Source organism: Vibrio sp. OPT24 (genome assembly GCF_015163545.1).
GTDB lineage: Bacteria > Pseudomonadota > Gammaproteobacteria > Enterobacterales > Vibrionaceae > Vibrio > Vibrio cyclitrophicus.
In genome coordinates, this window is record NZ_JADDYI010000081.1 from 1 (window position 1) to 57,671 (window position 57,671).

General features: G+C 44.6%; 54 protein-coding genes (1 of these 54 running past the window's edge). 49 read left to right on the forward strand and 5 right to left on the reverse strand.

Annotated elements, in window-relative coordinates; genetic code table 11:
- The 46 genes from IQO02_RS20310 to IQO02_RS20535 all read left to right on the forward strand — a co-directional run.
- A partial coding sequence (locus IQO02_RS20310; RefSeq protein WP_265575857.1) for a flagellin occupies positions 1-432 on the forward strand: 432 nt, incomplete at its 5' end.
- Between the two features lie 751 nt (positions 433-1,183).
- Positions 1,184-2,314, forward strand: coding sequence for a flagellin (locus IQO02_RS20315; RefSeq protein ID WP_010439310.1), 1,131 nt, complete (start codon positions 1,184-1,186; stop codon positions 2,312-2,314).
- Between the two features lie 80 nt (positions 2,315-2,394).
- On the forward strand, positions 2,395-2,820 hold the full coding sequence (gene flaG, locus IQO02_RS20320; RefSeq protein ID WP_010439312.1) for a flagellar protein FlaG: 426 nt from the start codon (positions 2,395-2,397) through the stop codon (positions 2,818-2,820).
- Positions 2,821-2,842: 22 nt separating this feature from the next.
- Positions 2,843-4,870, forward strand: a complete 2,028-nt coding sequence (gene fliD / locus IQO02_RS20325) for a flagellar filament capping protein FliD (protein ID WP_102282539.1) — start codon at positions 2,843-2,845, stop codon at positions 4,868-4,870.
- 3 nt (positions 4,871-4,873) lie between these two features.
- Positions 4,874-5,179, forward strand: coding sequence for a flagellar protein FliT (locus IQO02_RS20330; RefSeq protein WP_010439316.1), 306 nt, complete (start codon positions 4,874-4,876; stop codon positions 5,177-5,179).
- Positions 5,180-5,191: 12 nt separating this feature from the next.
- Positions 5,192-5,602 (forward strand): flagellar export chaperone FliS, encoded by a 411-nt coding sequence (gene fliS / locus IQO02_RS20335; protein WP_004736194.1) that lies wholly within the window; start codon positions 5,192-5,194, stop codon positions 5,600-5,602.
- A 227-nt stretch (positions 5,603-5,829) separates the two neighbouring features.
- Complete coding sequence (locus IQO02_RS20340; RefSeq protein ID WP_010439319.1) at positions 5,830-7,296, forward strand: sigma-54 dependent transcriptional regulator; 1,467 nt, start codon at positions 5,830-5,832, stop codon at positions 7,294-7,296.
- Positions 7,297-7,480: 184 nt separating this feature from the next.
- Positions 7,481-8,521, forward strand: coding sequence for a sensor histidine kinase (locus IQO02_RS20345; protein ID WP_010439321.1), 1,041 nt, complete (start codon positions 7,481-7,483; stop codon positions 8,519-8,521).
- A 33-nt stretch (positions 8,522-8,554) separates the two neighbouring features.
- A complete protein-coding gene (locus tag IQO02_RS20350; RefSeq protein ID WP_010439324.1) occupies positions 8,555-9,964 on the forward strand; it encodes a sigma-54-dependent transcriptional regulator in 1,410 nt (469 codons plus the stop codon).
- A 132-nt stretch (positions 9,965-10,096) separates the two neighbouring features.
- Complete coding sequence (gene fliE / locus IQO02_RS20355) at positions 10,097-10,408, forward strand: flagellar hook-basal body complex protein FliE (RefSeq protein WP_010439327.1); 312 nt, start codon at positions 10,097-10,099, stop codon at positions 10,406-10,408.
- A gap of 16 nt (positions 10,409-10,424) precedes the next feature.
- On the forward strand, positions 10,425-12,167 hold the full coding sequence (gene fliF, locus IQO02_RS20360) for a flagellar basal-body MS-ring/collar protein FliF (RefSeq protein ID WP_016784728.1): 1,743 nt from the start codon (positions 10,425-10,427) through the stop codon (positions 12,165-12,167).
- Positions 12,160-13,221, forward strand: coding sequence for a flagellar motor switch protein FliG (gene fliG, locus IQO02_RS20365; RefSeq protein ID WP_016767055.1), 1,062 nt, complete (start codon positions 12,160-12,162; stop codon positions 13,219-13,221). The genes fliF and fliG overlap by 8 nt, the downstream gene beginning before the upstream one ends.
- Positions 13,222-13,345: 124 nt before the next feature.
- Entirely contained in the window at positions 13,346-14,146 is an 801-nt protein-coding gene (fliH, locus tag IQO02_RS20370) for a flagellar assembly protein FliH (RefSeq protein ID WP_016767056.1), read from the forward strand.
- Positions 14,146-15,465 carry a flagellar protein export ATPase FliI gene (fliI, locus tag IQO02_RS20375; protein WP_010439337.1) on the forward strand — a complete coding sequence of 440 codons (1,320 nt, stop codon included), beginning with the start codon at positions 14,146-14,148 and terminating at the stop codon, positions 15,463-15,465. The genes fliH and fliI overlap by 1 nt, the downstream gene beginning before the upstream one ends.
- A 19-nt stretch (positions 15,466-15,484) precedes the next feature.
- Entirely contained in the window at positions 15,485-15,922 is a 438-nt protein-coding gene (gene fliJ / locus IQO02_RS20380; protein ID WP_010439339.1) for a flagellar export protein FliJ, read from the forward strand.
- 182 nt (positions 15,923-16,104) lie between these two features.
- Positions 16,105-18,309 (forward strand): flagellar hook-length control protein FliK, encoded by a 2,205-nt coding sequence (locus IQO02_RS20385; protein ID WP_016788648.1) that lies wholly within the window; start codon positions 16,105-16,107, stop codon positions 18,307-18,309.
- A 70-nt stretch (positions 18,310-18,379) separates the two neighbouring features.
- Positions 18,380-18,868, forward strand: a complete 489-nt coding sequence (fliL, locus tag IQO02_RS20390) for a flagellar basal body-associated protein FliL (protein WP_010439358.1) — start codon at positions 18,380-18,382, stop codon at positions 18,866-18,868.
- A gap of 7 nt (positions 18,869-18,875) precedes the next feature.
- Entirely contained in the window at positions 18,876-19,919 is a 1,044-nt protein-coding gene (gene fliM / locus IQO02_RS20395) for a flagellar motor switch protein FliM (RefSeq protein ID WP_010439360.1), read from the forward strand.
- A gap of 29 nt (positions 19,920-19,948) precedes the next feature.
- Positions 19,949-20,359: a flagellar motor switch protein FliN gene (gene fliN, locus IQO02_RS20400; RefSeq protein WP_004739851.1), complete on the forward strand. Its 411-nt coding sequence runs from the start codon at positions 19,949-19,951 to the stop codon at positions 20,357-20,359.
- Positions 20,359-20,817 (forward strand): flagellar biosynthetic protein FliO, encoded by a 459-nt coding sequence (gene fliO, locus IQO02_RS20405; RefSeq protein WP_016767058.1) that lies wholly within the window; start codon positions 20,359-20,361, stop codon positions 20,815-20,817. Before fliN ends, fliO begins: the two co-directional genes overlap by 1 nt.
- A complete protein-coding gene (gene fliP, locus IQO02_RS20410) occupies positions 20,804-21,733 on the forward strand; it encodes a flagellar type III secretion system pore protein FliP (protein WP_016800960.1) in 930 nt (309 codons plus the stop codon). The genes fliO and fliP overlap by 14 nt, the downstream gene beginning before the upstream one ends.
- Before the next feature lie 11 nt (positions 21,734-21,744).
- Positions 21,745-22,014 (forward strand): flagellar biosynthesis protein FliQ, encoded by a 270-nt coding sequence (fliQ, locus tag IQO02_RS20415; RefSeq protein ID WP_004736211.1) that lies wholly within the window; start codon positions 21,745-21,747, stop codon positions 22,012-22,014.
- 6 nt (positions 22,015-22,020) lie between these two features.
- On the forward strand, positions 22,021-22,803 hold the full coding sequence (gene fliR, locus IQO02_RS20420; protein ID WP_010439369.1) for a flagellar biosynthetic protein FliR: 783 nt from the start codon (positions 22,021-22,023) through the stop codon (positions 22,801-22,803).
- 9 nt (positions 22,804-22,812) lie between these two features.
- Positions 22,813-23,943, forward strand: a complete 1,131-nt coding sequence (gene flhB, locus IQO02_RS20425) for a flagellar biosynthesis protein FlhB (protein ID WP_010439371.1) — start codon at positions 22,813-22,815, stop codon at positions 23,941-23,943.
- Positions 23,944-24,184: 241 nt separating this feature from the next.
- On the forward strand, positions 24,185-26,284 hold the full coding sequence (flhA, locus tag IQO02_RS20430) for a flagellar biosynthesis protein FlhA (protein ID WP_016767060.1): 2,100 nt from the start codon (positions 24,185-24,187) through the stop codon (positions 26,282-26,284).
- Between the two features lie 27 nt (positions 26,285-26,311).
- On the forward strand, positions 26,312-27,832 hold the full coding sequence (flhF, locus tag IQO02_RS20435; RefSeq protein WP_010439374.1) for a flagellar biosynthesis protein FlhF: 1,521 nt from the start codon (positions 26,312-26,314) through the stop codon (positions 27,830-27,832).
- A gap of 13 nt (positions 27,833-27,845) precedes the next feature.
- Positions 27,846-28,733, forward strand: coding sequence for a MinD/ParA family protein (locus IQO02_RS20440; protein WP_016767061.1), 888 nt, complete (start codon positions 27,846-27,848; stop codon positions 28,731-28,733).
- Positions 28,726-29,460, forward strand: a complete 735-nt coding sequence (locus IQO02_RS20445; RefSeq protein WP_010439379.1) for an RNA polymerase sigma factor FliA — start codon at positions 28,726-28,728, stop codon at positions 29,458-29,460. The genes IQO02_RS20440 and IQO02_RS20445 overlap by 8 nt, the downstream gene beginning before the upstream one ends.
- Before the next feature lie 42 nt (positions 29,461-29,502).
- Positions 29,503-29,871 carry a chemotaxis response regulator CheY gene (gene cheY, locus IQO02_RS20450; RefSeq protein ID WP_016767062.1) on the forward strand — a complete coding sequence of 123 codons (369 nt, stop codon included), beginning with the start codon at positions 29,503-29,505 and terminating at the stop codon, positions 29,869-29,871.
- Positions 29,872-29,977: 106 nt separating this feature from the next.
- On the forward strand, positions 29,978-30,709 hold the full coding sequence (locus tag IQO02_RS20455) for a protein phosphatase CheZ (protein WP_010439383.1): 732 nt from the start codon (positions 29,978-29,980) through the stop codon (positions 30,707-30,709).
- 9 nt (positions 30,710-30,718) lie between these two features.
- Positions 30,719-32,896 (forward strand): chemotaxis protein CheA, encoded by a 2,178-nt coding sequence (locus IQO02_RS20460; RefSeq protein ID WP_193838636.1) that lies wholly within the window; start codon positions 30,719-30,721, stop codon positions 32,894-32,896.
- Positions 32,897-32,909: 13 nt separating this feature from the next.
- Entirely contained in the window at positions 32,910-34,031 is a 1,122-nt protein-coding gene (locus IQO02_RS20465) for a protein-glutamate methylesterase/protein-glutamine glutaminase (RefSeq protein ID WP_010439388.1), read from the forward strand.
- Between the two features lie 10 nt (positions 34,032-34,041).
- Positions 34,042-34,824 (forward strand): ParA family protein, encoded by a 783-nt coding sequence (locus tag IQO02_RS20470; protein ID WP_010439391.1) that lies wholly within the window; start codon positions 34,042-34,044, stop codon positions 34,822-34,824.
- On the forward strand, positions 34,811-35,935 hold the full coding sequence (locus tag IQO02_RS20475) for a chemotaxis protein CheW (protein ID WP_065099476.1): 1,125 nt from the start codon (positions 34,811-34,813) through the stop codon (positions 35,933-35,935). Before IQO02_RS20470 ends, IQO02_RS20475 begins: the two co-directional genes overlap by 14 nt.
- A gap of 54 nt (positions 35,936-35,989) precedes the next feature.
- Positions 35,990-36,484 carry a chemotaxis protein CheW gene (locus tag IQO02_RS20480; RefSeq protein ID WP_009848530.1) on the forward strand — a complete coding sequence of 165 codons (495 nt, stop codon included), beginning with the start codon at positions 35,990-35,992 and terminating at the stop codon, positions 36,482-36,484.
- Positions 36,484-36,996 carry a DUF2802 domain-containing protein gene (locus tag IQO02_RS20485; RefSeq protein WP_010439397.1) on the forward strand — a complete coding sequence of 171 codons (513 nt, stop codon included), beginning with the start codon at positions 36,484-36,486 and terminating at the stop codon, positions 36,994-36,996. Before IQO02_RS20480 ends, IQO02_RS20485 begins: the two co-directional genes overlap by 1 nt.
- A 278-nt stretch (positions 36,997-37,274) precedes the next feature.
- Positions 37,275-37,892 carry a cytochrome c biogenesis heme-transporting ATPase CcmA gene (gene ccmA / locus IQO02_RS20490; protein ID WP_010439401.1) on the forward strand — a complete coding sequence of 206 codons (618 nt, stop codon included), beginning with the start codon at positions 37,275-37,277 and terminating at the stop codon, positions 37,890-37,892.
- A 1-nt stretch (position 37,893) separates the two neighbouring features.
- Complete coding sequence (gene ccmB, locus IQO02_RS20495; RefSeq protein WP_004736228.1) at positions 37,894-38,562, forward strand: heme exporter protein CcmB; 669 nt, start codon at positions 37,894-37,896, stop codon at positions 38,560-38,562.
- A gap of 146 nt (positions 38,563-38,708) precedes the next feature.
- Positions 38,709-39,449, forward strand: a complete 741-nt coding sequence (locus IQO02_RS20500; RefSeq protein WP_010439410.1) for a heme ABC transporter permease — start codon at positions 38,709-38,711, stop codon at positions 39,447-39,449.
- Between the two features lie 14 nt (positions 39,450-39,463).
- Positions 39,464-39,670 carry a heme exporter protein CcmD gene (gene ccmD, locus IQO02_RS20505; RefSeq protein WP_010439411.1) on the forward strand — a complete coding sequence of 69 codons (207 nt, stop codon included), beginning with the start codon at positions 39,464-39,466 and terminating at the stop codon, positions 39,668-39,670.
- The gene (gene ccmE / locus IQO02_RS20510) at positions 39,667-40,149 is read left to right on the forward strand and encodes a cytochrome c maturation protein CcmE (RefSeq protein WP_009848524.1); all 483 of its coding nucleotides are present in this window, start codon (positions 39,667-39,669) and stop codon (positions 40,147-40,149) included. The genes ccmD and ccmE overlap by 4 nt, the downstream gene beginning before the upstream one ends.
- On the forward strand, positions 40,146-42,116 hold the full coding sequence (locus tag IQO02_RS20515) for a heme lyase CcmF/NrfE family subunit (protein WP_016767066.1): 1,971 nt from the start codon (positions 40,146-40,148) through the stop codon (positions 42,114-42,116). Before ccmE ends, IQO02_RS20515 begins: the two co-directional genes overlap by 4 nt.
- A 5-nt stretch (positions 42,117-42,121) precedes the next feature.
- Positions 42,122-42,673 (forward strand): DsbE family thiol:disulfide interchange protein, encoded by a 552-nt coding sequence (locus tag IQO02_RS20520; protein ID WP_010439416.1) that lies wholly within the window; start codon positions 42,122-42,124, stop codon positions 42,671-42,673.
- Positions 42,670-43,158 carry a cytochrome c-type biogenesis protein gene (locus IQO02_RS20525; protein ID WP_010439418.1) on the forward strand — a complete coding sequence of 163 codons (489 nt, stop codon included), beginning with the start codon at positions 42,670-42,672 and terminating at the stop codon, positions 43,156-43,158. Before IQO02_RS20520 ends, IQO02_RS20525 begins: the two co-directional genes overlap by 4 nt.
- Positions 43,158-44,378 carry a c-type cytochrome biogenesis protein CcmI gene (gene ccmI / locus IQO02_RS20530; protein ID WP_010439419.1) on the forward strand — a complete coding sequence of 407 codons (1,221 nt, stop codon included), beginning with the start codon at positions 43,158-43,160 and terminating at the stop codon, positions 44,376-44,378. The genes IQO02_RS20525 and ccmI overlap by 1 nt, the downstream gene beginning before the upstream one ends.
- Before the next feature lie 118 nt (positions 44,379-44,496).
- Positions 44,497-45,282 carry a VacJ family lipoprotein gene (locus tag IQO02_RS20535; protein ID WP_010439421.1) on the forward strand — a complete coding sequence of 262 codons (786 nt, stop codon included), beginning with the start codon at positions 44,497-44,499 and terminating at the stop codon, positions 45,280-45,282.
- Between the two features lie 94 nt (positions 45,283-45,376).
- Here the strand turns inward: IQO02_RS20535 and IQO02_RS20540 are convergent, their stop codons facing one another.
- The 4 genes from IQO02_RS20540 to IQO02_RS20555 form a co-directional block, all read right to left on the reverse strand.
- Entirely contained in the window at positions 45,377-46,699 is a 1,323-nt protein-coding gene (locus IQO02_RS20540; protein WP_016796968.1) for an outer membrane protein transport protein, read from the reverse strand.
- A gap of 296 nt (positions 46,700-46,995) precedes the next feature.
- Positions 46,996-48,219: an outer membrane protein transport protein gene (locus IQO02_RS20545; protein WP_016796969.1), complete on the reverse strand. Its 1,224-nt coding sequence runs from the start codon at positions 48,217-48,219 to the stop codon at positions 46,996-46,998.
- A 298-nt stretch (positions 48,220-48,517) separates the two neighbouring features.
- Complete coding sequence (locus IQO02_RS20550) at positions 48,518-49,246, reverse strand: DUF3379 domain-containing protein (RefSeq protein WP_010439428.1); 729 nt, start codon at positions 49,244-49,246, stop codon at positions 48,518-48,520.
- The gene (locus IQO02_RS20555; RefSeq protein ID WP_010439430.1) at positions 49,239-49,787 is read right to left on the reverse strand and encodes a sigma-70 family RNA polymerase sigma factor; all 549 of its coding nucleotides are present in this window, start codon (positions 49,785-49,787) and stop codon (positions 49,239-49,241) included. Before IQO02_RS20555 ends, IQO02_RS20550 begins: the two co-directional genes overlap by 8 nt.
- Positions 49,788-50,352: 565 nt before the next feature.
- Between IQO02_RS20555 and fadI the strand changes: the two genes are divergently transcribed.
- The gene (gene fadI, locus IQO02_RS20560; RefSeq protein ID WP_010439432.1) at positions 50,353-51,660 is read left to right on the forward strand and encodes an acetyl-CoA C-acyltransferase FadI; all 1,308 of its coding nucleotides are present in this window, start codon (positions 50,353-50,355) and stop codon (positions 51,658-51,660) included.
- Positions 51,660-53,888, forward strand: a complete 2,229-nt coding sequence (gene fadJ, locus IQO02_RS20565) for a fatty acid oxidation complex subunit alpha FadJ (protein WP_016792935.1) — start codon at positions 51,660-51,662, stop codon at positions 53,886-53,888. The genes fadI and fadJ overlap by 1 nt, the downstream gene beginning before the upstream one ends.
- 295 nt (positions 53,889-54,183) lie before the next feature.
- On the opposite strand, the gene IQO02_RS20570 is transcribed toward fadJ, so the two are convergent.
- Positions 54,184-56,961, reverse strand: a complete 2,778-nt coding sequence (locus tag IQO02_RS20570; protein ID WP_029189366.1) for an insulinase family protein — start codon at positions 56,959-56,961, stop codon at positions 54,184-54,186.
- A 304-nt stretch (positions 56,962-57,265) separates the two neighbouring features.
- Here IQO02_RS20570 and sixA point away from each other — a divergent pair, with 304 nt between their 5' ends.
- On the forward strand, positions 57,266-57,671 hold the 5' portion of the coding sequence (sixA, locus tag IQO02_RS20575) for a phosphohistidine phosphatase SixA (RefSeq protein ID WP_010439440.1). 59 nt of this gene lie beyond the right edge of the window; the window shows 406 of its 465 coding nt (coding positions 1-406); it begins with the start codon at positions 57,266-57,268; its stop codon lies off the right edge, out of view.

The following is a 57,671-nucleotide window of genomic DNA, read 5'->3' on the forward strand; positions in this document are numbered from 1 at the left end:
GCGTCTGTAACTGAAGACGGTAAGCTACAAATGTTTACTGGTAACAACAAAGTTGAAGGCGAAGTGGCGTTCTCAGGTAGCCTAGCGGGTGAGCTTGGCATGCAACCTGGCAAAGACGTAACGGTTGATACTATCGACGTAACGTCAGTGGGCGGCGCACAAGAGTCTGTAGCAGTAATTGATGCGGCACTTAAGTACGTAGATAGCCACCGTGCTGAACTGGGTGCTTTCCAAAACCGTTTCGACCACGCTATCAGCAACTTAGACAACATTAACGAGAACGTTAACGCATCTAAGAGCCGTATTAAAGATACCGATTTCGCGAAAGAAACGACTCAGATGACTAAGTCTCAGATCCTTTCTCAAGCTTCAAGCTCGATTCTTGCTCAAGCGAAGCAAGCGCCGAACTCGGCACTTAGCCTACTCGGTTAATCGATTGAAAGGCCACGTTGACCTATGACTCAATGCGTTAACGTTTGGTTTCCACAAATTAGCTCGTGGTGAGAGATGAGCGCTAAACAGACCCAGCTTCGGCTGGGTTTTTTATTGCCTGTTATTTGGGAAAAGTGCGCTGTCGGTGAACAGGAGTAAAAGCGAGATTCCCTATCACGTTCGTTCCTCACTGTAGGGAATGACGGGGATAGAGTGATGATGATTTCACAGCATTGCGAGATGAGCACTGTTGGCCGAGTGCATAATGTTTCAGTTTGAACAAAGGTATTTGTCGTCATTCCAGAACCGAGTAGAACGAGGTATCAGGAATCTGTTTTTTAATTGAAGCGTTGTTCAATATCTCACTTACCACAGTGACCAATGACGAGTGGTTCATAAATTAATGGGACATCTGCCGTCATCCCAGAATCGAGTAGAACGAGATATCAGGGATCTGCTTTGGTTTTTATGTGCAAATCGACACTTATAAATGAGCGAAGATACGAAACTTTAGCGGATAATGCACTATTCATTGAATCCCGATCACACTTTTCTTTGTTGTTGAAAATAATGCGAAAAAAAATGCATTTTTTATTAAAGCTTCTAATTAAGGGGCCGTTAAAGGGATTGAGAGAAATGATATGTACCAATGTAAGGTGAGAGAGACACTGGTATATAAACAAATTGATATGTATTTGTGTGAGGTGAGAGTCACATAGGTGCATTAAAAAATGCCTAAAGGAGATCAACTATGGCGATTAATGTAAGCACAAATGTGTCTGCAATGACGGCTCAGCGCTACCTAAATAGCGCGGCTGAAGGTACTCAAAAATCAATGGAGCGTTTGTCTTCTGGCTATAAAATCAATAGCGCAAAAGATGATGCTGCAGGCCTACAAATCTCTAACCGCTTAACGTCGCAAAGTCGTGGTCTAGATATGGCTGTGAAAAACGCGAATGACGGTATCTCAATTGCACAGACTGCTGAAGGTGCAATGAATGAGTCAACTAACATTCTGCAACGTATGCGTGACCTTTCTCTTCAATCTTCAAATGGTTCAAACAGCAAATCTGAACGTGTTGCGATCCAAGAAGAAGTCTCGGCTCTAAACACAGAACTTAACCGTATTGCTGAAACGACCTCTTTTGGTGGTAACAAGCTTCTTAACGGTACTTACGGCAGCCAATCTTTCCAAATCGGTGCAGATTCTGGTGAAGCAGTAATGCTAACGATGAACAACATGCGTACCGACACTCAAGACATGGGTGGTAAGAGCTACGGTGTTACAGAAGGTAAAGATGCTTCTTGGCGTGTAGGTGCTGGTGCTGACTTAACGATCAAATACAATGATAAGTTTGGCGAAGCACAAGAGTTGTCTATTTCTGCGAAAGAAGGCAACGATATCGAAGAGCTAGCAACTTACATCAACGGTCAAAGCCAAGATGTCAAAGCGTCTGTTGGTGAAGGCGGCAAACTGCAACTTTTCGCTTCAAGCCAAAAAGTTGAAGGCGATGTAGAGTTCGGTGGCAGCCTTGCTGGTGAGCTAGGTATCGGTGCTGGTAAAGACGTTACTGTTAACGACATCGATGTAACATCGGTTGCTGGTGCAAATGAAGCAGTATCGATCATTGATGGCGCTCTGAAATCAGTGGACAGTAACCGAGCTTCTCTTGGTGCTTTCCAAAACCGTTTTGATCACGCGATCAGCAACTTAGATAACATCAACGAAAATGTTAATGCATCGAAGAGCCGTATCAAAGATACCGATTACGCGAAAGAAACAACGGCTATGACGAAGTCTCAAATCCTACAACAGGCGAGTACTTCCATCCTAGCTCAAGCGAAGCAATCACCATCAGCAGCTCTAAGCTTATTGGGCTAAACTTACTTAGGTAAGTAGCGGTAAACTCTACCCAAGTAGAGTTTTACTGTTTGGCTCATAAAGGAGGGAGGGAGAGTGTTATGGAAATTCCATCCAACGCATCGAACATCCAGCCTTATGGCTCACCTAATGGCATTAAATTTGCAAGCGATGAAGGTAGTAGTGCGTCGAGCATTTCACGACTAAAAGAAGCAACATCTTATGGCAAGGTAGATAAATCGAAAGAGGAGGCTACCGAAGCTGCGATTCAATTAGCTCAACATCGACAAGAGTTAAATGATGAAGAGCGAGTCAAAATGGTGGAGAAGGTAAACGAGTTTATCTCCTCTCTCAATAAAGGTGTGGCTTTTAAGGTCGATGAAGAATCTGGGAGAGATGTGGTTACGATTTATGAGACCACAACCGGTGATATTATTCGCCAGATACCTGATGAAGAAATGCTTGAAATTCTAAGACGCCTAGCAGCCCAAAACTCGAATAGTAGAATATTTGAGGTGAAGGTTTAAGTCGTATTATTGAGGTGGTTTAATGAGTTTTGGCCCAATGGGGATTTCGTCTGGCATGGATATCAATTCCATGGTCAGCAAAATTGTTGATTCTGAGCGTGTACCTAAACAGCAAAGAATCGATAATGAACGAACGCGAATCGATACCAGCATTAGTGCCTATGGAAGACTTAGAGAATCCCTTGATTCGATGAAAAACCTGATGACAAATTTTCGTCAGGAAAAAGCTTTTGCTGTGCGAACAGTCGAAAGTACCGATGAAGCTCTTGTTTCTGCAACAGCGACTACTGAAGCGATCGCTGGCAAATACGCCATCGATGTGTTGCAGCTTGCCCAGAGCCATAAAGTAGCTTCTGATGTGTTATCAGAAGACATGAAATTTGGCCCAGGTAAGCTGCAGGTTTCGCTCGGTGATGATAGCTTTGATGTGCAAGTCGGCGACAGATCGAAACTTATCGATGTCGTTCGCAGCATAAATGGCGCAGATAGCAATCCAGGCGTTCGCGCATCTATTATCAATGATGTCGAAGGCCCACGACTTATTGTCGCCTCAAACCAGTCTGGTTCAGATCAGCAGATCAGCATTAATGTAGAGTCTGATGCTGCTAACCCTCTCAAAAAACTCGAATATAAAACTCTAGAAGAGCGCGTGAAAGCACTAGAGAAAGCGCGCCTTGCTGCACAAGATGTTCTTGCTCTAACCCCTGCAGGAAAAACGGTTGAAATCATCGATGAAGCGATCGCTAACGATGACCCAAATGCGAGTGAAAACCTCGATGAAGACGGAAACATAATTCCCGCAACTCAATCCGATTCTACCTCAGATGTTGACCGAGACTCTCAAAGTCTCAGTTACGGTGAGCAAGCCGCAGTTGACGGTCAGGCTGCTTTAGATGCAGCTCAAGCTGCTAAATCGGTGATGCCTGAAGACAATATTCCAGGCTGGACTGAAACCGCTTCTGGTACCCTTTTAGATTCTTATTACACACCAGAACTCGAGCTTGATGAAAAAGCGATTGAGAAAGCACCTGATGTGCCAGGGTGGTCAAATGCTGCCTCGGGTACTCTGACTGACTCATACGTGACACCAAAAGAAGCCCAGCAAAAGCTAGAAGCTGAGCAAGCGCGTATCGAAGAGAAAATTTCACAAGAAAAAGCCGATCTCGCTGAAAAAGTTCAAAAAGGCGAATTGACCGCTGAGCAAGCCAAAACAATTGAACGTGAGAAATTAGAACCTGAAGAGCGTGAGCTTTTAGAGCAAGTCGATAAAGTGCAAGCTGACCTTGCTCAAGCTCAAGAGTCTTTTGATACATACAGTGGCATGACTGAGGTCCAAGCGGGACAAGATTCAATGGTCGTCTTGGATGGCGTTGCTCAACTGTCTAGTAACAACAATGTGATTGAAGATGCCGTAGAAGGTATCGACATTACAGTGAAGGGAAAAACACCGAAAGATAAGCCACCGGCAGAAATTGGTGTTGAGTACGACCGTAATAGCGTTCGCCAAGACATAGAAGCTTTCGTAAATTCTTATAATCAGTTTTATCAAGTCTCTAAAAACTTGGCGGGTGTTGATCCAACAACCGGCCAAAAAGGGCCGCTTTCGGGCGACAGCACGGTACGTAACGCTGATTCGCGATTGAAAGGTGTGTTTTCGTCAAGTATTGAAGGCGCGCCTGATAACTTAAAATCTTTGACCGAATTTGGTATCACTACGACAAGACAAGGCTCGTTAGAGATAAACTACGACATGCTTGACCGTCAACTGAACAATAACTTTGACAAGCTAGGTGAGTTCTTTGGTGGTAACAACGGATTCGCCAAAAAAGTGGAAGATGCGATTCAAGGTATCACAGGTATCACCGGCTCTATCCGCACTCGTGAGAAGAGCCTAGTTGAGCAAAATTATCGCTTGGCTGATGATCAAGGTGCATTGGATCGCCGCATGGACAGCTTAGAGAGTCGCACGCACTCTAAGTTCACTGCAATGCAAGATGCAACCAGTAAGATGCAATCTCAGCTGGGTAGTATGATGAATGCATTAGGTTAGTAGATGAACAATCAGCTTCAAGAGCTTTGTGAACTGGATCAACTAATTATCTCTAAACTCGAGTTTAGCGAAATTAACGCTGAAGAAATAACGCAGCTTGTCGATAACAGAGAACAGTTATTGCAAAACGTGCTTCAATTCATCGACTCACACCCCGACGTTAAGCAAAGCTCTGAATGGTTTGAAGCCATTACCAGAACCAGAAAATTAGTCGAATTGATGCAGTCTGAGACGAGTAGAGTAGGCAAGACCCTGCACAAATATCGTCACGGTGCTAAATCAGTTCAGCAATACAAAAAGTTTTTATAGAAGAGGTTTACTATGCGCGGTTCTTTACAGGCATATAAAAAGGTATCAGTGGATAGTCAGCTAACGGCTGCTTCACCGCATAAAATTGTGCAAATGTTAATGGCGGGCGCTATCGAGCGCTTGATTCAAGGCAAAGCGGCAATGCAAGCGGGCAACATCCCGGTGAAAGGGGAGCGACTTGGTAAGGCTCTAGATATCATCATTAGCCTACGCAGTTGCCTATCTATGGACGACGGTGGCGACATTGCAAAAAATCTAGATCAACTTTATGAGTTCATGATCACGCAAATTTCTGCGGCAAATCACAAAAATGACCCACAGCCTATTGATGATGTTATCGATATTATCCGCGAAATTAAGAGCGCTTGGGACCAAATTCCGAACGAATATCACAACTTGACCTCTGCTGACGTAGGTATTTAAAGAAAAACTGCAGTTCTAACCAATTTCATATCCTTCAATTGGTTGGTTGCCTTATTTTTTTAATCAAATAAAATAGAAGCCATTAGATAGCCTAATGGCTTTTTTCGTTGCTGATTTCCTAAATTTGTCCACGTAAACATAATCATTGATGTGTTTCTCTGTTTTATTGATTACGTCGCTCACCGTTTTTCCGCATCGCACCAAAATAAAGGCAATAATTCCTACTTATGCAAGGTTTGGCAAAACTGCTTGTCGTCGACGATAACGCTCAAGATCGTCACAATTTAAGCACAATATTAGAGTTTGTAGGAGAGAGCTGCGAAGTTATCAGCTCTGAACAAGCACGCAAAGTAGACTGGTCACTTCAGTGGGCAGGCTGCATTATCGGCTCAATTAAAGGTAAAGGCTTCAACGCATTACTGAATGAAAAGCTTGTTCATGCGAATCACATCCCACTGCTTGTGATTGGCAAAAACAATCACCCAGTAGACGAGCTTACTAACTTTGTCGGTGAACTTGAACTTCCTCTTAATTATCCTCAATTGAGTGATGCATTAAGACACTGCAAAGACTTCTTAGGCCGTAAAGGCGTTCAAGTTGTGTCTTCTGCGCGGAAGAACACACTGTTTCGCAGCCTAGTTGGGCAAAGCGCTAGCATTCAAGAAGTTCGTCACTTAATTGAGCAAGTCTCTGCTACGGAAGCTAACGTGCTGATTCTTGGTGAATCGGGTACGGGTAAAGAAGTCGTAGCACGTAATATTCACTATCATTCTAAGCGTCGTACTGGGCCATTTGTGCCAGTGAATTGTGGCGCGATTCCAGCAGAGTTGCTCGAAAGTGAACTGTTTGGTCACGAGAAAGGGGCGTTTACTGGTGCAATTACCGCACGTAAAGGCCGTTTCGAACTGGCTGAAGGTGGCACACTATTTCTTGATGAAATTGGCGATATGCCAATGGCGATGCAAGTTAAGCTACTACGCGTGTTACAAGAGCGATGCTTTGAGCGTGTAGGCGGTAACAATACCATTCAAGCGGATGTTCGAGTGATTGCGGCAACGCACCGTAATCTTGAGGATATGATCGATGCCGACTCTTTCCGTGAAGATCTTTATTATCGTTTGAACGTATTCCCAATTGAAATGCCGGCTCTTCAAGATCGCAAAGAAGATATCCCTCTGTTACTTCAAGAGCTGATGACCAGAATGGAAGCAGAAGGTAGTATGCCTATCTGTTTTACGCCTCGCGCCATCAATTCTTTAATGGAACACTATTGGCCAGGTAACGTTCGTGAGCTAGCGAACTTAGTTGAACGAATGCTAATTCTTTATCCAAATAGCTTGGTTGATGTGAATCACCTGCCAACCAAATATCGATACAGCGATATTCCTGAATTCCAACCAGAGTTTAATAGCTTTGTGTCTGAAGAAGAGCAGGAGCGTGATGCATTAGCCGACTTGTTCTCAGAAGACTTCAGCTTTGATCAGCAAGATGAACTTGCCGACAATGCAAATGCACCTCAAGAGTTACCGCCAGAAGGGGTTAACTTGAAAGAGCTGCTCGCTGATATGGAAGTGAACATGATTAATCAAGCGTTGGAGGCGCAGGGCGGTATCGTTGCTCGTGCGGCTGATATGCTTGGAATGCGTAGAACGACTTTGGTTGAAAAAATGCGTAAGTATAATCTACAGCGCTAGAGCACAGATTAATGTTCAGCAACACAAAACTAAGACTCTTTTTACTAAAAGAACAGTTTTGATTGTGCGAATAGAAAGGGCATAGTCGAGTTGTTGCTTGCTTAACTATGTGATAAATATAGCAAATAGCCTGACTCGTGTTGTGCGTGTCAGGCTGTTTTAGTATTTGAGGCAAATTTTTGACATGCAACTATCTAACGAACCAGAAAATCAATCACACCTCGATTCTGTAGAGCAACAAGTAGAGCGCTATAAACAAGTGCTCGATGTGATGCCTGCTGGTGTTATCTTGTTAGATACGCATGGTGAAGTGAGAGAGGCCAACCCAGAAGCGCACCGTATCCTTGGTGTTGAACTGGTTGGTGAGAAGTGGTTTTCGGTGATTCAAAGTGCTTTCGAGCCAAAGGACGATGACGGTCACGAGATCTCATTGAAGAATGGTCGAAAAGTTCGACTGGCAATTTCGGCTTCTACGACAGGTCAACTGATATTGATTACCGACCTGACCGAGACTCGTCTATTACAATCTCGCGTTAGTGACCTTCAGCGCTTGTCATCATTAGGAAGAATGGTCGCTTCACTTGCTCATCAGGTTCGGACACCACTTTCGAGTGCAATGTTATACGCATCAAACCTTGCCGCACCAAACTTACCACCAGCAACAAAGACACGTTTTCAATCTAAGCTTATGGATAGATTGCACGACTTAGAAAAACAAGTGAATGACATGTTGTTGTTTGCTAAAGGCGGTGATAATAAAGTGGTTAAGCCATTTACTGTGGCTGAATTGATCACAGAGTTTCACCCGATGGTGGAGGCGGCACTCAAAACCAACCAGATTGATTACTGCCAAGAAGTAGAAGGCGAAGAGACTAAAATGTTTGGTAATGCCAACGCTATTGCTTCAGCGCTAAGTAACCTGGTTCTGAACGCGGTTCAAATTGCGGGTAAAGAATCGCAGATCGATGTTTTTTTTAGGCCCGTAAACGGTGAACTTAAGATATCAGTACAAGACAGTGGCCCCGGTGTACCGAAAGAGCTTCAAGGTAAAATTATGGAACCATTCTTTACCACTCGTTCACAAGGTACAGGTTTAGGCTTAGCGGTTGTACAAATGGTATGTCGTGCACATGAAGGCCGATTGGAATTGATATCAGAAGAAGGTGATGGCGCATGCTTTACTATGTGCTTACCGCTCGAAAGAAGCGCTTCAACCGAAGGCTAATACGTTTTAATTGAATTTACACTGGAGAATCCTATGGCTCAAAGCAAAGTGTTAATCGTCGAAGATGATGAAGGTCTACGTGAAGCCCTTGTTGATACACTCGCGCTTGCTGGCTATGAATGGCTGGAAGCGGATTGTGCGGAAGATGCTCTGGTCAAATTGAAATCTAACTCCGTTGATATTGTCGTGTCTGACGTTCAAATGGCAGGCATGGGTGGTTTGGCACTGCTAAGAAACATCAAGCAGCATTGGCCAAATTTACCCGTACTGTTAATGACAGCCTATGCCAACATCGAAGATGCTGTGGCGGCAATGAAAGAAGGTGCTATTGATTACATGGCAAAGCCCTTTGCCCCTGAAGTATTGTTGAACATGGTGAGCCGTTACGCGCCCGTTAAGTCGGATGATAATGGCGACGCTATTGTGGCCGATGAAAAAAGTATCAAATTAATGATGTTGGCTGATAAAGTCGCAAAAACCGATGCCAATGTCATGATCTTAGGGCCAAGCGGATCGGGTAAAGAAGTTATGTCTCGCTACATTCACAACGCTTCTAGTCGTAAAGATGGCCCATTTGTTGCGATTAACTGTGCCGCGATTCCAGATAACATGTTGGAAGCGACACTGTTCGGTTATGAAAAAGGTGCATTTACTGGCGCTATTCAGGCCTGTCCAGGTAAATTTGAGCAAGCACAAGGCGGGACGATTCTATTGGATGAGATCAGTGAAATGGATCTTAGCCTACAAGCCAAGCTTTTACGTGTATTGCAAGAGCGCGAAGTAGAACGTTTAGGCAGCCGTAAAAGCGTCAAGTTAGATGTGCGTGTTCTGGCTACCAGTAACCGAGATCTGAAACAGTATGTTTCTGAAGGGAATTTCCGTGAAGATTTATACTACCGACTGAACGTGTTCCCAATTTCTTGGCCGCCACTTTGTGAGCGTAAAGGTGATATTGAGCCATTAGCTAAGCACTTGGTTGAGCGTCATTGCACCAAACTTGGTATGCCTGTACCTGCGGTTTCGGATCTAGCCATCAACAAACTCGTCAATTATCCGTGGCCGGGTAATGTTCGTGAGCTAGATAATGTCATCCAGCGAGCCTTAATCTTGAGTGAGCAAGACAATATTTCTGGTGAGCATATCTTGCTTGAAGGTGTTGATTGGCAAGATGCAAGTGGACTGCAGCAAATTGTGGAAGGTAATGATGTTGCAGCGCCAGAAATTAAGCCGATAGCTGAAGCGAGTCCAATCAATAAACTGGCTGCCAGCAGCGAAGGGTTAGGTAATGAGCTTAGAGATCAAGAGTATGCGATTATTCTTGAAACATTGATTGCATGTAATGGCCGCCGTAAAGACATGGCTGAAAAGTTGGGCATTAGTCCACGCACATTGCGTTATAAGTTAGCAAAAATGCGCGATGCTGGAATAGATATCCCAAACTGAGCATAGATTAGTAGTGCCAGCTTTCTGACTGTTGTAGTACGATGTCTAGTCAAAATAATGTGTGGCACGCTAATTGCTCAGTCAATAATACAGCGAAATAGATAGTCATAATTTTGACTCCTGAGGTAGTAGATGAGAATAGATGGTTTACAAGGCGAAATGCAGGCAATGATGGTTGAAGCTGCTAGCGCGCGTCCTGCAGCAACAGGGCAAGCGGTTGGTGCAGATTTTGGCAACATGTTGACGCAAGCCATCAATAATGTGAACTCATTACAAAAGACCTCAGGTGATCTTCAAGCTCGTTTTGATAGTGGAGACCAAAGCGTGTCTCTATCTGACGTGATGATTGCTCGTAATAAATCTAGTGTGGCTTTTGAGGCGACGATCCAAATTAGAAATAAGTTGGTCGAATCGTACAAAGAGCTGATGAATATGCCGGTATAAGTTGGGTAGTTAAATAGTGGCAGATAATAGTCAAACAACAGATTTAACCGTAAGCGATAGCAACGACCACGCCCTCATGGCGAGTTCTGATCTTGATGGAGAAGGGCAGAATCCTGATCTAGGTGAACGCAGTTCATCAAAGTTCGATATGGCTGTGGGTGACCTCGATTTACTTCGTCAAGTGGTCTTGGTTCTTTCTATCTCGATTTGTGTAGCGCTCATTGTAATGCTGTTTTTCTGGGTAAAAGAGCCAGAAATGCGTCCTTTAGGCGCTTACGAAACTGAAGAATTGATCCCCGTTCTGGATTACTTAGATCTGCAAAAGATCGAGTATTCTCTTGAAGGTAATACTATCTCAGTACCAGCGAGTGAGTACAACTCACTGAAGCTTAATATGGTACGAGCTGGGTTGAACCAAGAGCGAAACGCAGGTGATGACATCCTCATGCAAGACATGGGTTTTGGTGTATCACAACGTTTAGAACAAGAACGCCTTAAGTTAAGCCGTGAGAGACAGCTAGCGAAAGCCATTGAACAGATGAAACAGGTGCGTAAAGCTCAGGTTTTATTAGCACTACCAAAGCAAAGTGTTTTTGTGCGTCACAATCAAGAAGCCTCTGCGTCAGTATTCCTTACACTTAAAACTGGAAATAACCTTAAGCAGCAAGAAGTGGATTCTGTTGTGGATATGGTGGCGAGTGCTGTTCCTGGAATGAAAACCTCACGTATCACGGTGACTGATCAGCACGGTCGATTGTTGAGCTCAGGTTCTCAAGACCCAATGTCTGCAGCACGTCGTAAGGAACATGAGTTAGAGCGTAACCAAGAGCAAGCGCTGCGCGAAAAAATTGACTCTATCCTGATACCTATTCTTGGGTTTGGTAACTATACCGCTCAGGTTGATATTCAGCTCGACTTTAGCGCTGTGGAACAAACCAGAAAACGTTTTGACCCGAATACACCAGCAACTCGAAGTGAATATACATTAGAAGACTACAACAACGGTAATACTGTCGCTGGTATTCCTGGTGCTTTGAGTAATCAGCCACCAGCAGATGCTTCTATCCCTCAAGATGTTGCCCAGATGAAAGACGGTTCAATGACGGGCCAAGGTTCAGTTCACAAAGAAGCGACCCGAAATTTTGAGTTAGATACAACCATCAGCCATGAACGTAAACAGAGTGGCACGGTTAATCGTCAGACAGTTTCGGTTGCGATTAAAGACCGTCAATCACTGAATCCAGATACAGGTGAAGTGGTTCACACACCCATCCCAGCAAGTGAAATCAATGCGATTCGTCAGGTGCTGATTGGTACTGTTGGTTTTGATGAAACCCGTGGCGATTTGTTAAACGTACTGAGCATGCAGTTTGCGCCTCAAGTCACTGATGTGGTGGCTGACGTACCTATTTGGGAGCATCCAAACTTTAATGATTGGGTCCGTTGGTTTGCGAGTGCGTTAGTTATTATTGTGGTTGTTCTAGTACTTGTTCGCCCTGCTATGAAGAAACTGCTTAACCCTGCGGCTGATAACGATGATCAAATGTACGGCCCTGACGGTATGCCAATTGGCGCCGATGGCGAAACCAGCTTAATTGGTGGTGATATCGAAGGTGGAGAGCTGTTTGAATTTGGTTCAAGCATTGACTTACCTAACCTTCACAAAGACGAGGACGTGCTGAAAGCAGTACGTGCACTTGTAGCGAATGAACCAGAGCTAGCAGCTCAAGTAGTTAAGAATTGGATGGCAGATGGCTAACGAAATTGTTCCACAACAAGCAGAAGGCGGTGAAGTGCTTGATGTCGCGAGTGTGGATATCGCCTCAATCTCGGGTGATGAACGCGCTGCGATCTTGTTGTTGAGTTTAAACGAAGAAGATGCAGCAGGCATTATTCGTCACTTAGAGCCGAAACAGGTTCAACGTGTGGGTAGTGCGATGGCTCGTGCTGCCGATTTGTCGCAAGAAAAAGTAGGTGCTGTGCACCGTGCTTTCTTGGATGATATTCAAAAGTACACCAATATTGGTATGGGTAGCGAAGACTTCATGCGTAATGCGTTGGTTGCCGCTCTGGGTGAAGATAAGGCAAATAACCTTGTTGACCAGATTCTTCTGGGTACTGGTTCTAAAGGCTTGGATTCTCTTAAGTGGATGGATCCTCGTCAGGTGGCAAGTATCATCATTAACGAGCACCCACAGATTCAAACGATCGTATTGTCCTACTTGGAAGCTGACCAGTCAGCCGAGATTTTGTCGCAGTTCCCTGAACGTGTGCGCTTGGATTTGATGATGCGTATTGCGAACCTTGAAGAAGTCCAACCTTCGGCACTTGCTGAACTGAACGAAATCATGGAGAAACAGTTTGCGGGTCAAGCAGGTGCTCAAGCAGCCAAAATTGGTGGCCTGAAAGCGGCGGCAGAGATCATGAACTACATGGACAACAACGTAGAAGGTGTCTTGATGGATCAAATCCGCGATCAAGACGAAGACATGGCAACACAGATTCAAGATCTTATGTTTGTCTTTGAAAACCTTATTGAAGTCGATGACCAAGGTGTTCAGCGATTGCTGCGTGATGTTCCACAAGACATTCTACAAAAAGCACTTAAAGGTGCCGATGATGGTCTGCGTGAGAAGATCTTCAAGAACATGTCGAAACGTGCTGCTGATATGATGAGAGACGATATTGAGGCGATGCCGCCGGTGAAAGTCTCTGAGGTGGAAGCGGCTCAGAAAGAGATATTGGGTATTGCGAGGAAAATGGCAGACAGTGGCGAAATTATGTTGTCTGGTGGCGCCGACGAGTTCCTTTAATACAGTAATCTCAAAGCCCCACACTGTTGGGGCTTTTCTTTATCCAATCTCACACTACAGATTAACTCAGTTTAACTGCTTGAATTTATGAAGTAGTTTGACTCACACATAGATAGGTACTGATATGTCAGGTGATAGAAAACGCGGCTTCCTTCGCCCCGAAGAAGATAATACGGTAGCCCAACCTCAAAAATGGGGATTGCCTGACTACACCTCTGATGTGAATAAACAAGCCAAAGAAACCGCCTTTAACTATGACCCTGGTTGGATGCCGACGGTCGAAGAAGCCATTGAAGATGAAGAACTGGTTCTGACTGAAGAGCAAATTGAATTGATCAAGCAAGGTGCTTATCAAGAAGGGCTTCATCAAGGACAAGAGGCTGGTTTTAAGCAAGGTTACGAAAAGGGTAAAGAAGAAGGATTTGCCGCAGGACACGAAGAAGGCAACGAAGCCGGTAAACTCGAAGGTGTCACTGCCGGTCAGGAATACATTCAGCAGCAAGTAGCCATCTTTATGGGACTCGCGAACCAATTTGCTCAACCATTAGAGTTAATGAACGCTCAAGTAGAGAAGCAACTGGTGGACATGGTGCTTATTATGGTTAAAGAAGTGGTTCATGTTGAAGTACAAACCAACCCACAAATCATATTAGATACCGTGAAAGAATCAGTAGAATCACTACCAATCTCGGGTCATGCGATCACCTTGAAGCTTAACCCTGAAGACGTCGCGATTATTCGCTCTGCTTATGGTGAGACAGAATTGGATTGCCGTAATTGGACGTTAGTAGCGGAGCCTGCACTTAACCGTGGTGATGTTCAAATCGAAGCAGGTGAGTCGAGTGTTAACTACCGCATGGAAGAACGTGTGAAGAACGTGATTCAAAGCTTCTGCGGTGTAAATCGTCATCAAGGGCATGAGTAATGCTAGAGTTAGCGAACCGTCTTAGCCAATACAAAGTTGAAGGCCTGAAGTCGCGACCGATTGCATCTGGAAAACTGGTACGTGTTGTGGGTCTAACGCTGGAAGCGACTGGCTGTAAAGCCCCAATCGGTAGTTTGTGCCTAGTCGAAACGATGTCTGGTCAGATGGAAGCTGAAGTGGTTGGCTTTTCTGGAGATAACTTATTTTTGATGCCGAGTGAACAAATCACTGGGATATTACCTGGCGCTCGTGTGACCCCCGTAACCACTGAAAGTGGCATTCCTGTCGGAATGGAATTACTTGGCCGAGTGATCGACGGGGTGGGTAACCCACTTGATGGGTTAGGTCCAATTTATACCGAACAACGCGCTTCATTTAACGCTGAGCCAATCAACCCTTTAGCTCGAAAACCTATCTCTGAACCGCTCGATGTCGGCTTGAAGGCCATAAACGGTTTGCTTACGGTAGGAAAAGGTCAGCGTATTGGTCTGTTTGCTGGTTCCGGTGTCGGTAAGTCGGTCACGCTCGGGATGATGACTCGAGGCACAACCGCGCAAGTGGTGGTGGTAGGTCTAATCGGTGAGCGTGGACGAGAAGTTAAAGAATTTATTGAAGAGATTCTTGGCGAAGATGGACGCAAACGATCTGTGGTGGTCGCTGCTCCTGCGGATTCATCGCCACTGATGCGATTGAAAGGTTGCCAAACTGCACTGGCTGTAGCGGAATATTTCCGTGACCAAGGCTTAGATGTACTGTTACTTATGGACTCATTGACTCGTTTTGCTCAAGCACAACGTGAAATTGCTTTGTCTGTGGGTGAACCGCCAGCAACCAAAGGTTATCCGCCATCTGTATTTGCCAAGCTTCCTGCGCTGGTGGAAAGGGCGGGTAATGGTAATGATGAGCAAGGCTCTATCACTGCTTTCTTTACCGTGTTAACCGAAGGCGATGATTTGCAAGATCCGATTGCTGATGCATCGCGAGCGATTTTGGATGGTCACATTGTGTTGTCCCGAGAGATGGCCGATGCGGGCCATTATCCTGCGATTGATGTAGAGAAATCGGTCAGTCGTGTTATGCCTCAAATCACTACTGAAGAACATGTTTTGATGTCGAAAGCAGTCAGACAAGTGTTGTCTATTTGTCGTAAAAACCAAGATTTGGTATCGATTGGCGCCTACAAGCCGGGTACCGATCCAGCTATTGATAGTGCCTTTACCTTGAAGCCAAGGTTGGATGAATACTTGCAGCAGAAGATGAAAGAAACCGTACCATACGACATGTGTGTCAATATGTTGAAACATGTATTAGGTGGTTAGCGGGTGAAAAGGGTTATTCATGGATAACGCATTAGAATTTCTACTCGATCAAGCCAAAGATCAAGAGAACCAAGCCGTATTAGCGCTCAACAAAGCGAACTCGGAGCTTCAAGGTTACTACGATCAGGTTGCACAGATCGAAAAGTACAGGCTTGATTACTGTCAGCAACTTGTCGATCGTGGTAAAGCTGGTTTAACTGCGAGCCAGTATGGTCACTTGAATCGCTTCTTGACTCAGCTTGACGAAACGCTTTCCAAGCAAAGAGAAGCGGAGCACCATTTTAAAAACCAAGTCGACAACTGCCAAAACTACTGGTTGGAGCTACGTAAAAAGCGTAAATCCTACGAGTGGTTGATGGAGAAAAAACAGAAAGAGAAGGTAAAGCTGCAAGATCAAAGAGAACAAAAGCAAATGGATGAGTTCTCGACGCTGATGTATGGCCGAAAGAAGATGTGATCCTAAGCCCTGAATGACGCAGGTGTTACCGTTCAGATTGTAAGAACAGAACTAATAGGCATGTTTCTTGCTCGGTTTTATATAAAATTGCGCGTTATGCCCAGCAAAGGCATGAAAAGCACCCGACTTTCTTTTTGTTGTCTAATTTATGACAGCAAAGCTAGTAGATAGAGCTCGTATATATGAACGTTAGTCTTTCCTCAAATTCAGCTACCAACAAAACATCATCGTTGATGGACTCCGGCTCTGCCTCTTCAAAGGTAGATGAAACCGGCGACTCAAAAGGTTTTTTGGAGTCGTTTAAAGAAGCGCTTGGCTTTGAAGAAAGTGACAGTAAAGCGGCAGTGAAAGACGCGGAAAGCGCCTCAAAATCTACAGAAAAACAAACCTTTGCTGAAGGAGGGGTACCTGAGGACAAGGCTAACAGTGACTCGGTGGGGGAAGCTCAAGGTGATTCAGCTGAACCTAAGAGCGCAGATGCTTCTAGCGAAGCCCAAGCAAAACAAGCTTCAGTAACAACTGGCTCTGATAAGTCGTCAGTTGAAGAAATGGCGACAAAGAAAGTAGGCGCTGAACAAACATCTGAATTAGAGCCACAATCAAAAGACAAGAACTCGTTGAAACCGACAGGTGATACTCGTTCTACAGAGCAGGTTCCATCCAAAGGAAATCAACTTGAGGTTGCTTCAACTGGCAATAAAGCCAAAGATAAAACTGCAGAGTTGCAGGCTCAAGGTGCTTCGCAAGCCAGTGATGCGATGAATGAAGGCAACAAATTGCTTGGTCAATTGGATAAGGCAAACAAAACATTGAATCAGCCTGCAAACGGCAAAGGCTTGCCTCAGCAAGTCAATCAACAAACTAATCTACAAGTGAATGCAGACCAAGATCAAGGCAATGTATCGAGTGCTTTCGTTGCGGGCAGTTCTATTGCCGAAGTGACAGAATCATCGAAAAAACAATCCAACACAGTAAACTCAAATAACGGCTTAGAAGTCGATTCTGAGATCGCAGTACTTACTGGTGGTAAAGGTGTTTCTCAACTGACCGATGATGAAATTCGCCAGCTGATGGATAAAGGAGTTACCCCAGAACAAATTGAAGTAAGTATGAGCCGAGAGCTTAGCCAAAAGAATGTGGTCAGTGCGGTTAATGCAGGTCAGAGCCAAGAATTCTCAGCAGCGGATATGGAACTGGCAAAGCAGGTTGATGCCCATACCAAAGCGCTAAATCAATTGAATGGACAAATCGAATCAGAACAGTCTGTTGTCGATGGTTTGGAGAGAAAGCAACAAAACGGCGCTAAGTTGACGGTCGATGAGCAAGCTGCGCTGGCTCAAGCAACCTCTAACTTAGAAGTATTGAATCAACAACTAACCAATGTTCAACAGCAAGCAACGGCTTTACTAAGCCAAGCTCCGAACGTGAACAGCACTCCCGGTGAACCCGCCGCTATTGATTGGGACAAGACGGATTCGGCTGAAACTAAAGCTTTAGCTGCGGCAGCATCAACAGCAACAGCGGCAGTAGCGAATGCTTCACAACAAGTATCAGCGCAGGCGACTTCTCAATCTGCAATGAATGCCTTTGCGGATAAAGCGGCAATGCTAAATGCCAACAATGCGCATGCAGCTCAACAGGCTGCTGCTCAGCAATTGGCCTCTCAGCAAGGGAATGCAGCTTCAACACAACAAGCAGCCTTAGACCCTAGCTTAACGGCACAAAGCCTAGCGATGAATGCAACGCCAGCCACTACAAAAGCGGGTGTTACTGATGCGCTTCTTAAAGCAGGCGCAGGTGCCACGGCATTGTCTGGCTTGGGTAAAGCTGGGGCTAAAGAAGATTCTAAAGATTCGACCTTTGCTCAGCAAATTGCTTCTGCGGCGGGTACGCAAGGGGCAGCAACGGTTGGTTCAGCACCAACAAGAGCTGAAATTCAAGCCGCTCAACAGGCCCCGTTGCAGCTCACCAAAGAGTTAGCAAACGAGCAGGTTGCGGAAAAAGTACAAATGATGATGTCTAAGAATCTTAAGAACTTAGATATCCGTCTCGACCCACCAGAGTTGGGTCAGATGAAAATCCGAATGACGATGAATAATGATGTAGCTAACGTGCATTTTACGGTAAGCAATCAACAGGCGAGAGATGTGATTGAACAAACCTTACCTCGCTTGAGAGAGATGCTTGCTCAGCAAGGCATGCAGCTTGCTGAATCGTCCGTTCAGCAGCAGAGTTCGGGTCAGGGTCAGGATAATTACAACAGTGGTGAGCAACAATCCGGCTCTAACCGCACAAATGATGCCCAAGGTGATGAAAACCTTGATAGCAACAGCAATCTTGAATTGAATGTCGCATCAAAGCGTGATGGAATTAGTTATTATGCCTAATATCAGGCTAAGAAGACTTAGTTAATAAAAAACGTCAGTTAATCGAAAGAACAGGAAGTTAGAGCAAAATATGGCCGAAGAACAAGATGCACCCAAAGGGAAGAGTAAGCTCCTCATTATCATTATAGCGGTAGTCGTTTTACTGCTTGGAATAGGTGGTGCTCTGTTCTTTTTCTTAGGCTCCGATGATAGTGCCTCTGAGTCTCAGTCTCAGCCAGCCAGTGCAGTGGTCGCTGCAGAACCCGTTATGTATGTTAATATTCCTCAGCCTTTCTTATTCAATGTGACAGGTGATAAAAAAGATCGCCTAGTGCAGATAAAAGCACAGCTGATGGTGCGGGGCAGCAAGAATGAAGACTTGGCTCGTTACCACTCCCCCTTGGTAGAAAGTACACTACTAGCGACATTCGCTTCGGCAACGGTAGACCAATTACGCTCACCAACAGGCCGCGTGGAACTGCGTAATAAGGCTACGGAAGATATTAAAGCAAGTCTGGCTCAAGCTGTTGGCCAGCCTGTGATTGAAAAAGTGTTATTCACTGACTTCGTAATTCAATAGGTAATTTGTGACCGATTTATTAAGCCAAGACGAAATTGATGCGCTATTGCATGGCGTTGATGATGTTGAAGACGTTGAAGATGTCTTAGAAACCGAAAATGACAATGCGATCAATTTCGATTTCTCATCTCAAGATCGAATCGTTCGTGGTCGAATGCCGACCCTTGAACTTATTAACGAGCGATTTGCGCGTCATATGCGGATTAGCTTGTTTAATATGTTGCGTAAAACGGCTGAAGTGTCGATCAACGGCGTACAAATGATGAAGTTTGGTGAGTACCAGAACACATTGTATGTACCCACCAGTTTGAACATGGTTCGTTTCCGTCCGTTAAAAGGTACGGCGCTGATCACTATGGAAGCACGCCTTGTATTTATTCTTGTAGAAAACTTTTTTGGTGGTGATGGACGATTTCACGCCAAGATTGAAGGTCGTGAATTCACGCCGACTGAAAGACGCATTATTCAGCTATTACTGAAAATTGTGTTTGAAGATTACAAAGAAGCATGGTCTCCGGTGATGGGGGTTGAGTTTGAGTACTTAGATTCTGAAGTGAACCCGAGTATGGCGAACATTGTGAGCCCAACAGAAGTGATTGTTGTGAGTTCATTCCACATTGAAGTTGATGGTGGTGGTGGTGACTTCCACGTCGTGATGCCTTACTCCATGGTTGAGCCGATTCGTGAACTGCTGGATGCGGGTGTTCAATCCGACAAAATGGAAACTGATGTTCGTTGGAGTTCTGCCCTTCGTGATGAAATCATGGATGTGCCAGTTAACTTTCGCGTGAACTTGCTAGAGCAAGATATTTCATTGCGTGATCTGATGGAATTGCGACCAGGTGACGTTATTCCCATGAACATGCCTGAGCACGCGACGATGTTTGTCGAAGAATTGCCGACTTACCGTGTGAAGATGGGTCGTTCGGGCGAGAAGCTTGCCGTACAGATTTCTGAAAAAATTCAAAGACCGCATGTGGTCAAAACTGATCTCGCATTCCTAGGTAAAGACTTAATGTCTGAACTAGAAAATAGCGATGATAACGAATAGTAAAATAGATAAAAGTATAGGAATTGGTAATGGAACCTAGTGAAGATCAAAAGTTAGCGGACGAATGGGCTGCTGCACTTGGTGAAGACCCTTCTGCACCGTCAATTGATGTCGATGACGTGCTTGCGGCACCACTCGATGAGCTGACCGATTCATCGTCTCCTATTTCTGAAGATGAGCGTCGTAAACTGGATACCATCATGGATATCCCAGTGACGATTTCTATGGAAGTTGGCCGCTCTCAGATCAGCATTCGTAATCTACTGCAACTAAACCAAGGCTCGGTTGTTGAGCTCGACCGAATTGCTGGTGAATCACTAGATGTGATGGTCAACGGTACTCTGATTGCTCACGGTGAAGTGGTTGTAGTAAACGACAAATTTGGTATTCGCTTGACTGACGTCATTAGCCAAACAGAACGAATTAAGAAGCTGCGTTAATGAGCTTTTTGTCTCAAATACTGGCGGGCTTTTCTCACGGAATGACAGTTTTGTTTTGCGGAATAAAACGTTTGTCTCGTGGAATATTGGGAATAGGGCTGTTGTCTACGCCTTCAATTGCTTTTGCCGCACCTCCTTCTCTTGATTTAGCGACCACTTTTGGGTCGCTAATTTTCGTTATTGCCTTCATCTTATTTATTGCTTGGTTATTGAAACGAATGCAAGTGCCTGCGATGTCGAACCAACAAGGTTTGGCCATTGTTAGGCAAATCCCTGTTGGGACTAAAGAACGGATTGCGATCGTACAAGCGGGAGATGAACAGTTTTTGGTTGGCATTACCACTCAGTCGATTCAGCTGATCTCTAAGCTCGATAAACCTCTTACTCAGGAGATGCTGGAAAAAAGTACATTTTCAAGTCAGCTTTCCCAGCTAATTAAAAAAGATGCAAACAAATAACGGACTTTTGAACTCATCTTACTTTTATCCAGCCGGAGCTTTCGGATCGGTAAAAGTGCTGCTGGTTCAGATCATTCTCTTCTGCTCTCTCGTTTTCAGTGTATCGGTATTTGCGCAAGCTGAAGATGGCGCCGTGATTCCTGCGAATACGGCTGGTTCAGAATCGGTCACCATCAGTACGATGGAGCAAGACCAAGCCACATCACAAACAATGACGACTGGTAGTTTAACTGGCAACGGTGGCGGTATTCCAGCCTTTACCATGACTACCAATGCTAATGGCGGCGAAGACTACTCGGTCAATTTGCAAATTCTAGCCTTAATGACCATGCTTGGCTTCTTGCCTGCGATGGTGATTTTGATGACGTCGTTCACTCGTATTGTGGTGGTGATGTCTATTTTGCGTCAGGCAATGGGTCTACAACAAACACCGTCTAACCAAGTCATTATTGGTATCGCGATATTCTTGACCTTCTTCATCATGTCGCCAGTGATTAATCAAGTTAACGAACAAGCAGTTCAGCCTTATCTTAATGAACAGGTATCGGCACGACAGGCATTTGATATTGCTCAAGAACCGATTAAGTCCTTCATGCTCAAACAGACTCGAATCAAAGATCTTGAAACCTTTGTTGAGATTTCCGGCGCGGAAGTAACCAATCCTGAAGATGTTTCGATGGCGGTTCTGATTCCAGCATTTATCACATCGGAATTAAAAACGGCGTTCCAAATCGGCTTCATGTTGTTCCTACCGTTTTTGATTATCGACTTGGTGGTGGCTTCGGTATTGATGGCTATGGGTATGATGATGTTGTCACCGATGATTGTATCGTTGCCGTTTAAGTTGATGTTGTTTGTCCTTGTTGATGGCTGGAACTTGATACTCTCCACACTCGCCGGCAGTTTTGCCTTGTAGCTGGGGGAATAATGAATCCTGAAATATTCGTAGAATTGTTCCGAGACGCGCTTTGGATGGTACTGATCATGGTATGCGCCATTATTATTCCGAGCCTTCTGATCGGTTTAGTCGTTGCTGTTTTTCAAGCCGCGACGTCTATCAACGAACAAACATTGAGTTTCCTTCCGCGTTTAATCGTGACGCTATTAGCGTTGATGATGTTTGCTCACTGGATGACTCAAATGATGATGGAGTTCTTTTTTGAACTCATAGAACGCTTGCCGCAAGTTCTGTATTAGACCAACATGGAATACCCAACGAGCCTTGTACTAGAGTGGTTAGCCAATTATTTTTGGCCATACACTCGTATCTCAGCCATGCTGATGGTGATGACGGTGACAGGGGCACGTTTTGTGTCGCCGCGTATACGCCTGTATTTAGGTTTGGCGATTACCTTCGCTGTTATGCCTGCGATTCCTGCTGTCCCTAAAGAAATTGAACTACTGTCTTTCCAAGGGTTCTTGACGGTTTTTGAGCAAATCGTGATTGGTGTTGCCATGGGGTTTGTCACTCAATTCATGATTCAAACTTTCGTAATGCTCGGTCAGATTTTGGGTATGCAATCAAGTTTGGGTTTCGCCTCTATGGTGGACCCTGCAAACGGTCAAAACACGCCAGTACTTGGTCAGCTTTTCATGTTGTTGGCGACCATGTTTTTCTTGGTGACCGATGGCCATTTAAAAATGCTGCAGTTAGTGGTGTTCAGCTTCAAGACCTTGCCGATTGGCAGTGGTTCTTTGACGGCTGTTGATTTTAGAGAACTGGCGTTGTGGCTTGGCATCATGTTCAAAACAGCATTGGCGATGTCCTTATCGGGGATTATTGCGTTGCTAACAATTAACCTCTCTTTTGGTGTAATGACGCGTGCAGCACCTCAGTTAAACATATTTTCTTTGGGTTTTGCATTTGCGCTACTTGTAGGTTTGTTACTTTGTTGGTACATCCTTGGCGGCTTGTATAGTCATTATGAGTTATTCTGGATGCAAGGCGAGCAACAGATATGTCGTCTAATCCGACTAGATTGTTAGGAGACTGATATGGCAGAGTCAGACGGTCAAGAACGCACAGAAGACGCCACGCCCAAACGCTTGCAACAGGCCAAAGAAAAAGGGCAGGTTGCAAGGTCAAAAGAGCTAGCGTCAGCGTCGGTACTGATAGTCGGTGCAATTTCCTTAATGTGGTTTGGCGAATCGATGGCGAAGGCATTGTTCGAGGCGATGCAACGCCTGTTTTCTCTGAGCCGCGACGAGATATTTGATACCAATAAACTCTTCGAAATAGCGGGTGGTGCATTAGTAAACCTATTGTTTCCGCTGTTCCTGATCTTAATAACTTTGTTCGTTGCTGCTGTTATTGGTGCTGCGGGTGTCGGTGGTGTTAACTTTTCGATGCAAGCAGCAATGCCTAAGGCGTCTAAGCTCAACCCTTTAAGCGGTATTAAGCGTATGTTTGGCCTACAAAGTTGGGTTGAGCTGCTGAAATCTATTTTGAAGGTCGCTCTGGTATCAGGCATGGCTATCTACCTTATCCAAGCTTCCCAACATGACTTAATGCAATTGAGTATGGATGTGTATCCGCAGAATATCTTCCACGCCTTGGATATCTTGCTTAATTTTATTCTGCTTATCAGTTGTTCTCTGTTGATTGTGGTGGCGATAGATATCCCATTCCAGATTTGGCAACATGCCGATCAACTTAAGATGACCAAGCAAGAAGTGAAAGATGAGTTTAAAGACACAGAAGGTAAGCCTGAAGTGAAAGGGCGTATTCGTATGTTGCAGAGGGAAGCGGCTCAGCGACGTATGATGGCTGATGTTCCTCAGGCAGATGTGATTGTGACCAACCCGGAACACTTTTCAGTGGCTCTGCGTTATAAGCAGAATCAAGACAAAGCGCCAATTGTGGTCGCCAAAGGGGTCGATCACATGGCGATGAAGATCCGTGAAATCGCTCGAGAAAATGACATCTATATTATTCCAGCACCGCCGTTAGCTAGGGCGCTGTATCACACCACCGAGCTAGAACAACAAATTCCTGACGGTCTGTTTACTGCGGTTGCACAAGTGCTTGCATATGTATTTCAACTTAAACAGTACCGGAAAAAAGGTGGCGAGAGGCCAAAGCTGCAAGATTCCAATATGCCGATCCCACCTGATTTACGTCATTAGATCAATTGCTTGAGCTCAGCTTGATGAACCGTGATAATGGTTACTTAGCTACACCTCTCTTTTTTGATGTGATGGCGATAATTTGACGTGAGATGTTGGTACAGTGTTTGCTATATCAATCCGAACATACTAAGTCCGATCATTATAAACCTGATCATAATAAACTTTAGCAACATAGCTTAGACCTAGGCCTCAGTCCGCTTAGTGAGATAGCTACAACATAGCGAAACAGCCTAGATTTATGAAATTTTCCCTGCCTTTTGCGGACAAGCTACCTAAAATTCCTAACCGTGCCATGCCTGCGATTGGTGCACCTGTTATGGTACTTGCAACGCTTGCTATGGTGGTGTTGCCCATTCCAGCCTTTTTGTTGGATATGTTTTTCACCTTTAACATCGCTCTGTCTATGGTGGTGCTATTGGTTTCGGTTTATACCCGCAGGCCTTTAGACTTCGCTGCATTTCCGACTGTACTTCTGATTGCGACTCTACTCCGCTTAGCCTTGAACGTTGCTTCGACACGTGTGGTATTACTCCATGGTCATGAAGGCGGTGATGCTGCCGGTAACGTTATTGAAGCCTTCGGTAACGTGGTTATCGGTGGTAACTATGCGGTTGGTTTAGTGGTGTTCTTGATTTTGATGATTATCAACTTCATGGTTGTCACCAAAGGTGCAGGCCGTATCTCGGAAGTAAGTGCGCGTTTCACCTTGGACGCCTTACCGGGTAAGCAGATGGCAATCGATGCCGATTTAAATGCGGGTTTGATCGACCAAGATCAGGCTCGGACCCGTCGTTTTGAAGTCACCAAAGAAGCCGATTTCTATGGCTCGATGGATGGTGCGTCTAAGTTTGTTAAAGGCGATGCGATCGCTGGTATTTTGATCTTATTCATCAACATCATTGGCGGCTTGAGCATTGGTATGGCTCAGTTTGATTTAGGTTTTGGTGAAGCGATCGAGATCTACACGCTGCTGACTATCGGTGATGGTTTGGTTGCACAAATTCCGTCTCTACTATTGTCGATCGCAGCCGCGATGATGGTGACGCGCCAAAACACCGATGAAGACATGGGGCAACAGCTTGTCTTCCAAATGTTCGACAATCCAAAAGCCTTGATGATCACAGCAGGTATCCTTGGCATCATGGGTATCGTTCCTGGTATGCCGCATTTCTCATTCTTGAGTCTTGCTGTCATTGCAGGTGCAGCTGCCTATTACATCGATAAAAAGAACAAAAAGAAGGCTGAACAACCGAATCTTCCTACGACCGTTGAAGCAAGCGGAGAAACGGGGTCCAAGAAAGAGCTCTCTTGGGATGACGTTCAACCTGTCGATATTATTGGCTTAGAAGTAGGCTACCGTTTGATTCCTCTAGTAGACAGAGATCAAGGCGGCGAACTGCTTGAACGTGTCAAAGGGGTACGTAAAAAACTGTCTCAAGATTTTGGTTTCTTGATCCCGGCCGTTCATATTCGCGATAACTTAGAACTGACACCAAACAGCTACCGAATCACCTTGATGGGAGTTGCCGTTGGTGAAGCCGAGATTAAGCCTGACATGGAACTCGCGATTAACCCGGGTCAAGTTTACGGCATGATCGATGGCGAGCCGACGATTGATCCTGCTTTTGGCCTTGAAGCGGTTTGGATTCGTGAAGAGCAGCGTGAACATGCGCAAGCCTTAGGTTACACGGTGGTTGATTCATCAACCGTGTTGGCTACCCATCTCAGTCAACAGTTAACGAATAATGCGTCGCAGCTGATTGGTCACGAAGAAGTTCAGAACCTACTTGAAATGCTTAGCCGCACAACGCCTAAATTGGTGGAAGGTTTTGTGCCGGATCAATTACCACTTGGTGTGGTGGTGAAAGTGCTACAGAACCTATTGAATGAAGCTATTCCAATACGTGACATTCGCACCATCGTCCAAACTTTGTCGGAGTATTCAAGTAAGAGTCAAGAACCTGACATCTTGACAGCGGCTGTTCGTATATCATTGAAACGACTAATTGTTCAAGAAATCAATGGTATAGAACCAGAGTTGCCAGTTATAACCTTAATTCCCGAGCTGGAACAAATCTTGCATCAAACTATGCAGGCATCCGGCGGAGAATCTGCTGGTATTGAACCTGGTTTAGCCGAACGTTTACAGACTTCTCTTAGTAATGCCACACAAGAGCAAGAACTGAAAGGGGAGCCAGCGGTGTTGCTGACCTCTGGTGTATTGCGTTCAACTTTGGCTAAGTTCGTGAAAAACACGATCCCAAGCTTGAGAGTTTTGTCTTACCAAGAGATACCAGACGAAAAGCAGATACGCATAGTACAAGCTGTTGGTAATTAAGCCGCCTAATTAGAACGGACGATCGAATTGAAAATTAAACGATTTTTTGCAAAAGATATGCGAACAGCTTTGCTCCAAGTTAAAGAAGAACTTGGCTCAGAAGCGGTGATCATGTCTAACAAAAAGGTCGCAGGTGGCGTGGAAATTGTTGCTGCTATTGATGGCGAATCCAGCCCGTCGACAGCGAGCCAAAGATTAAACAAACCTCAGCAGCCTGCGCAAAGTCAATATACGCAGATGGCAGCGCCCGCTGTACCTGCGAGTCGTCGTCAATTAGATGATGACAAGGTTAGCCTACAGTCGAATTCTGAAGGCGGACGTTCAATGACTAAGCGTTTCGCGAACATGCTGAAGCAATACAGCCATGGCGCAGACGAAGAACCGCAACACCGTGCAGAAAACGAAGATTCGTTGTCTGCATTACTCAATCGTCAATCGGGCGGTCATCAAGGTTCTCAAAGCAACCAACAGTCACAGCCTCGTAACAGCAATATAGATTCTGCATTTGCTCGTGAAACGGGTTTGTCTAAATTGATTGCCGAAGACCGAAGAGTAGAGCGCCCTGCACCTCGTTTAGATCCTACTCGTTACGATCGTGGTCGTGATCCGGTCCAATCGAAAGGTTCAGATACTGAAATGGAAACAATGCGCGAAGAGATGACCTCAATTCGTCGTTTGTTAGAGCACCAAGTATCTGGGCTAATGTGGCAAGAAGTTGAGCGCCGTGAACCACTTAGAGCCATGCTTATCAAGCGCCTTGAACGTATGGGTGTTTCGGCTGAACTTGCTGATCAGATGGCTTGCTACATTCCTGAAGACACCAAACCAGCACGAGCTTGGAAAGCCTTGTTAGCGTTGGTTGCTGATCAAATCTCGGTAACACAAAAAGATATTTTAAAACGCGGTGGTATTGTGGCCTTGCTAGGCCCGACTGGCGTGGGGAAAACAACGACTGTTGCAAAACTAGCTGCACGTGCCGCCATGGAGTATGGCGCAGACAACGTCGCACTAGTGACAACCGACACGTATCGTATAGGTGCACATGAGCAGTTATCGATTTATGGTCGAATTATGGGTTGTCCTGTAAGAGTTGCTAAAGATTCTAGTGAGTTGGCCGATGTAATATATCAGTTACGTAATCGTCGCCTAATTCTGGTCGATACTGCAGGCATGGGACAACGAGATGTTCGCCTATCTGAGCAGTTAGACACATTGATGCAAGAGAGTGGTTCCGTTATCAATAGTTACCTTGTGTTACCCGCAACTGCGCAGCGCAAAGTGCTACAAGAAACCATTGAACACTTTAGAAGAATCCCGTTGTCGGGGTGCATCATGACTAAGCTGGATGAATCCCTAAGTCTAGGTGAATTCATCAGTGTAGTAATACAAAATGCATTACCAGTTGCTTACATAGCAAATGGTCAACGAGTTCCTGAAGATATCGTTATAGCTCAGCCAAAGTACATGATTGCTAAGGCGAATGAGTTATTAGAAAAATCTACAGAGAATGAACCTCATTACTGGAATAGCGATTCAGAAGGGCTCTAGGCGGCGGATAAATATGAATGAAAATATGATACATGATCAAGCTAGCGGCCTCCGTCGCTTAACCAAGCCTTCATTAACAAAAGTTATTGCGGTAACGGGTGGTAAAGGTGGTGTAGGTAAATCTAATGTGACGCTAGGTATGGCTATTTGTATGGCTCGCCAAGGCAAAAAAGTCATGGTTTTAGATGCCGACTTAGGGCTTGCCAACGTAGACATCATGCTAGGAATTCGTTCTAAACGAAACCTAGGGCATGTGCTGGCCGGTGAGTGTGAACTTAAAGATGCGATTGTTGAAGGACCGCATGGAATTAAAATCATTCCAGCGACATCTGGTACACAGAGCATGACTGAACTTTCACACGCTCAACATGCGGGGTTGATTCGAGCTTTTGGTTCGCTTGAAGACGAGATGGATATCTTGTTGGTTGATACAGCTGCTGGCATTTCGGATATGGTCATTAGCTTCTCAAGAGCGGCACAAGACGTGGTTGTAGTCGTTTGTGATGAACCGACCTCGATTACTGATGCATATGCCTTAATCAAGTTGTTGAGTAGAGAGCACCAAGTTCAACGATTCAAAGTTGTTGCAAATATGGTCAGAAGCTACCGCGAAGGTCGAGAATTATTTGCAAAGTTGACTTTGGTCACAGAGCGCTTCTTGAATGTGAGCCTCGAACTCGTAGCATGTATTCCTTTAGATGATAAAGTACGTCAATCAGTCAAGAGACAGAAAATCGTAGTGGATGCGTATCCTCGCTCTCCTGCTGCGTTAGCAATCAGCTCACTGGCAAATAAAGCATTGACCTGGCCAATACCAAAAACCCCAAGTGGGCATTTGGAATTTTTTGTTGAAAGACTGCTGAATCGTACTGAATTTGTAGAGGAACCATTTGGTGAATAAAGCGCTTACTTACGACCAGCATGCTAATCACAATAGCCAACAGGCTTTTTTTGAGAAGTACTCTGTGTTGGTTAAACGTATCGCTCATCACTTGTTGGGGCGATTACCGCCTAATGTATTGGTTGATGACTTGATTCAAGCTGGCATGATTGGCTTGATTGAGGCGCAACAAAACTATGATGGTACTAAAGGCGCAAGCTTTGAAACGTACGCAGGTATCCGAATTCGCGGGGCGATGTTAGATGACATTCGACGTGGAGATTGGGTGCCAAGATCGGTTCATAAAAACAATCGTGAAATCAGTAGTGCAATAGCCGAGTTAGAGGGAACGCTAAACCGTGATCCAAGTGATGCCGAAGTGGCAAAGCACATGGGACTCAGTTTAGACCAATATCATAGTGCTTTAACTGACATAAATTGCTCAAGACTGGTTGGGATCGAAGATTTAGGCGTCTCAGATGATGTAATATCTCCGAATGAAGATTCTCAAGACAATACGCCTTTTCAAGGGGTTGCTGATGAATCCTTCCGCCAAGCTTTGATCGATTCGATAAAACAACTTCCGGAAAGAGAAGGCCTAGTGCTTTCACTTTATTACGACGAAGAACTCAATTTAAAAGAGATTGGGGAAGTGTTAGGTGTCAGCGAATCTCGCGTCAGCCAAATACTAAGCCAATCTATGCAGCGTTTACGCACTAAGTTAAGTGCTTGGACACAGAACGACTAACAACACTGGTTTTATTCAGTGGAGGCTAATTTGAACAAAAACATGAAAATTCTCATTGTTGATGATTTTTCAACGATGCGCCGAATTGTTAAAAACCTACTTCGTGACCTAGGTTTCAACAACACTCAAGAAGCAGATGATGGCTTGACCGCGTTACCTATGCTGAAAAAAGGCGAATTTGATTTCGTGGTAACTGACTGGAACATGCCTGGCATGCAAGGTATTGACCTGCTTAAGCACATTCGCGCAGACGCAGAACTTAAGCACCTTCCAGTGCTTATGATCACCGCAGAAGCGAAACGCGAGCAGATCATTGAAGCAGCGCAAGCGGGTGTTAATGGTTACATTGTGAAGCCTTTCACTGCTGCAACGCTGAAAGAGAAACTAGATAAGATTTTTGATCGCTTATAAGCATCAATAAGTTTTAGGCACTTTTAGGTAAACACTGACTGAAAAGTCCTCTGTTTATCTCGATAGCCTAAGCGCACAAAGTATGCGGAGTAAGGCCGAACTCAGGATGATTTCATTAGAACAAGCAAAAAAATTAGTAGAGCTGCTTGAGAACAATGAGCAGCAAGGTGCTGATTCTCTTGTTAGAAGCATTTATGAAGATAATTTTAATCTTCAAGACAATCCAATGCTTCAAGAAATAGGCAGTCTGACTCGCGACCTCCATGATTCTTTGACTCAATTTAATTTCGATGAACGCATTAGCGTCATCGCAAATGATGAAATCCCTGACGCTAGGGATCGCCTTCAGTATGTCATTGATAAAACGGAAGTTGCGGCAAATAAGACGATGGACGCTGTCGATCGCTGTATGCCAATAGCAGACAACCTACACGAGTGTTTACTTCAAGTAAGGCCTCAATGGAATGAACTGATGCATGGCCGCATTGAGCTGGCACAATTTAAAGCTTTATGTCACCGCATTGATGGATTGCTTGTCCAGGTAGAAGGCGATAGTACTGAACTACGTGGACAATTGACTGAAATCTTGATGGCTCAGGATTTCCAAGATTTAACTGGGCAGATAATTAGCAAAGTTATTACCTTGGTGAATGAGGTTGAGGGACGTTTGGTCGAGATTCTCACAGTATTTGGTGCGAATCAGATAGAGCCAACTCCAGAGTCAGAGAAGAAAGCGTCCATTGCTCCCGAGGGTCCAATTATGAACCCAGAAGAGCGCGAAGACGCTGTTGCATCTCAAGATGAAGTCGACGATTTGTTATCCAGTCTTGGATTTTAAAGGTAACGTATGAGCTACGATTTAGACGAAGATATTCTTCAGGACTTTTTAGTCGAAGCAGGAGAGATCCTTGAACTTTTATCAGAACAACTGGTAGAGCTTGAGAATAACCCTGACGACAAAGACCTATTAAATGCTATTTTCCGTGGTTTCCATACAGTAAAAGGTGGTGCTGGTTTCCTAGCATTGACTGAGCTGGTGGATACTTGTCATGGTGCTGAGAATGTGTTCGACATTCTAAGAAACGGCCAACGCAGTGTAACCTCAGGTTTGATGGATACAATGCTACAGGCTTTAGATACAGTAAATGTACAGTTTCAAGCCGTGCAAGATCAGGAGCCTTTAGTGCCAGCTGATCAAGCGTTATTGGATGAGCTTCATCGTCTCTGTAAACCACACTCCGCCGATGAAGTTACACCAGTAGAAGCTCCAGCTCCAGTTATCCCTGAACCTATAGCAGCGGCTCCAGAGCCTGTTGTTGAAAGCTCAAGCATCAGCGCATCTTCGGTCGATGATATCTCTGAAGATGAGTTTGAGCGCTTGCTTGATGAACTTCATGGGAAAGGTGGTTCGCCGACAGCAACTTCAGCACCAACACCGCCGCCAGCACCAGTCGCACCTCAGCCAGTTTCTGATAGTGGTGATATCACTGATGACGAATTTGAAAAGTTATTAGATGAATTGCATGGTGCGGGTAAGAGCCCGACAGCAGCAGGTTCAACACCGCCGCCACCGGCAGCACCTTCTCCGGAACCAGTATCGGCGATGTCTGAGGGCGATGATCTGATGACTGACGAAGAGTTCGAGAAGTTACTTGATCAGTTACATGGTTCAGGTAATGGTCCGACTCTTGAAGAACTGGACGCAGCAACGAAGCCAGCAGCAGTCAAGCCCGAGCCTATCGCACCAGCACCACAAGCGGCTCCTAAGCATCAGCCATCTGCACCCGTTGCTGTGAAAGCAGCACCTGCGAAAACTGAAGTTAAAGCGCCAGCGAAGAAACAACAAGCTGATGCTACAGTACGTGTAGACACATCAACACTTGATACCATCATGAACATGGTGGGTGAGCTGGTGTTGGTTCGTAACCGACTTGTTAGCCTTGGCTTAAATAGTAACGATGAAGAAATGGCGAAAGCTGTCTCTAACTTAGACGTTGTTACCGCAGACCTACAAGGTGCGGTAATGAAGACTCGTATGCAGCCGATCAAGAAAGTATTTGGTCGTTTCCCACGAGTTGTCCGTGACCTTGCTCGTAGCTTGAAGAAAGACATTGTTCTTGAAATGCGTGGCGAAGAAACGGATCTTGATAAGAACTTAGTGGAAGCACTTGCTGATCCCCTTATTCACTTAGTGAGAAACTCTGTCGACCACGGTATTGAGATGCCGGAAGATCGTGTTGCTGCAGGTAAATCACAAACGGGTAAAGTGATACTGTCTGCCTCTCAAGAAGGTGATCACATTGAACTGGCTATCGTTGATGACGGTGGCGGCATGGACCCAGATAAGCTTCGCGCTATCGCGGTTAAACGTGGTCTGATGGATGAAGATGCTGCATCTCGTTTATCAAACAAAGAGTGTTTCAACCTCATCTTTGCTCCAGGCTTCTCAAGCAAAGAGCAGATCTCTGATATCTCCGGTCGTGGTGTAGGTATGGACGTTGTGAAAACAGCGATCAACACACTGAACGGCTCCATTGATATCGACTCAGAGATGGGACAAGGCACTAAGATCACGATCAAGGTTCCACTGACGCTTGCGATTCTACCAACTTTGATGGTCGGTGTTGCGGGTCACCCATTTGCATTGCCGCTGGCTTCTGTAAATGAGATCTTCCACCTAGATTTAAGCCGTACAAACGTGGTTGATGGTCAACTGACTATCATCGTTCGTGATAAGTCTATTCCGTTGTTCTACTTGCAAAATTGGCTCGCACCTAAAGCAGGTATTGTTGAACTGCGTAAAGGACATGGCCATGTTGTTATTGTACAACTTGGTAGCCAACGTGTTGGTTTCGTTGTCGATACGCTTATCGGTCAAGAAGAAGTAGTGATCAAGCCACTTGATAAACTACTGCAAGGCACGCCAGGAATGGCAGGCGCGACAATTACAAGTGACGGACACATTGCATTGATTCTAGATGTGCCGGACTTGCTAAAGCAGTACGCAGCTGCGTCAAGAATTTAATTTAAGGATAAATATGGCGATTAAAGTATTAGTCGTTGATGATTCGAGTTTCTTTCGTCGTCGCGTTAGCGAGATCATCAACTCAGAGGCTCGCCTAGAAGTCATTGATGTAGCAGTAAACGGTAAAGAAGCGGTTGAGAAAGCGAAACAGCTAAGACCTGACGTAATCACGATGGACATCGAAATGCCTGTCATGGACGGCATAACTGCCGTTCGTGAAATCATGGCAGCGTCTCCAACGCCTATTTTGATGTTCTCTTCGTTGACGCATGATGGAGCGAGAGCAACGTTAGATGCGTTAGACGCAGGTGCTCTAGACTTCCTACCTAAGAAGTTTGAAGACATCGCACGTAACCGTGATGATGCTGTTGCATTACTTCAACAACGTGTGATTCAGATTGCAGCAAAACGTGCGTTTATGCGCCGTGCTCCTATTGCGCCACGAGCTACAACTACACCAGCAACAACTTCGACACCATTGCGCCAACCGATTTCAGCCGCAGCTTCGACAGTGAAACCAGTGGCTGCATCGACAGCGAAATTCAGAGCTTCTGGTAAAAAGTATCAATTGACGGCAATTGGTACGTCTACTGGTGGCCCTGTTGCACTACAGAAAATTTTGACGCGTATTCCAGCACACTATCCACACCCAATTGTGTTAGTTCAGCATATGCCAGCAACTTTTACCGCTGCATTTGCCAGCCGATTGAATACCTTGTGTAAGATTGAAGTTCGCGAAGCGCAAGACGGAGATGTGTTGAAACCTGGAGTGGCTTATCTCGCTCCTGGCGGCAAGCAGATGATGGTTGATGGCCGCGCTGGGTCTGCACGCTTAAGAATTATTGATGGCGGCGACCGTATGAACTACAAACCATGTGTGGATGTTACTTTCGGTTCTGCTGCGAAGATCTACGGCGACAAAGTCTTGTCTATGATCCTGACCGGTATGGGCGCAGATGGTCGAGAAGGTTCGCGTATGTTGAAAACTGCGGGCTCGACAATTTGGGCACAAGACGAAGATAGCTGTGTTGTATATGGTATGCCTCAAGCTGTAGCAAAAGCTGGCATTTCTACTGAAGACCTCCCTCTAGACCGCATTGCGGAAAGGATCTTGGTTGAAGTTGGGTTAGCTTAGGTAAATCGAAATGATTGTTTGGAGTGTTGCAAACCAAAAAGGTGGTGTTGGCAAAACAACCACAACAGTGACCTTAGCAGGCTTACTTGCTTTAAAAGGGCACCGAGTATTGTTGGTTGATACTGACCCGCATGCATCACTAACCACGTATCTGGGTTACGACTCAGATAACGTGGAGTCGAGCTTGTTTGATCTATTTCAATTGCGAGAGTTTACGGCGCAGACAGTAAGACCTTTGATTTTGCAAACGGAAGTCGAAGGTATCGATATTATTCCTGCACATATGTCATTGGCGACACTCGATCGTGTTATGGGTAATCGCAGTGGTATGGGGCTTATCTTGAAGCGTGCTTTAGCTGCGCTAAAAGATGACTATGATTATGTGCTAATCGATTGTCCGCCAATTCTAGGTGTGATGATGGTTAACGCATTGGCTGGCAGCGATCGTATCTTAATCCCGGTACAGACTGAGTTCTTAGCAATGAAGGGCTTGGAGCGTATGATTCGAACTTTAGCTATCATGCAGAAGTCACGTAAAACACCGTTTAAGGTGACAATAGTCCCAACGATGTACGACAAGCGAACCAAAGCATCATTGCAAACATTAACTCAGCTTAAAGACGATTATCCAAATCAAGTTTGGACATCTGCTGTTCCTATTGATACTAAGTTTCGAGATGCGAGCTTAAAACGCTTGCCTGCATCTCATTTTGCATCGGGTAGCCGTGGTGTATTTGCTTATAAACAGCTGCTTATTTATCTCGAAAGGCTGGCGATAAATGAGCGCGAATAAAGAACTAACAGTAGAGCGTCCAAGCTTATCGAGTGAACAAGCATTGGATGATTACTTTACTGCGCTACTAGGCGATGAAAACTTTGAATCTGACGAGCTTTTTGTTGACGAGTGTGATGATGAGTCACAATCTGAAGAGCCAGAGCCAGAGCCAGAGCCAGAGCCAGAGCCAGAGCCAGAGCCAGAGCGTCAATTAGCGACTCATTACTCAAGCTATGCCGAAATACGTGCAGCTGAATTTGAGGTTCCTAATCTTGAGGATGTTCAGAAACTACTGAGCCGTCTAGAGGCGACTAACATTGTCGATGACCTCAATCTTGATGAGTTGATGGATCAGAATACACAGAAAATCGCTCAGCAAGCCGACATGCCAATGTTCGATGCCGCTGTAGAATCTGTTCAAGTATTTACTGAACCTGAAATTCAAGACTGGAACTTGCCAGAACCAGAGTTATCCATTGTTGCAGAACCTCAAATCGAATTGCAGCAAGCTGAAGATGAATTGCTAGAAACTGAACAAACAGAAGCGAAAATAGAATATTCCGAGATAGAGGTTGAAGCTCCTGAAGTCGAAGTTCAAGAACCTGATATTGAGACAGTTATTGAACCTGAAACTCAAGTTGGAGGAGCTGACCAGTTTACTTCTTGGGAAAGCACAGTTCGAACTGAAGATTTCCAAGTCTTGTATTTTGATGTAAACGGCGTGACCTTTGCGGTACCACTTGATGAGTTAGGTGGCATTCACCGCCTTGAAGAGTTAAGTCATATCATTGGTAAGCCAGCTTGGTATTTAGGTTTACAAACTAACCGCGATAGCCAACTAGATGTGGTCGATACCGCAAAATGGGTGATGTCCGAGAAACTATCGGGTGACGAATACAAAGAAAACTATCAATATATAGTCATGCTTGGAGAAAGCTTGTGGGGCCTCGCGGGCACCGAGCTAAAGGGCACAGAGTTACTTAATACAGATAAAGTACGTTGGCGAGAAATGGCAGGGAAACGTCCATGGCTCGCCGGTATGGTAAAAGAAAAAATGTGTGCTTTGATCCATGTTGAAGCATTAATCGCCATGCTAAACGCAGGGCTAGATGTAAAAGCATTAAGCTAATAAAACATATCAAGTTAATAATAGTGGTCGGTAACGACGGCAAGAGGATTATCTATGTCTCATATGAGTGAAGTTGAAGTAAGAAAAGATCAAACGAATGATGAAGTACTTCAATGGGTGACATTTCAGCTAGAAGAAGAAACTTACGGCATCAATGTAATGCAAGTACGTGAAGTACTGCGTTACAGCGAAATTGCTCCAGTACCGGGTGCTCCAGACTACGTTCTAGGTATTATCAACCTGCGTGGTAATGTTGTTACTGTTATCGACACTCGTTCTCGCTTTGGTTTGATGCAAGGTGAAATCACAGATAACACTCGTATCATCGTTATTGAGTCTGAACGCCAAGTTATCGGTATTCTCGTTGATAGCGTTGCTGAAGTGGTTTACTTACGTTCTTCTGAGATCGATACGACACCAAGTGTTGGTACTGATGAAAGCGCTAAGTTCATCCAAGGTGTTAGTAACCGTGATGGCAAGCTGCTTATCTTAGTAGATCTAAACAAACTACTAAGCGAAGACGAATGGGATGAGATGGCTCATCTGTAATGTTTGAAGCGCTTCCTATAAGCCCTGTTGCTCTGATAGCGGGAGTTGGGGTTTTTACGTTATTCATCGTAATTTTGATTAGCAAAGTAAAACGTGCGATTCAAAAACAGCTCGATCAATCACGTCTGCAAATTCGAAATTTGGATAAAGAGCTTCAAAAATCGAGTAAGCAATTACTTGAGGTTCGCTCTGTCGTGGTTGGGCTTGGTCAAAAAGTGACTGAGCAGCAAGATCTGATTAAGCACTTGAATGAACGTATTGTTGAGCTGGAACATGCTGATACCGATGGACGCTTGTACACTCGTGCAACGAAAATGGTTCAACTGGGCGCTGGAATTAACGAACTAATTGAAGAGTGTGAACTGCCGAAAGCGGAAGCTGAGCTCATGATGTCTTTGCAGAATAAGCTCGCAGGTAAAGAGAAAATTCCTTCGTTAAGAAGTAATCCTTCATCGCTAGATGGACAACCGGCCGCTTCTCGTGAACGAAGAGACCCACCTCGACGTCGTTAAATTGAGTGTTTATAGTGGCTCGAATGCCCGATATTTGTCACGCATTCCTCTTAAAAGAAGCTTCGGCTTCTTTTTTTGTATCTGCTTTTCTTATATAGAACGATGTTTATAAGTGCTTGTATATACGACAATATCTCGTTTGTTGATAAAAATGTGTAAATTGTGATGCGATGGTAACAGTTTCTTACGGAGTTTGTTCTCACGAAAACGCCTAGTCCTGTTTTGTCACCATGTTGGTGTGCTACTATAGCGCTCTCATTACTCGACTAAATTTACCTATGCTAGAAGTCTCAAATTTAACTGCTATTCGTGACGACAGGGTTCTGTTTGAATCGTTGTCTTTTCAATTGAAACCAGGTGAACTGGTTCAAGTTGAAGGTCGAAACGGTACCGGGAAAACGACACTCCTTAGGATTATTACTGGCTTAGGCGACCGAGATGAAGGCACTATTTCTTGGGATGGTGAATCCATTGAATCGAGTCGAGACACGTATCATCAAAATTTACTCTTTCTTGGGCATCAAACTGGCGTTAAACGCGAGTTAAGCGCTTATGAAAATCTAAGCTTTTATCAATCGATTCACAGCGGTGGAACGACGAAGGAAGAGCTTTACCACGCGTTAGCTCAAGTCGGCCTTGCTGGTCGAGAGGATGTGCCCGCAGGTCAACTTTCTGCGGGTCAACAGCGCCGTGTGGCACTGGCACGCCTTTGGTTGAGTAAGCAAATGTTGTGGATTTTAGACGAACCGCTGACTGCGATCGATAAGCAGGGCGTAAAAGTTCTGGAATCTCTATTTTCTCAGCATGCAGATAACGGTGGTATTGTGTTGTTAACTACCCACCAAGATATGTTTGCTGATAGCCCGAAACTAAGAAAAATAAAGTTGGGTGATTAATATGATCTCTTCAATGACCACTATTATTCGACGTGAACTGCTGATTGCGTTTCGACGTCAAGCGGATATTTTTAACCCTCTGTGGTTCTTCATTATTGTTATTACCCTTTTTCCTTTAAGTATTGGCCCTGAGCCAAACTTACTTGCGCGTATTGCCGCAGGTATTGTTTGGGTGGCTGCGCTGCTTTCTGCGTTGCTCTCTTTAGAACGCCTATTTCGCGACGATTTTCAAGATGGTGCCCTTGAGCAGATGATGCTGATGCCCATCCCGTTGCAGTTGGTAGTCTTGTCCAAGGTCATAGCACACTGGTTATTGACCGGGTTACCATTAATTTTGATCAGCCCCTTGTTGGCTGTATTGCTGTCTTTAGATTTCGATACTTGGTTATCGGTTGTGTTAACGTTATTGGTTGGTACACCAGCATTGAGCTTTATCGGTGCGATTGGTGTGGCTTTAACGGTAGGACTACAAAAAGGCGGTGTGCTTTTAAGTCTGCTTATTTTGCCGTTGTATATCCCAATTCTTATATTTGCAACATCAGCGATTGATGCGGCAGCACTGGGCGTTGCGTATAACGGTCAATTAGCGGTGCTTGGGGCGATGTTGATGGGTGCGATGACTTTGACTCCTTTTGCGATCAGTGCCGCACTTAGAGTGAGTGTGAACTGATAACGATGCCGTTATCGTATAGCTAATGTGAACCAAAAGTTACTATTGGACTCATAGAGTCAGCAAAACTGAAAGCAAGATAATAAATTATTATAATTATAGCTTTAATAGCTGTAAGCAATATGAAGTAAGAGTGAGATTACAACATGTGGAAATGGCTCCATCCCTACGCCAAAGCAGAAACCTCATATCAGCTTGCTGGTAAACTTCTGCCGTGGTTTTCGATCCTAGCGCTATTGTGTCTATCCGCTGGTACTGTATGGGGGCTAGCATTTGCGCCTTCAGATTACCAACAAGGCGATAGTTTCCGAATTATCTACATCCATGTTCCGTCTGCAATTTGGTCAATGGGCGTGTACATGTCTATGGCGATAGCTGCCTTCATCGGCTTGGTATGGCAGGTAAGGCTATCTGACATGGCCGCATTGGCGATGGCGCCGATTGGTGCTGTATTTACCTTCATTGCATTGTTAACGGGTGCGGTTTGGGGTAAACCAATGTGGGGCGCTTGGTGGGTTTGGGATGCTCGTTTGACCTCTGAGCTGATTCTTCTATTCCTATACTTGGGTGTGATTGCTCTACACCATGCTTTTGATGACCAAAAAACGGCGGCAAAAGCGGCAGGCATTTTGGCTATCGTGGGTGTCATCAACCTACCTATTATTCATTTTTCAGTAGAGTGGTGGAACACGCTTCACCAAGGTGCGACGATCACCAAGTTCGACAAACCTTCTATTTCTAGTGACATGCTATGGCCGCTTCTTCTCAACATCTTCGGCTTCGCTTTTTTCTTTGGTGCTGTGACGATGGTTCGTTTCAGAAACGAAATCCTAAGCAAAGAAAGTCACCGTCCATGGGTTCGCAAACTTGCGGCTGAAAAAGCGTAGTAGGGTAGGTAATTATGTATTTTGAATCTTTGAGTGATTTCTTTGCCATGGGTGGCTACGCCTCATATGTATGGAGTGCATTTGGAATCACTTTCCTCGCGATGATCGTCTTACTGGTGGTAAGCGTTCGTCGTGGTAAGCAATTACTTAATGAAGTACAAGCTAAGATTGATCGTCAAGCTCGTATCGATGCAGCAAAAAATATGGAGAACACTCTATGAACCCAAGACGTAAAAAGAGGCTAGGCATTATCTTAGCGATCTTTTTTGGTATCAGTGCGACTGTTGGATTGATGGTTTACGCACTTAACCAGAACATGGATCTGTTCTATACACCAACTGAGCTGGTTAACGGAAAAGATGGTAAAAAACCAGAAGTGGGTCAACGTCTACGCATTGGTGGAATGGTCGTAGTTGGCTCTGTAAGCCGTGACAATGAATCATTGCGTGTAAGCTTCGATTTGGCTGATGTCGGCCCTAAAGTAACAATATTATACGATGGCATCCTTCCTGACCTTTTCCGTGAAGGCCAAGGTATTGTTGCTCAAGGTGTCCTTAAAGACGCGACGACAATTGAAGCGTTCGAGGTATTGGCAAAGCATGATGAAGAGTACATGCCTTCTGAAGTTGCAGAAGCAATGAAGAAAACCCATGAGCCTTTGCAATACACGACTGAACAAAAAGAAGGAAATGCTCAATGATAGCCGAGATCGGCCATTTTGCGATGATCCTGTCCTTGGGACTTGCATTGCTGCTCAGCGTGCTCCCATTGTATGGAGCCGCTCGAAATAACACATTATTAATGAATAGCGCACGACCGTTGTCGTGGGGCATGTTCGGATTCTTAGCGATTTCGTTCTTTATCCTGTGTTACGCGTTTTACACCAATGATTTTACAATCCAATACGTAGCAAGTAACTCGAATAGCCAACTGCCTTGGTACTATCGTATTACTGCCGTTTGGGGCGCTCACGAAGGTTCGTTACTGCTTTGGGTTCTTATTCAAGCAGGTTGGACGGTAGCAGTAGCGACGTTTAGCCGTGGTATGCCTCAAGAGTCTGTGGCTCGCGTACTGGCTATCATGGGCTTGATAACGGTCGGCTTCTTGCTGTTCATTATCGTAACGTCTAACCCGTTCCTACGTACATTGCCTTTCTTTCCTGTCGACGGTCGTGATTTGAACCCGTTATTGCAAGATCCGGGTTTGATTATTCACCCGCCAATGCTTTATATGGGTTATGTAGGTTTCTCTGTAGCGTTCTCTTTTGCAATTGCTTCTCTAATGAGCGGTCGTTTAGATACGGCATGGGCTCGTTGGTCGCGCCCTTGGACAATTGCCGCATGGTTGTTCCTAACGGTAGGTATCGCACTAGGTTCATGGTGGGCTTACTACGAACTTGGCTGGGGTGGCTGGTGGTTCTGGGATCCAGTAGAAAACGCTTCATTTATGCCTTGGTTGGCTGGTACTGCATTGATGCATTCGCTAGCGGTAACAGAAAAGCGTGGCACATTTAAAGCTTGGACAGTGTTACTGGCTATCTCTGCATTCTCACTAAGCTTACTAGGTACATTCTTAGTTCGTTCGGGCATTTTGGTTTCTGTTCACGCATTCGCGTCAGATCCTGCTCGTGGTATGTTTATTTTAGGTTTCCTAGTCTTTGTTATCGGCGGTTCACTGCTGTTGTTTGCTGTTAAAGGCGCATCCGTTCGCGTTCGCGGTAACTTCGATCTGGTTTCTCGTGAAAACGCGCTACTTGGCAACAACATCTTATTGATTGCAGCGCTTGTCGTTGTGTTAGTCGGTACGCTACTACCATTAGTTCACAAACAGCTAGGCTTAGGCTCAGTATCTATCGGTGCTCCGTTCTTTGACATGTTGTTCTTCTGGTTAATGATTCCGTTCTCTTTCCTTTTAGGCATCGGCCCACTGATCCGCTGGAAACGAGACAACCTGTCAAAGCTCGTTAAACCTATGCTGGTTTCTGGTGTATTTTCACTTGGCTTGAGCGCACTAATAGTTGCTTTACTGGCTGACCGCTTCAGTGGTACTGCCTTTGCTGGTTGGGTAATGGCATTCTGGATTATCTTCATGCACGGTTTTGAGCTGTATGAACGTGCGACTCACCGTCACACATTCCTGAAAGGTCTAACTAAGCTACCTCGTAGCCACTGGGCAATGATGTGTGGTCACATTGGTTTAGCCGTGACAGTGATTGGTATCGCGATGGTGCAAAACTACAGCATCGAACGAGATGTACGTCTGGCGCCAGGTGAAAGCTACCAACTTGAAGAATACGACTTCCTATTCACAGGCGTTCGTGACAAAGATGGTCCTAACTACGATGGCTATATTGCTGATTTTGAAATTACCAAAGAAGGCAAGTACATCAACACGCTTCACGCTGAAAAACGTTTCTACACCACAGCTAAGTCTATGATGACAGAAGCAGCGATTGACCGTGGCGTAACACGTGACCTTTATATCGCAATGGGTGAGCGTTTAGACGATAACAAGTCGTGGGCTGTTCGTATTTACTACAAACCATTTGTACGTTGGATTTGGGCAGGTTCGCTGATCATGGCGATTGGTGGTGTGATCGCTATCAGTGACCGTCGTTACCGTTTCCGCAAGCCAACGAAAAAGTCGGCTCAAGAGCAGGAGGCTTAATTCGAATGAGCAAGAAGATTTTATTCATTCCCTTGATCGCGTTTATGGTTCTCGCTGGAATCTTTGCAACGCAATTAATGCGCAACCAGTCAGGCGATGACCCGACTAAGCTTGAATCAGTATTGATCGGTAAGCCTGTTCCTGAGTTTGGTTTAGAAGATTTGGAACAACCTGGTAAGTTTCATGATCAAGCGATTTTCAAAGGTGAGCCACTGCTTCTTAATGTGTGGGCCACTTGGTGCCCTACTTGTTATGCAGAGCACTCTTATCTGAACAAGCTGTCTGACCAAGGCGTTAAGATCATTGGTCTTAACTACAAGGATGATCGCAACAAAGCGGTAGGTTGGTTAAAAGAGTTAGGTAACCCTTACCTGATCAGTTTATTTGATGGCAATGGCATGCTAGGCCTCGATCTTGGTGTTTATGGCGCTCCTGAGACCTTCCTAATTGACGCTAACGGTGTTGTTCGTTACCGCCACGTTGGTGATGTTAATCCAACAAACTGGGCAGCGACACTCCAACCGATGTACCAAGAGTTATTGGAGGAGGCGAAATGATTAAACAGACACTTGTAGCGTTGTTCGCCACTTTTGCTATATCTGCGTCGGTAACAGCAGCTCCTATCGAATTTCATGAATTTGATACGGTTGACCAAGAACAACAGTTCAAAGAGTTGAGTAACACGCTTCGTTGTCCGAAATGTCAAAACAACACGATTGGTGATTCGAACGCAGAGCTTGCGGTCGATTTGCGTCAAAAAGTGTATGAGATGACGAAAGACGGCAAATCGAAGCAAGACATCATTGATTACATGATTGCGCGCTATGGTAATTTTGTGACTTACAACCCGCCATTGACGCTAGCAACATCGATTCTTTGGGTCGGCCCATTTTCGGTTGTTGTGTTTGGATTCGGTTTGATCATTTTACGAAGCAGAAAGTCAAAGTCGAAAGCAGTAGAGTCAGATAAAGACTGGGATGCAGACAAAGAAGCTCGCTTAAAAGCGTTACTCGACGAAGAGAACGACGGAGATAAGAAGTAATGACTCTATTTTGGATTTCTACAGTTGTCCTTTCATTAGCGGCGATTTTGCTTATTGTTCTGCCGTTCATTAATAAGAAGGCCAACAATGATGAAATGCTTCGCGATGAGTTGAATAAAGCGTTCTATAAAGATCGCTTAGTTGAACTAGAAGTAGAAGCAGAAGAAGGCCTTGTTGACAACCAGCAAGAGTTGATCGCAGATCTAAAGCAGTCTCTACTTGATGATGTTCCAACACAGAAAGATACGGCAAAAACACAAATCTCTACGGTTGGTGTGGTAGTACCCTCTGTGATTCTGGTTCTGGTTGTGACTTATGGCATGTACTTTCAGTTCGGTGCATTAGATAAGGTTCAACACTGGCAAGAAGTGAGCTCGAATCTTCCCGAGTTGTCTAAAAAGTTGATGTCATCGGAAGGTGGTGCGTTAACGGATGATGAGCTTGAAGATTTGACTTTAGCACTTCGTACTCGACTTCACTATCAACCAAAAGATTCAACGGGTTGGTTGTTGCTTGGTCGTATTGCGCTCGCAAACCGTGATGCTGAAACGGCAAAAGATTCTATGGAAAGAGCTTACAAACTTGAACCTAAGAATGAAGATGTTCAACTAGGTTTCGCACAGGCATTGATGCTTTCACCAGATGAAGCCGATCAAAACCAAGCTCGTCTGATTTTGAGCCGTTTGATTCAAAACGATTATGTAGACCTTCGAGTATTCTCTTTGCTAGCGTTCGATTCGTTTGAACGTCAAGATTATCCTGGTGCTGTTAAGTACTGGAGCATCATGCAGCAGATGATTGGTCCACAAGATAGCCGTTACGAAATGTTGTCACGCAGTATTGAAAGTGCTCAGAAGAAAATGGGCGACACCATGGGTGTTGACCAAGGTAAAAGTGTTGCAGTAACGCTTGAATTGGCCGCTGATGTGAACGCTGACCCTAAGTCTGTGTTGGTTGTTTCAGTACACAGAGCTGATGGCTCACCAATGCCTATCGCTGCGGCTCGTTACCCATTGGGTACTTTCCCTCGTACTGTTGTGCTCGATGACGGCAATAGCATGATGGAAGGTCTGAAGCTGTCTAGCCTTGAAACTCTGATGGTTCGAGCTAGGCTTGATACAGATGGCAACGTTTCAACTCGCGATGGTGATTGGTACGGTGAAAGTGAAGTGGTTGAACTGGGTGCTCCAGTGACTATCAACATCAATAAGCAATATTAATCATCAGTTTGCATAGGTGTTAGCTATTCCGATTTTGCGATAAACGGTATAGACTTACGCAAACAATTGAGGCCAGCGATTGCTGGCCTTTTTTATTATTCCTTATGGAAAAGGTGATATGTCTATCAGTGTTTTAAGACTCTCGAGTTTATTATTTATCGCAAGCTTAACGGTGGGTTGCTCTAGCGCGCCGGACGAAAGCGTTAACGATGATAACTTCGAAACCTCTGAATACGTCGAAGAGTCCCACCCGAACGATCCTTTTGAAGGCTTCAACAGAGCGATGTGGGATATCAACTACGAATATCTAGATCCTTATTTGGTTCGCCCTGTTTCTCTCGCTTATGTTGACTATACTCCTGTGCCAATACGTTCTGGCATTTCCAATTTTCTAGCCAACTTAGACGAGCCATCAAGTATGGTGAACAACCTCATTATGGGCAATGGTGAAAAAGCACTCGACCATTTTAATCGTTTTTGGATTAACTCAACGATTGGTTTGTTAGGCTTAATCGATATTGCCAGCGAAGCAGGGATCACCAAGTACGACGACAAATCATTTTCTGATGCGATTGGTCATTACGGGGTAGGTAATGGTCCGTATTTTATGGTGCCGGGTTATGGTCCACTAACGACGCGTGAAGTAACTGAAACCGTCGATGGTTTGTATGTCCCTCTATCGTTTTTGAACTTTTGGGCTAGCTTAGGTAAGTGGGCATTTGAAGGTATGGAGACTCGCGCTCAGTTAGTGTCACAAGAATCACTATTGGACGACTCGCCAGATCCATATGCTTTGACTCGTGAGGTCTACATTCAACGTCGTGACTTTAAAGCCGAAATTGAACCTGAAGAGTTTGATCTCGAAGAAGAAGACTTCATTGATGGTTATCTAGAAGATTACTAGAAATACGTTTTAGAAAATCGACAAAAGAAAGGCTCGATGTTAATACAACATCGAGCCTTTTTAATGCTTGTTACTTTAGATTAAGTAAAACAGATTAGAAGCGGTAGTTAGCTTGTACACCAACTAGCCAAACATTACCCGTTGTTGTACCAATAAATTGGCCGCCAACAGCTTCGGCTGCATCGTCAGATGCGTAACCGCGAGATTCTGTGATGGGAGCATCTTTAGCAATGATGTAAGTAAAGCCAGCATCCAATGAAAGCTGTTCAGACCATTGGTAACCAGCACCAACACTTAACCATGTGCGGTCAGTTTCTGGAATAGTGATAGTACGGTTTTTATCGCTAACTGCAGAAGTATCGTAAGCCACACCTGTACGTAGTGCCAGTTTAGGGGCAATTTGGTAAGTTGCGCCTACAGCAAAGCGATAGTTATCTTCCCAATTCTCAACCTTAACTGTATGGCTACCATATGTATCTAGCTCAGCTTGCAATTTTTCGAAAGAACTCCAGTCAGTCCAGTTAAAACTAGCATGGATTGCAAGTGCTTTAGTGAGTTGATGGAAACTTGCAAGCTCTGCTGTTGCAGGAAGTGCTAACATCATATGTCCATTGTCACGTTGACCAGGTGTCATGCCAAAGCCGATGCCTTCTGCGTGACCTTCTAACTTCAGCTCAACCTCAGACTTGTAGGCAAAACCGATACGGTGGTCTTCGTTGATCTGCCACGCTGTACCTACTTGCCAACCCCAAGCGGTGTCTTCACCTTCCATATATTTCAGTGTAGTGCCTTCTGGAGCTGAGATCGGCATTTGGTTTGAATCTAGACCAATTGCATTTTTCGCTGGTGCTGTTGCACCGAAGCTGCCTTCACCCATAACGTAACGGATACCGCCACCAATGCTTACTTGCTCAACAACTTGATAAGCGAAGTTTAAGTTAGCTTCTTTAGTGATTACGCTTGCTTCGTTACCGAAATGAGATGCGTTGAAGTCGTCACCTAAATTCGTTTCCATTCCGTAATTCGTGCCAAATGCAAAACCGATAGCAAACTTTTCGTTGTAACGGTGAGAAATGTAAAGATTCGGGATAATAGCGTCATCTGCGAAATCGTTTGAAGATGCTTGGCTTGTACCTAATGCTGGGTGAGCGTGGTTTACTTCACCTTTAACATCAATGTTAGGGTTAACGTAAATACCACCAACAGAAACTTGTGTACCTTCTAGGTAAGTCAGCATTGCAGGGTTACGCCATTGAGCATCTGCACCGTCTGCCATTGCAGCCTCACCAGCGTATGCACGGCCTAGGCCTGTTGCTGAGTATTCTGCTAGTTGAAAGCCTGCCGCGTGAGTAACGGTAGAAGTCGAAAGTAGTCCAACTGCCACTGCAGTAGATAGAAGGGTCTTATTCATTTTCATTATTATGTTCGCTGAATCATAAGTATTTAGTGGCGTGATTCTACTTTTAGAGTCATTACTTTAAAAATGAAATTCGAATAAAACAGTGTTTTAGGGATTAAATGAGTAAATGTGTTTAATTATTAGAGAAATAATCTAAATGTTTCGGCCGTGTTGCGAAATTTGAGCGTACACTTGTAGGCATATTTTGCCTTTGCAGCCTACAAGTGTAAGCTTAAATCGAAGTTAGTCAGTAGTTTAGACAACAAAAAAGGGTCGCGTAATGCGACCCTTTGAGATTATTAACTTCGATTATATTAGAAGCTACGGCTGTACTGCAGGCCCAGTAGGATTGCATCAGCGTGTGTAGTGCCGTTTAGTTGTCCGCCAATACCAGTTTCTTTAACATCAACATCATCACCTAGTAGGTATGTAAAGCCAAAGTCTACATTAGATGCTGTATTGATGTGGTAAGTGAAACCAGCTGAGAACCATTGACGGTCAGAATCTGGTACTGAGATAGATGTTACTGAGTCTTGTGCGCTCGTGTCATACATATAACCCGTACGTAGTGTCCAAGTGTCATTTAGGTAGTAAGTACCGCCGATAGCGTAGTGCCAACCGTCTTGCCATTGATAATTCTTGTCATATGAGCCTGGAATTGCACCTTGTGAAAGGTTCTTAAATTCGATTTGGTCGAAGTCACCCCAGCCGATCCATTGTACTGAGTAATGCACAGCAAATTTAGTGTCTTCAAGTTTGTGAAAACCTGAGAATTCAACCATATCTGGTAATGGTAGTGTAATCTCTTGACCTTTATCATCTTTAGCCGTCAACTCTGGACTGTAACGGTAAGCTAGACCAAAACGGTTATTTTCATCAAGTTCATAGACAGTGCCTAGGTTAAATCCAACAGCCCAACCATCAGCTTCATCTACGTCAATTAGAGGTGTGGCAACCTGTGAACCACTGAATGCCTCTCGCTTCATTGTACCCTGACCGTAAATAAGGTCTAAACCAGCACCAAAGCTCCACTGCTCGTTTAGGCGATATGAACCAGCAAGACCAAAGTTGATACTCATTACATCAGTCAAACCACCAAATTCAGATGCTTCATAGTTATCTGAGAATTCAGTTTTAGTACCGAAGTTTGAGTATGCATTCACACCCCAAGCAAATTTATCGTTTACAGGCACGATAAGGTGGATATTGGGTGCGATAGAGGTGTCACCTACATCATCTACGTCGGAAACACCACCAGGTGCTGAAGTGTAAGTTGTATCTTTAACTTCAATCATTGAAGTGATGCTTTCAAAACCAAGAGATAGCTCAGTTTTGTCAAACAGTGCCATTGCTGCAGGGTTACGTGCCATTACTGACGCGTTATCTGCGATTACTGCATCACCAGCGAATGCACGGCCGATGCCAGTTGCTGATTGTGCGTTAAGTTGGAAACCTGCTGCCATCGCTTGCGAAGACGCCAGTGTAATTGTTACTGCTAAAAGAGACTTTTTAAACAGACGCGTGTTGTTGGTAGTCATTCATTTATTCCTTTATATATCCGCCTCTACAGGGCGATTAATTTGAGCAATTGCTCAATGGTGGCTGATCCTATTCGCAAGTATACGATATACAAATCCGACCATTGAGAATTTTGAGTGGAAAATTATGGAAATGACGCCTATCTGGCACGAAAATGGTGAGAAATACTGTTTTTTAGAGTTTTAACTCTAGAGGTATTGGTGTGGTGAATAGTTTTGTGGTTTGTTTATAAATAAAGCCCAGCAATATCAAGAGTATAATTGCTGGGCCTTTTGGTAACGGGGCTTAAGAGGAGTGTTAGCCCATAGGTTTGATGATTTTTGTCAGCTTTTCGGCGATTTTAGAAACGTTCTCACCATCTTCACCTACGAGGATCAGGCTGCTGTTATCGATCGGTGTTACCGAACCAGACATGCCTTCTTCGTCAAAGTCGACAGATTTGTCTGTTGGAATTCCTGTTAAAAATAGCGTTACTTTGCCTTTTTCACCTTGGAAAACCATGTGCATTGCATTGGACTTCCCGAAACCACAGTGGTTCAGGTAGTAGACATGATAAGGGAATGCCTCATCAAACTGGTAAGCAAATGGATTCATTTTTGCGTTGATTTGTTGTGATGTCACTTGTTCGTCGATTGAACTCACAAAGCTTTTTTCATCAACAACATGTTTCATCGCAGTATCGACCAAACTTGCTTGAGCTGGAGCAACCAGTGCGTTTCCCCAATTAACCTGTCCAACCAATAAGCCCGCAACAAACGCCACTGAAGCGGCCATCGCCATTGCTCGACGAGCAAAAGTAGGTCTTACGACTTTACTCTCTTCGCTTGAGGTCTGATTGAATAGAATGCGATCGGCAAGATCATCTGGCACATCCACATTCATTGCTGAATGGATCTGCTTATCAAGCGATAGTACATCGTCTAAGAAATGACTATTGGCTTCGCTGTTTGCTACTGCATTGATAATATCTGGTGTTCGTTGTTTAGGTTCCGACAAAACACGACGACGAAATTCTAAATCATCCATTATGTTGCCCCCTCTCTGCCTCTTCTGTATCCAGCATCTCTTTCAACTGATTTCGAGCTCTGAATAAACGTGTCATTACTGTGTTTTTGTTGAGATTGAGAATATCGGCAATCTCTTCACCACTAAATCCACCAATGACTTGTAGAAAGAGTGGTTCACGGTAATCAACTTCAAGTTTCATGATCTGAGCTTGCAACCATTGGTGTTGGTGATGCGGGTCGTCACTGACACTAGCATCATTACCATGATCGTCGATATCAACCAGATCAAACTGTTTGCGTTCAAAGCGTCTCGCGTTTTCGCGTCTTAAGATGGTAATTAGCCAAGATTTAGCGGCTTTTTCATCTTGAAGGCTATCGAGTGACTTCCATGCACGAAGGCAAGTCTCTTGCACTAAGTCTTCGGCAACGGTTTTGTCTTTGCATAACCAATAGGCGTAGCGAAACAGGTCACGATGATAGGCACGCACGAGTGCTTCGTATTTTCTTTGTTTGTCCATATCAGAGTTGACCGGACGCTTGGCAGTTTTCTTTCCAAACATTTTTATTATCGACACACGAGCCTCCATAATTGCTCTGTGTATAGCTGTCTTCTATACGTTGTGCTTTGTTTTTATATTGTGTTTCGTTTTTAGAGCTACCGATTTACTGGAAATCGTAAAATCACAATGAAAATTGATCTACTTCAAAATCTAAGGCTTCGAACAAGCTATAGTACACCTTGTCGTCTAGTTAGTCATTCGTGGCTAGCATGTTGAGCAAGACGACACTTCCTTTTGAAGGCTGACTTTACTTTCTCCTAATCAGGAAACTGATTATTTCAATTGGCGTTAAGTTAATTGCTTTATATACATTCCGACCACACATCTTTGTGTGGTTTTTTTTTTGCCTCAAGAAAACAATCCCCAAACACTGTAGTAACAGTGCCCTTTAACAATAGTTTAGTCTCTTAGGACAACCTTTCACCCCAAAAGGTTCGCCTGAAGGTACAGTTAAATTTTCAAACAGTGAGATACTCGTATCACGTTTATTTAAACGCTTGTTTGATTTAATTAACAACTTCTTTACAATGCTTCAGGTCAGACCTCTTAACTTTAAGGAGAAACCATGGGCAAACAGGAAGTCAAAACCCGTTCTGGAGAACGTGTTGCCGTTGTCGCTGGATTACGAACCCCATTCGCTCGTCAGAGCACTGAATTTAGTCAAGTGCCTGCGGTCGACTTAGGAAAAATGGTCGTGAGTGAAATGCTTGCGAGAACAGATGTCGATCCTGCGCTAATTGAACAAGTTGTGTTTGGTCAAGTGGTACAGATGCCAGAAGCGCCAAATATTGCACGTGAAATTGTGCTTGGCACCGGCATGGATATTAATACCGATGCGTACAGTGTGACACGAGCTTGTGCAACTAGCTTTCAAGCGGCGGTTAACGTGACTGAGAGCATTATGGCGGGCACGATTGATGTCGGTATTGCCGGTGGTGCGGATTCCTCTTCTGTATTGCCTATCGGTGTTTCTAAGAAGTTGGCGGCAAATTTATTGGCGTTAAGCAAAACGAAAACTATGGGTCAAAAGCTGAAGATTCTTAAAACGCTTTCAGTGAAAGATCTAATGCCAGTCCCACCAGCTGTCGCTGAGTACTCAACAGGCCTTTCAATGGGTCAAACAGCAGAGCAGATGGCTAAAACCCATAGCATTACTCGTCAAGAGCAAGATGCACTCGCTCATCGATCTCATTCTTTGGCTTCTAAAGCCTGGAAAGAGGGGAAAATCAAAGATGAAGTGATGACTGCATTCCCAGCACCTTATAAAAAATACCTAGCTGAAGATAACAATATTCGCCACGACTCAACCGTTGAGGGTTACGCTAAATTACGCCCAGCATTTGATAGAAAGTACGGTAGTGTTACTGCAGCCAATGCTACACCGCTTACTGATGGTGGTGCAGCAGTGATGTTGATGCGAGAAGGCAAAGCAAAAGAACTAGGCTTAGAAGTGCTTGGTTATATCCGTGGTTATGCGTTTTCAGCGATTGGTGTTGAAACAGATATGTTGATGGGTCCAACTTACGCGACTTCTCAAGTGTTGAAGAACACAGGCCTCGAGCTTTCAGATTTGACGTTGATCGAGATGCACGAAGCATTTGCAGCCCAAGTTCTAGCTAACGTCAAAATGTTTGCAAGCGATGAATTTGCTCAGAAGAATTTAGATCGTGACAAAGCGATCGGTGAGATTGATATGGAGAAGTTCAACGTCCTGGGTAGCTCAATTGCTTATGGTCACCCGTTTGCAGCAACTGGCGCACGTATGATGACTCAAACATTACGTGAATTGAAACGTCGCGGTGGCGGCTTGGCACTGAATACAGCTTGTGCGGCTGGTGGTTTAGGTGCAGCAATGATCTTGGAGGTAGAATAATGTCTACGACTCTTGATGCAAAAAAAGAAAAAGAAGTAGTCACTCAACCAGACTCAGCGACTACCATTGAATCGAAAAATAGTGAACCAACCAATAAGAAAGCAGCGTTTTCTCTGAGTATCGATGATCAAGATATTGCATGGCTTGCGATCGATGTGCCAAACGAGAAAATGAACACACTGCAAGCCGCTTTTGCTGAAGAAATGAAAGCTATTTTTGAGCAGCTAAAAGAAAAGCAAAGTCGAGTTAAAGGCTTGATCGTACATTCATTGAAGCCAGATAACTTTATCGCTGGTGCTGATGTAAGAATGCTTGATGCGTGTAAAACGGCTGATGAAGCACAGTCTCTCGCTCGCCAAGGGCAGGAGATGTTCCAAACTCTGTCTGAACTGCCGTACCCAGTGGTTGCAGCGATACATGGCCCTTGTTTAGGCGGTGGTTTAGAGCTAGCTCTTTCCTGTGACTATCGCGTATGTACCGATTCAGACAAAACTCGTCTTGGTTTGCCAGAAGTCCAACTAGGTTTGTTGCCCGGCTCGGGCGGCACACAACGTCTTCCTCGCCTTATTGGTTTATTGCCATCTCTGGACTTAATCCTTACGGGTAAGCAGTTGCGTGCTAAGAAAGCAAAATCTTTAGGTGTAGTCGATGCTTGTGTTCCGGAAACTATCTTGCTCGAAGTGGCTAAAAGCTTTGTTGAAAAGAATGCTGGTAGCAAAAAAGGCAAACGCCTAGCGTCTCAAAATCAGGCTTCAACTAAAGAAAAGCTAATTTCACGTAATGGCCTTGGTCGTAAAGTGATTTTCGAACAAGCTTCTAAGAAAACTAATCAGAAAACACGCGGCAATTACCCAGCAGCAGATGCGATTCTTGATGTAATTCGTTATGGCCTCGAGAACGGCTTCGACAAAGGCCTTCAGTATGAAGCAAAGCGTTTCTCTGAGCTGGTGATGACTTCGGAATCCAAAGCCCTGCGTTCGATTTTCTTCGCAACCACTGAAATGAAAAAAGAGCACGGTGCAGACGCAGAGCCTAAAGCCGTTAAGCGTGTTGGGGTGTTGGGTGGTGGCCTAATGGGGGCTGGTATTAGCCATGTTAGTGTTGCTAAAGCTAAAGTGCCGGTTCGCATTAAAGACGTTTCCAACGAAGGCGTTCTGAACGCACTTAACTACAACTTTAAGTTGTTCGACAAGCAGCGTAAACGTCGCATTTTGAGTAAAGCTGAACTTGAAAGCAAAATGCTGCAGCTTTCTGGTGGCATCGATTTTACGAGCTTTAATCACACCGATGTCGTGATTGAAGCCGTATTTGAAGACCTTGATCTCAAGCAATCGATGATTGCCGACATTGAGGCGAATGCGAAACCTGAGACTATTTTTGCGACCAACACTTCTTCATTGCCAATCCACAAGATTGCAGAGAAGGCACAGCGACCAGAAAACGTTGTGGGCCTTCACTACTTCAGCCCAGCAGATAAAATGCCATTGGTTGAAGTTATTCCTCATGAAACAACGTCAGAAGAGACGATTTCGACAGTTGTGGCATTAGCGAAGAAGCAAGGCAAGACCCCGATTGTTGTTAAAGACACGGCTGGTTTTTATGTGAACCGTATTCTTGCTCCGTACATGAATGAAGCTGCGCACTTGTTACTGGCGAATGAGCCGATTGAAAAACTTGACAGCGTGTTACTGGATTTCGGTTTCCCGGTTGGCCCAATTACCTTGTTAGATGAGGTAGGTGTTGATATCGGAGCGAAGATTATTCCGATTTTAGTGAATGAACTCGGCGATCGTTTCCAAGGCCCTGATGTGTTCGATATTCTTTTAAATGACAACCGTAAAGGTCGTAAGAGTGGCAAAGGTTTCTACACTTACAAAGGTAAGAAGAAAGAAGTCGATAAGTCAGTTTACAAGCTGCTTAAGCTACAACCAGATCCTAAGTTGAGCGATAACGATATCGCAATGCGCTGTGTGCTTCCTATGCTAAACGAAGCGGTTCGCTGCCTGGATGATGGTATTATACGTAGTCCAAGAGACGGTGATATCGGTGCTATTTTCGGCATTGGTTTCCCGCCATTCTTAGGTGGGCCTTTCCGTTATATGGACCAAGTGGGCATTAAGTCACTGGTTGAGATGATGAACGATTTCGCTAAGAAGTACGGTGATCGTTTCGCACCATGTGATGGCCTACTGACACGTGCTGGTTTGGATGAGTCTTTTTATAAGTAACTCTCTAGTACGCTAATTATTGAGCCCGCATCAAGTTGATGCGGGCTTTTCTGTTTTATGGGTGAGCGAAAGGAATGAGATTCTCGATTCAATTGTTCCTCTTTCTCGGGAATAACGAGCGAGAGACAAAAAGTAAGTTATTGCGTTGATAAATGAGGGGGCAAACACATCTCAATCAAAACTATCGTCATCTCCTAAAGCGACGAAGGAGCGTAATAGGAGATCTGCTTTTATATTGCCCCAATAAAAAAGGTTGATGCATCCGCATCAACCTTCGGTTTTTTATCTAGAATTACTAGCCAAGTTCAGTATCTTTCGGACGTAACTGAAACTCATCAATAGAGCCTATTTCCACACCTGCGGACAGCTTTTCTTCTTCATGGTGTGCATTACCTTGCGCGTGCATAATCAGACGATTTGCCGTACGAGGTTTAAGTTGACTGACCACAAAACGCATCATGTCCGAGCGAGTCAGCTCTTTGAGCTCTTCTAGTACGCGATCCCTTTGGTTGAATTCCAAATCTTTATTGCCAATCGCAACCCATAAGCGCTGAGCTCTACCTCGTAAAGTCGTATCTGGCGTTGAAATCTGATTCCAAAGCCCGCGTTTGCTGCTGTGCCATTGATAGTCATTAAGTTCCAACAACACCATATAAAAGGCATTGAGGAATTCATCTATAGAAGCTAACAAGTCTGCTGGAGCTGCATTAGGCGACTGCACGTAAAGTACAATACCTGGGTGCCGGTTCAGCGGCATGTTGCCAGTGCCGACCATATAGCCTAGTTGCTGCTTGGTGCGAATCTCATGGAAGAACGTAGCTGACATCAAGTGGTTTGCCAACGAATACAGTGCAATGTTTTTAGGTGAGATATCCGGACATTGGTAGTAAACCACAATTGCCGAATCATCTTGATTACACACAACTTCACGTTGGAAACTGCCGTTTTCACCAAGCATTATTAATGGACGCAATGACTCTTCGTAAGCCTGATCTTGAACACGCAGTGCATCTTTAAGTGTTTCAGCCATCTTATAAGCATCAGCTTGTCGCCAATCGCCATACACAAACATTTCTACGTGCAGTTCTGCCAAGATAGCTTGAACAAAGGAAGAAAGCTCATCGACCTCTATCGTTTCCAAGGCTTCTATCAAAACGGAATAGGGTGGGTTGTTTGGCTGAAGTATTCCAGTCATCGCATTAAATAGCTGAGAAATAGGACGATCTTGCGATGCGTTGTTCCAGTTTCTGAGCAATTGATGCTTGATCGTTTCGAAGCGTGTTGGACTAAAGTTACGAGCTTGGAAATGTTCAAGGATCATATTGAGCAACTGTGGCTGCTTCTCGCTGAACCCAGAAAGAGTCAGAGTCACGCCGCCTTGATGGGTATACATGTTGTAACCCATACCAGCAATTTCAGCCTGATAGGTATCTTTTTCAAGTGAGTCCAAAAACATTTCTACGCATAGGCGAGTTTTTACGATGTTTCTCGGGCTAGCTACCGAATGAGGGCTGTCGATAGCAATATATACGACACCTTTAGGCACTCGAAACTGATGGTCTTGTAGGTGCCATAGTTTAAAGCCGTCAAGCTCTTCCAATAGTTGTGGGTGTTCAGCGTTGCCTTCGATCTCAGCCGGATCGAGGTCATAGCAAATAAATGGGTTTTTGCTGGGTAGCTCAAACTGCCAACCGGGATTTATGCACATAAAACACTGAGTTTGCTCTGTGCTGAAAGGCGTGACCGAGTAGGGCGTAAAGTACCACTTTGCTTCTCTATCGTATTCCAAACCTTGAGCAACGATGGTCGCACGCATGTTTTCGACAGATAGGTAAGAAAGCAAAGAACGTTGTAACTCTTCGTCAAAATGCGACATTTTATAATCGCCATACACCACGTCTTGCTCTTGGTAGTGCTGCATGTTGATCACGAGGTGACTGACAACATCGAGTGGCCGTGCTGGTTCTTGAAAGCGGAATGCAGATTCTAAAACCGCGCGCTTTTCTAAATAGCGCCACTCTTCAATGCCTTGTTGTTCGATCAGTTTGATGTATTGAAACACCGCTTGGATAATATGGTCTGTTTTGGTCAAACCTTCGATGGTCAATGAACAACTCACAGTGAAATCACGATAGTTACTGCCGCTTGCGCCGCCACCAGCTGAGAGTGAGGTTATCCAACCTTTCTCTTTTAACTGCATCATCAAGCTACCTTCCCCTTCATAACCTAAAAGGTGTGCAAAGAATGACAATGGCTTAATACCATAGTGCTCATCCATGCTTGGCATCGGGAAGGTTAAAATCAGTTTGCGAACTTCTTTTATTGGCTCAACGTGGACCTGTACGCCCGTGCTTAACTCGCCAATAATAGGCACTTCAACCTTTTTACCTTGTAGATTGTGATTGGTGATTGAGTTAAAACGATTCTCCACCCAACTTTGCATCTCATCTAATGATTGGTTGCCAGACAATGTCAGTGTCATTAAATCTGCAGAGTACTGTTGCTGGTGGAAAGCTAAGATCTCTTGTCGAATTGTTTCACCGTTTCTGTCACCTAACGTATCGATATTACCGACAGAAAACTTCGAGAATGGGTGATTGTGGTTCACTAATTCTTTGGTAACTTGGTACAAGCGTCGTGAGTCATCATTGAGTTTCATCTTGTACTCAGAATCCACCGCTTGGCGTTCTTTATCTAGTGCTTCTTCGTTAAAAAGTGGTGCTGTAAAAAATTGGCTGAATCGATCGAGTGCTGTTTCAAATGCATTCAATTCGACATCAAAAAAGAAGCAGGTATGTTCTGTTCCGGTCCAAGCGTTGTTACTACCGCCATGTTGGCTGATAAAACTTTGGAACTCTCCGACCTTTGGATACTTTTCAGTTCCCAAAAATAGCATATGCTCTAAGTAGTGAGCTAACCCCTCTCGGTCTGCAGGGTCATCAAAGTGCCCAACATTAACGGCGAGTGCGGCTGCAGCTTTTTGAGCGTTTTGATCTTGAACTAACATTACTCGCAATCCGTTATTTAGCGTTAGGTAACGGTATTGATGTTCATCATTAGGGCTTAAATGCACAGAAGCATCTCCAGAGAAGGTGGTTTTTAAATTATGTACGTGATGATTTGAGGTGCAAACCTTGCGTTCATATTTTGGGATATCAAGAGCTTTTTGGCGACTTCTAAATCACTTTTATCGATTTTTATCAGTGATTTATTTTCTTTTAATAAGATTGTTAAGAAAGTCGGACTCTTTAGCAAGTGACTTGATATAATTATTTATATAGACTGCGGATTCTCTGGATTGAGAGCCAAACGCTAAGTAGCGTATCGCTGATATGGGATATATCGACTTTCGAAATGTTACGTAGACAGGACTGAACATGAAAATATTCATAATGCGCCACGGTGAAGCAGAACATTTTGCTAACTCGGATGCAGAACGAGCGTTAACGAAGCGCGGCAAAATGGCGTCTCTTGCGGTGGCACAAGCTGCAAATGAGCAAGGGTTCAGCCAGTTCGATAAAGTGCTTGTGAGCCCATATCTAAGGGCACAAGAAACATGGTTAGAGATCTCTCAGGCGTTTTCTGGAAAAAAAGTAGAAACCTGTGATGATATTACCCCTTATGGTATGTCCGACGATGTGTTTGATTTGGCTTTAGCTATGGCTGAAGTAGAAAAACTAGAGACCATTTTATTTGTTTCTCATTTACCTCTAGTTGGCTACTTAACCGCAGAGTTCGCGACAGGCATGGCACCGCCCATGTTTCCGACTTCTGGTTTAGCTT

Excerpts from the sequence above, each read along its gene's own strand:
- fliD (WP_102282539.1), top strand. The coding sequence starts at position 2,843 with ATGAGTTTTGGCCCAATGGGGATTTCGTCTGGCATGGATATCAATTCC.
- fadJ (WP_016792935.1), top strand. The coding sequence starts at position 51,660 with ATGTCTACGACTCTTGATGCAAAAAAAGAAAAAGAAGTAGTCACTCAA.
- ccmE (WP_009848524.1), top strand. The coding sequence starts at position 39,667 with ATGAACCCAAGACGTAAAAAGAGGCTAGGCATTATCTTAGCGATCTTT.
- ccmB (WP_004736228.1), top strand. The coding sequence starts at position 37,894 with ATGATCTCTTCAATGACCACTATTATTCGACGTGAACTGCTGATTGCG.
- IQO02_RS20465 (WP_010439388.1), top strand. The coding sequence starts at position 32,910 with ATGGCGATTAAAGTATTAGTCGTTGATGATTCGAGTTTCTTTCGTCGT.
- IQO02_RS20385 (WP_016788648.1), top strand. The coding sequence starts at position 16,105 with ATGAACGTTAGTCTTTCCTCAAATTCAGCTACCAACAAAACATCATCG.
- IQO02_RS20550 (WP_010439428.1), bottom strand. The coding sequence starts at position 49,246 with ATGGATGATTTAGAATTTCGTCGTCGTGTTTTGTCGGAACCTAAACAA.
- fadI (WP_010439432.1), top strand. The coding sequence starts at position 50,353 with ATGGGCAAACAGGAAGTCAAAACCCGTTCTGGAGAACGTGTTGCCGTT.
- fliJ (WP_010439339.1), top strand. The coding sequence starts at position 15,485 with ATGGATAACGCATTAGAATTTCTACTCGATCAAGCCAAAGATCAAGAG.
- IQO02_RS20480 (WP_009848530.1), top strand. The coding sequence starts at position 35,990 with ATGTCTCATATGAGTGAAGTTGAAGTAAGAAAAGATCAAACGAATGAT.
- IQO02_RS20460 (WP_193838636.1), top strand. The coding sequence starts at position 30,719 with ATGAGCTACGATTTAGACGAAGATATTCTTCAGGACTTTTTAGTCGAA.
- fliG (WP_016767055.1), top strand. The coding sequence starts at position 12,160 with ATGGCTAACGAAATTGTTCCACAACAAGCAGAAGGCGGTGAAGTGCTT.
- fliO (WP_016767058.1), top strand. The coding sequence starts at position 20,359 with ATGAGCTTTTTGTCTCAAATACTGGCGGGCTTTTCTCACGGAATGACA.
- IQO02_RS20525 (WP_010439418.1), top strand. The coding sequence starts at position 42,670 with ATGATTAAACAGACACTTGTAGCGTTGTTCGCCACTTTTGCTATATCT.
- fliQ (WP_004736211.1), top strand. The coding sequence starts at position 21,745 with ATGAATCCTGAAATATTCGTAGAATTGTTCCGAGACGCGCTTTGGATG.
- flaG (WP_010439312.1), top strand. The coding sequence starts at position 2,395 with ATGGAAATTCCATCCAACGCATCGAACATCCAGCCTTATGGCTCACCT.
- cheY (WP_016767062.1), top strand. The coding sequence starts at position 29,503 with ATGAAAATTCTCATTGTTGATGATTTTTCAACGATGCGCCGAATTGTT.
- IQO02_RS20515 (WP_016767066.1), top strand. The coding sequence starts at position 40,146 with ATGATAGCCGAGATCGGCCATTTTGCGATGATCCTGTCCTTGGGACTT.
- fliN (WP_004739851.1), top strand. The coding sequence starts at position 19,949 with ATGGAACCTAGTGAAGATCAAAAGTTAGCGGACGAATGGGCTGCTGCA.
- IQO02_RS20440 (WP_016767061.1), top strand. The coding sequence starts at position 27,846 with ATGAATGAAAATATGATACATGATCAAGCTAGCGGCCTCCGTCGCTTA.
- ccmD (WP_010439411.1), top strand. The coding sequence starts at position 39,464 with ATGTATTTTGAATCTTTGAGTGATTTCTTTGCCATGGGTGGCTACGCC.
- flhA (WP_016767060.1), top strand. The coding sequence starts at position 24,185 with ATGAAATTTTCCCTGCCTTTTGCGGACAAGCTACCTAAAATTCCTAAC.
- IQO02_RS20535 (WP_010439421.1), top strand. The coding sequence starts at position 44,497 with ATGTCTATCAGTGTTTTAAGACTCTCGAGTTTATTATTTATCGCAAGC.
- IQO02_RS20555 (WP_010439430.1), bottom strand. The coding sequence starts at position 49,787 with ATGTTTGGAAAGAAAACTGCCAAGCGTCCGGTCAACTCTGATATGGAC.
- IQO02_RS20500 (WP_010439410.1), top strand. The coding sequence starts at position 38,709 with ATGTGGAAATGGCTCCATCCCTACGCCAAAGCAGAAACCTCATATCAG.
- IQO02_RS20520 (WP_010439416.1), top strand. The coding sequence starts at position 42,122 with ATGAGCAAGAAGATTTTATTCATTCCCTTGATCGCGTTTATGGTTCTC.
- fliL (WP_010439358.1), top strand. The coding sequence starts at position 18,380 with ATGGCCGAAGAACAAGATGCACCCAAAGGGAAGAGTAAGCTCCTCATT.
- fliH (WP_016767056.1), top strand. The coding sequence starts at position 13,346 with ATGTCAGGTGATAGAAAACGCGGCTTCCTTCGCCCCGAAGAAGATAAT.
- IQO02_RS20545 (WP_016796969.1), bottom strand. The coding sequence starts at position 48,219 with ATGACTACCAACAACACGCGTCTGTTTAAAAAGTCTCTTTTAGCAGTA.
- IQO02_RS20350 (WP_010439324.1), top strand. The coding sequence starts at position 8,555 with ATGGCTCAAAGCAAAGTGTTAATCGTCGAAGATGATGAAGGTCTACGT.
- ccmI (WP_010439419.1), top strand. The coding sequence starts at position 43,158 with ATGACTCTATTTTGGATTTCTACAGTTGTCCTTTCATTAGCGGCGATT.
- fliI (WP_010439337.1), top strand. The coding sequence starts at position 14,146 with ATGCTAGAGTTAGCGAACCGTCTTAGCCAATACAAAGTTGAAGGCCTG.
- fliP (WP_016800960.1), top strand. The coding sequence starts at position 20,804 with ATGCAAACAAATAACGGACTTTTGAACTCATCTTACTTTTATCCAGCC.
- IQO02_RS20330 (WP_010439316.1), top strand. The coding sequence starts at position 4,874 with ATGAACAATCAGCTTCAAGAGCTTTGTGAACTGGATCAACTAATTATC.
- fliS (WP_004736194.1), top strand. The coding sequence starts at position 5,192 with ATGCGCGGTTCTTTACAGGCATATAAAAAGGTATCAGTGGATAGTCAG.
- flhB (WP_010439371.1), top strand. The coding sequence starts at position 22,813 with ATGGCAGAGTCAGACGGTCAAGAACGCACAGAAGACGCCACGCCCAAA.
- IQO02_RS20475 (WP_065099476.1), top strand. The coding sequence starts at position 34,811 with ATGAGCGCGAATAAAGAACTAACAGTAGAGCGTCCAAGCTTATCGAGT.
- IQO02_RS20340 (WP_010439319.1), top strand. The coding sequence starts at position 5,830 with ATGCAAGGTTTGGCAAAACTGCTTGTCGTCGACGATAACGCTCAAGAT.
- IQO02_RS20485 (WP_010439397.1), top strand. The coding sequence starts at position 36,484 with ATGTTTGAAGCGCTTCCTATAAGCCCTGTTGCTCTGATAGCGGGAGTT.
- IQO02_RS20470 (WP_010439391.1), top strand. The coding sequence starts at position 34,042 with ATGATTGTTTGGAGTGTTGCAAACCAAAAAGGTGGTGTTGGCAAAACA.
- fliR (WP_010439369.1), top strand. The coding sequence starts at position 22,021 with ATGGAATACCCAACGAGCCTTGTACTAGAGTGGTTAGCCAATTATTTT.
- fliE (WP_010439327.1), top strand. The coding sequence starts at position 10,097 with ATGAGAATAGATGGTTTACAAGGCGAAATGCAGGCAATGATGGTTGAA.
- IQO02_RS20540 (WP_016796968.1), bottom strand. The coding sequence starts at position 46,699 with ATGAAAATGAATAAGACCCTTCTATCTACTGCAGTGGCAGTTGGACTA.
- IQO02_RS20345 (WP_010439321.1), top strand. The coding sequence starts at position 7,481 with ATGCAACTATCTAACGAACCAGAAAATCAATCACACCTCGATTCTGTA.
- IQO02_RS20455 (WP_010439383.1), top strand. The coding sequence starts at position 29,978 with ATGATTTCATTAGAACAAGCAAAAAAATTAGTAGAGCTGCTTGAGAAC.
- ccmA (WP_010439401.1), top strand. The coding sequence starts at position 37,275 with ATGCTAGAAGTCTCAAATTTAACTGCTATTCGTGACGACAGGGTTCTG.
- IQO02_RS20315 (WP_010439310.1), top strand. The coding sequence starts at position 1,184 with ATGGCGATTAATGTAAGCACAAATGTGTCTGCAATGACGGCTCAGCGC.